Raw genomic sequence first — 57,671 nt, forward strand, 5'->3', positions numbered from 1 at the left:
CTCTGCTATCGCTCACTCAAAATACTGACAGGCCACTTCTTCTCAGAAGCGCCTATTTTCTTCTTTTGTGAACATTTAATGTTTTAAGTTATACGCTCCTGATTTACATCAGCAGCGCTGCACTTCCATCAAACGCCCACACTTATCGACTGTTAATTGTTAAAGAACCTTCTACTTCGCGCCACCAGAACCCTGGTTCGCGTCGCCGTCAAATCGTTTTGTTTGTCAGCAGCAGAGAGATGAGATTATGTGGCGTTTCCAGCTTTTCGTCAACTACTTTTTTACTACTCACCGAAAAACTTCTTAACACCTACAACACCCGCAAACCCCACTTTCCCCTCTCAAACTCCGCTCACAAAACAGCCCTAACTTCTCTTCGGCCATCTCGTTCATTTCGCGTCGTTCTCAACGGGAGGCGAACTATAGCAACCCTCCTTCTTCCCCGCAAGCCCTTTGTTAAATATATTTTCATTTACCTGTTTTTACCCAGGTTCCATTGCACGATCGACTCGCCGCCACTGGTGGTTTTGGGTACTGGCCGGAACGCATGGCCGTAGACGATTTCAAAAGTGAGCGGCAATTTGCCGTCCGGCCGGCGCCCTGCTTCCAGCGCGGCCTTGATACGGGCCCCGGCGGCGCGCCCCAACAAACCGCGGCCTCGCGTCGCCAGCGGATTGCCGCCCCAGGCGCGGACATCGGCCAGCAATTTCTCCACTGTGTCATAAGTAACCGTGATGCTTTCCATGTCCATGACCGGCGTCGAGAAACCGGCATTGACCAGCATGTCGCCAAAATCATGCATGTCGACGAAAGGCAGTACGTGCGCACCGTCATCGACGCCGGCAAAAGCATTACGCAATTCTTTGAATGTGTCGGGGCCGAAGCAGGAGAACATCAGCAAGCCATCCACCCGCAATACGCGGCGCCATTCGGCGAACACCCGGTCTGGCTGCGGATGCCAGTGCAGGGCCAGGTTGGACCAGACCAGGTCGACCGTGTTTGGCGCCAGCGGCAGCTGCGCAAAATCGCCGCACACAAGGTCGGACGCCAGTTCATCGCTGTTGCCGGTAAACGGCAGCCACTTCTTTAACAGGCGATTGACCGACAGCTGCGCCGTCTGGCGCTGCTCTTTTGCCATCGATAGCATGGCGGCAGACGCATCCAGTCCGATAATGGCGGCTTCGCTGAAGCGCTGCTGCAACGTATATATATCCGGGCCGGCGCCGCAACCGGCATCCAGCACGCGCTGCGGGGCAAGTTTCACCAGGGCAAGACGCTCATGCATGCGGCTTGAAATTTCACGGCGCATGAATTCGGATTCGCGCACCAGCGCAGGCTGGGCAAACAGCCGGCGTACCCGGCGCAGGTCGATCGGCGCACTTTGACTGGCTTCAAAAGGAGGGAGTGAGGTAGACATCGGAATCCGGCAGGTGAGATGAAATGCGATAATCGCCAGTAGTTTACACGCTTGATAGCCTGTAGGCTGAGCGTACCGACATCCATCCGACCAGAACGGGATCCGCCCAGTGTTATTTCCCCAATTACGCCATTGGCCGCGACAGCAACTAGCCCGCATCCTGGCGGCCATGCCGTCCTGCTGCGCGCTATGCGGGCGCAACGGCAAGCGCATCATTTGCGATGGCTGCAGCGGGCGCTATTTTTCCGGCGGCCAGCCGCGCTGTAACCAATGCGCAAATCCGCTGCCCCGGTACGATGGCCATGGCCCGGCGTTATGCGGCAATTGCCTGAAACAGCCGCGCGCCTTCGACGCCACCATCGCAGCCTGCGACTATAGCGCGCCGGCGGACCAACTGGTCCTGGCGCTGAAATTCGGCGGCCGACTGGCGCTGGCGCCCGTATTTGCACACATGTTGTGCGACGCCAGCCGCATCAGCGATCATCAGGGCCTGCCGGCGGATTTGCCGGATATCATGACGGCCGTGCCGCTCAGCGCCCAGCGCCTGCAGCAGCGCGGTTTCAACCAGGCGCTGGAAATAGCCAAACCCCTGGCGCGCCTGCTTGGGCTAGGCTTGCAGCACGGCTTGCTGTTGCGGCAACGCGATACCTTGCCGCAGTCGCTGGCGCCGGACCTGGAACAAAGGCGCCGCAACCTGCGCCAGGCGTTTATCGTGCCGCCGGCCGCCATCGCGCAGATACGCGGCCGCCACATAGGCGTAGTCGATGATGTCATGACTACCGGCGAAACACTGCATGCGCTGGCGCAAACGCTACGCCGGCATGGCGCCCGCCGCATTACCAATTTTGTTTTTGCAAGGACGCCATGACCATTCTTGCGATCCATTGATTACCATTGATTACATACGTTAGGAGAATCACGTTGTTCCACGTCGTACTGGTTGAACCGGAAATACCGCCGAATACCGGCAACATCATCCGCCTGTGCGCCAACACCGGTGCGCAATTGCATCTGATTGAACCACTTGGCTTTCCCCTGGATGACAGCAAGATGCGCAGGGCCGGCCTGGATTATCACGATTACGCCACCATGCAGGTGCATGCCGGCTGGGATGCCTTCGTAACCAGCATGCGCGCCGCCGGCGCCTACGATCCTAGCCGCATGTTCGCCATGACCACCCACGGCTCGACGCCGTTTGCCGATCTCAGCTTCCAGCCAGGCGATGTCTTTGTATTCGGCTCGGAAACGCGCGGGCTGGACCCGGCATTGCGCGAATCATTTGCCCCCTCGCAGCGCATCCGCCTGCCGATGCGGCCCGATAACCGCAGCCTGAACCTGTCCAATACCGTGGCGGTCGTGGTGTATGAGGCATGGCGCCAGAACGGCTATAGCGGCGGAGCCTGAATCGATTTCACTTGGTAAAGAGACAACCGCGCTGCGATTGTTATAATCCATCATCTTGCAAATAAGCATGATGTTTCCAGTCACTGCATTTTCTTCGATTTGCCGTTGGTATTTCCCAAATTAATCAGAGGTCCATCATGTCTTTACGTTCCGTTTCCCTGCTTTTCTGCGCCCTCGCCCTCGGCGTCTCCGCCCATGCGCATGAATACGAACTCGGCAGCCTGCACATCGGCCATCCCTATGCACGCGCCACGGTGCCAGGCCAGCCAAGCGGCGGCGCCTTCCTGAGTATCGAAAACAAGGGCAAGGAGGCGGACAAATTGATAGGCGTCAGCTCACCGGCCGCCAAAAGCGCCGAGATCCACACCATGGCGATGGATGGCAATGTCATGAAAATGCGTGAAGTCGGCGAGATTGCACTACCGCCGGCGAGCACCGTCGACATGACGCCGGGCCACGGCTATCACATCATGCTGATGGGCCTGGCGCAGCCGTTGAAGGCTGGCGACAAATTCCCGCTGACGCTGACCTTCCAAAAAGCCGGCAAAGTTGAAGTATCGGTATACGTCACCGACCTGAGCGGCAAGGCAGCCGACGCGCCGCACCAGCACTGAAGACAAACGATGTACGCATAAAAAAACCCCAAAAGTTGCTATCCAACTTTTGGGGTTCAGTTCAAATCCGCGCTTTTTTTCACTTTGCCGACACCGACCTGACGATTGACCGTCAGGAACCTTGCCGCACCTTGTCCAGCAGCTTGCTGGTCGAGCGGTCATGCGCAAATGGGATCGCCACCACCTGCCCGCCATATGCCAGCACCGCCTGTCCCTCTGGAATGGCGTCCATCTGGTAATCGCCGCCTTTGACATATACCCCGGGCCGCGCTTCCTGCACGACTTCCAAGGCAGTATCTTCATCAAATTCAACCACCAGGCTGACGGCTTCCAGCGCTGCCAATACGGCCATGCGGTCGGCACAGGCATTGATCGGCCGGTCGTCGCCCTTGCCCAGGCGCTTGACCGAGGCGTCGGTATTCACCGCCACCACCAGTGCAGCGCCCTGCTCGCGCGCCTGCGCCAGGTATGTGACATGGCCACGGTGCAGGATATCGAATACGCCGTTGGTCAGCACCACCGGCTGCGGCAAGGCGGCCACACGGGATGTCAATTCAGCGCGGGTGCAAAGCTTGGTTTCAAATTTAGGCATGGCGAATATGAAAAAGCCGCAACAGCTGCGGCTTGGAATCAAACAGGTTGTCTGCGGTCGCGGCGGCGCCAAAGCCTGCCGCCGTCACATCAGGCTGCCGGAGCAGGCGTCAAGGCAGCAAGGCGGGCCACGACTTCCTTGCGATAGCGGTTCAGTTCCTGCACCGTATCGAAAGTGCGTTCAAACAGCAAAGACATATTGTGCAGGATGCGGTCGACCACCTTCTTTTCCCACACGCCGTCGAACTTGATCTGATCGTCCAGCCAGCGCTCCAGCCACTCCGGGTCCGGCAGGCGGCTCTGCACCGTGTCGTTCGGGAACAGCGACTGGTTCACGTGCAGGTTGGTCGGGTGCAGCGGTTTTTCGGTACGGCGGGCCGACGCCATCAACACGCCGATCTTGGCGAAAGCGGCAGAAGCGCTGTCGCCCACTTCAGACAAAGCCTTCTTCATGTAACGCAGGTAAGCGCCGCCATGGCGCGCTTCGTCCTGGCTGATGATCTTGTAGATCTGCTTGATGACAGGCTCGGTGTGCCAGTCGGAGGCGCAACGGTACCAGTGGTTGAGGCGGATCTCGCCGCAGAAATGCATCATCAGGGTTTCCAGCGGCGGCGCCGGATCGAATTCGAAACGCACTTTGTCCAGCTCGGCTTCGGTAGGCACCAGTTCAGGGCGGAAACGGCGCAGGTATTCCATCAGCACAAGGGAATGCTTCTGCTCTTCAAAAAACCAGACCGACATGAAAGCGCAAAAATCGCTGTCGCCGTGGTTATCGCGCAAGAACATCTCGGTTGCAGGCAGCGCCGACCATTCCGTAATCGCATTCATACGAATAGTTTGAGCTTGTTCGTCGGACAGCTGGGTGGCGTCAAACTTGTCCCATGGAATATCGGTCTCCATGTTCCAACGGACTTGTTCCAGCGATTTAAACAGTTCTGGATACAGCATACATACCTTAAGCAAGTGAGTTAACTGCTCGATTTTACCAAGAATTTGTTACAAGACCGTTTATAAACCGGCTGACGGCCGAGTTTTTCCTGAAAATCCTGCTCAAATCACAACAAAGTCAAGGTATCACTTAGAGTTTTCCATCCAAGCACCGGTCTTTAATCATCGCACGTATCCGACGCGAGTCAAGCTATCCAAAAACCAGGCTTGTCATTACATTATCTCGAAACAACCTTGGCCTTGCCTGAGCGCGGGACTGCCTTGTCGCCGGCAGCCGTACCGTTTTTCTTGCCGGCTGGCTTGGATGCCGCATTGCTTGCTTTGCTGCGCGGCTTGGCTGCCGGCTTCGCCTCGGTTTTAGCCGGCATGGCCATTTTTTCCGCGGCGGCTACGCTATTGACGGCTTGCTTGAACTGGTTCTGCAGCAAATCCCACCAGGCGTTGGAATTGCCCAGCGCAGGTTCCGGCATGCCGCTTGCCGCCGGCGGGCTTTCGGCTTCAGCCGCCGGCGCAGCTTGCGCTGGCGGAGCAACTGGTTCCTGCACCGGGTTCATGAATGAAAACGGAAAACCTGCCGCAGCCGCCCATGCGCTTGGACCGGGTTCGGCATCGCCGCTGTCTTGCCGATCCGCGCTGGCCTGATTGACTGCCGCCATTGCCTGCAGCGCGGAAATGGTCCCGCTCTGCACTTCAAGCGCCTGTATCGTGGTGCGCAACATGTTCAGGTTGAGATTCAGCCACGACTCCACGGCTTTCAGGTCGCCGATCTTCTTGTTGATTTCTTCCACCGACAAGGTAGGAACAACCATGCCCGGCACGCCCATGCCGCCCCACATTTTCTTGATGAATTCGAGACTATCCTGCATTGCGTCGGCTCCTGGAATACTAGAACGGCTCATCACTTATCTCCTTCAGAGATCATTTATCTACAACAGCTATCGACTTGCACCCGGGGTCGAAGCCTCATCCTGCGGACGCCGCATCTGGCAAGTACTGGGCGTCGCCGTTGCCGCCGGCGCCAGGTAACGTTCGGTCTTGAAGCCGTAGCCGCTGCCTTCATTATCAAACCGGATACCGCCGTCGGCAAGCCTTTGCATCACGGCCACGTACAAGGGTTGTATCAGCTGATGATCGCTGGCGCGCATGCTGGCTTCATGGAATCGGCTCTTGTACTGCGCTCCTTCCAGGGCTCGCGCCACGGCGATCGCGTCAGTGGTCCGGGCTTTTTCGATGGCGGTTGCCAGCATGTCGATCATGACATCCATACGCAAAAACAGATAGTCATCTTTTGGCTGCGGATAACGCTGCCGGAAACTGCGGTAAAACGCATCGCTGGCGGCATTGCCATCGACCGCGTTGGGGTGCCATTCCGCCACAGCGCGCACCGTGCCCACGCCGGCATCGCCGATGGCTGCCGGCGCTCCCAGGCTATTGGCATAGAAAGTGTAGAACTTGAGATGCAGCCCCGCCTCTTTCGCAGCTTTCACCAGCAAGGTCAGGTCGTTGCCCCAGTTGCCGGTGATAACCGTATCGGCGCCGCTGGCGCGGATCTTGGCAATATAGGGCGCAAAATCCTTGACCTTGCCGATCGGGTGCAACTCATCGCCGACTATCCTGATATCCGGCCGCGCAGCCTGCAGCTGCCGGCGCGCAGCCTTGGCGACCTGCTGGCCGAAACTGTAGTCCTGGCCGATCAGGTAAACGCTTTTTGCCTTGCTGTCGGTTTTGATGACATCCACCAGCGCCTGCATGCGCATGTCGGCATTGGCGTCAAAACGAAAATGCCAGAAGCTGCATTTTTCGCCGGTCAAGACCGGATCGACCGCCGAGTAGTTCAGGAACAGCACCCGATTATCCGGGCTGCGGAGGTTATGCTTGTTGATCGCATCTACCAGCGCGCCGGCAACCGCGGAGCTGTTGCCCTCCAGCACGAACGGGATTTTCTGGTCGGTCAGTTGCTTCAGCTGCAATAACGCGTCCTCCACGCCTTGCTTGCTGTCAAACACGGTCAGGCTCAACAAATGTTTGCCATCTGGCAAGCGCACGCCGCCTCGCGCATTCACCTGCTCCACCGCAAACCGGATATTGCGCTCTACCGCTTCGCCCGCATTGGCGAAAGGCCCCGACATGCCTTCGATCATGCCAAGCCGGATCGGCGGCAAGCCGGCCGGCGCGGCGGATGCGGCCGGCGCCTGGGCGCCCGTGGCCAGCGCGAATGCCAGGGCGACGCTGGCAGCATGGGGGAAACGGTAAGGCATCGGCGATCATTCTTGTTTGATGTAAATACAATATTTTACGTGGTTTATCGCCCGCCTCACTGTTGCCAAGCTTAATCCCGGCGGATACGTTTACACTATGCGGATGTCGTCTTCTTCTGCACCATCCACAACGCCGAGTTATCCCTTTGCCAGCCGTAGCCGCTGGCTATGGGTGCTATTGCTCACCTTGTTGCTGCACATACTCCTGATCGCCTGGGGCAACCGCCAATTCGGCGTGCCGGTGCCGGTCACCCGCCCCGAACCCGTGGTCATGGCCAACCTGACGCCTTTGCCTGCAGTCGAAAAACCGGTGCTGTTGCCCCAGGAGCCGAAGCCGAAGCCCAGCACCAAGCCAGCCCCCAAGGCAGCGCCAAAACCGCGGCCGGCCCCCGAACCGGCAGTGGAAGTGCCGGACACGCCCATCAGGGAAACCGTGACGCCGATCGTCAGCGCCGAGCCGGCCGCTCCGGCATCAACCGATCCGGCGGTTGGCACGGCTGCGGCCAGCGCCACCACTCCGCCGGCAACCGAACCAGTGGCGCAAGCCGAGGCGGCGCCCGCGGCCGGCAAGCACTACCAGACCAGTCCACCGCCGTCGGCAGAGCTGAAATACAATGTAGAAGCCTTGCAGAAGGGCCAGAATTATCACGGCAGCGGCAAAATCACCTGGCAAACCGATGGCGGGGGCTACACCATCAACGGCGAGGCCGGCGCCCTGTTCATTACCGTCCTTGATTTCAAAAGCGAAGGCGAAATCAACGGTTTTGGCATAGCGCCGGTGACTTATACGCAAAAACGCTTCCGCAAACCTGCTACCCAGACCATTTTTCATCGTGAACTGAACAATATCATTTTTTCATCGTCGCAGAACAGCTATCCACGCAGCGGCGGCGAACAGGACCGCGCCAGCGTGGTCTGGCAACTGGCCAGCATCGGCCGCGGCGACAGCGCGCAATTCGCTGCAGGTGCGGTGATCGACATATTCGTTGCCGGTCCGGTGGATGCGGAAACCTGGCGCATGCAGATCATCGGCCAGGAAAAGATTACGGTCGGCGGCGACGATTTCGACGCCTGGCATGTAATTCGCATTCCACAGGCGGGCTCGCATGAGCAACGCCTGGATATCTGGCTGGCGCCGCAACAGGAATGGTATCCGGTCAAACTGCGCTTTACCGAAACCAACGGCGACTATCTGGACATGTCGCTGTCCAAGATGAAACGGCTGGATACGGCATCGGCAAATTGATCTGCCTGAGGCATCGGATCAAGTATTTTGAAAACGGCATCATTTTTTTGGAAAACCATGAAACCATCCTTACTCCGCCTATCCCTGGCCACCGCACTGTGCTGCAGCATGCTGACAGCTTCCGCAGCGGCCACCGATCACTCGGCGAGCAAGTACAAGATAGACCTGCCGCCGTCGGCTGACCTGACTTACGCGATCCAGGCCAAGCAGAGCGGCATTACGCTGGGCGGCGAAGGCAGCGTCAAATGGCAGGTGGACGACAAGCGTTTCAGCGTCAAGTCGGAAACCCGCGCCATGCTGTTTGGAAAAATCCTCGAAGCTTCCAGCGAAGGCGCCATCGACAGCTTTGGCCTGGCGCCGACCCAATTCGTCAACAAGCGTTTTCGCAAGGAAGCGACCACCACCACCTTCCATCGCGATAGCGGCACCATCGGCTTTTCCGAATCCAGCGAGAGTTATCCGATAAAAGGCGGCGAACAGGATCGCACCAGCATCATCTGGCAACTGATTTCGGTGGCGCGGGCAGCGCCGCAGCAGTTCAAGCCAGGTTCCGACTGGACCTTCTTTGTAGCCGGCATGCGCGATGCAGAGCCGTGGACGTTCAAGGTCATCAGCACTGAAAAAATCAAGACGCCGCTGGGTGACCTGGATACAGTCCACATTTTCAAGGCGCCGCCGCCGGACGCCAAGGACCAGCAGCTGGACATCTGGCTGGCGCCGTCCCTGGAATGGTATCCGGTGCGCTTGCGGTTTACCGATCCGAACAAGGACTTTGTCGAACAAACCCTGCAGCAGGTCAACAACAAGGCCGGCAAATAAGCCTGAAACCAAGGCATGCAATCCCTACTTGAATCTCTTTGAACAGTAAATCACATGACTACACCAAACGGCGCCATCGTCCTGTTTAGCGGCGGCCAGGACTCCACTACTTGCCTGGCTTGGGCTTTGTCGCGCTATGAGCGGGTCGAGACGATCGGCTTCGACTACGGCCAGCGGCATGCGGTCGAACTGACCGTGCGCCCGGTCCTGCTGCAGAAAATCCGCGCCCAGTTTCCGCAATGGGCCGGCAAGCTGGGTGAAGACCACTTGATCGACCTGTCGCTGATTTCGAAAATTTCATCGACCGCGATGACCGAAGACGTTGAAATCGTGATGCAGGAAAACGGCCTGCCGAATACCTTCGTGCCAGGCCGCAACCTGCTGTTCATGACGGTAGCGGCCACGGTTGCCTATCGGCGCGGCTTGAATGTGCTGGTGGGCGGCATGTGCGAAACCGATTTTTCCGGCTATCCCGATTGCCGCGACGACACCATGAAAGCCTTGCAGGTGGCGCTGAACCTTGGCATGGCGACCCAGCTCAAGCTGGAAACGCCGTTGATGTGGATCGACAAGTCGGAGACCTGGAAACTGGCGCAGGATCTCGGCGGCGACACCCTGGTCGACCTGATCCGGGCCGATACCCATACCTGCTACCTGGGCCAGCGCGGCGCGCTGCATGACTGGGGTTATGGCTGCGGCACCTGCCCGGCTTGCGCCTTGCGTGCGCGGGGATATCAGCAATTCAGGCAAGCCGCCGGCGCCTGATCCATCCGCGCACCGGCGCACAAATAAAAACGGCCGACAGATATTCATCTGCCGGCCGTTTTTTATCGTGTTCGATCAAGCTGCGATCGAGCGCGACAACTCCGCCTTATGTTCCGGCGTGGGATGACCGAACTGATTGAGCAGCTGCGTTTCCTTGATGCGTGCTGCGGCCAGGTGCCGTTCCTTGACGTGGCCGTAACCGCGGATTTCCTCCGGGACGCTGGCGATTGCCACGGCAGCAGCCAGGTTATCTGCAGTCAATTGCGGCAACAAGGAAGCAACGATTTCCTTGTAGTGCACGATCAGGCCGCGCTCCTCCTTGCGCTCAGCCGTATACCCGAAAATATCCAGGGCGCCGCCGCGCAGGAATTTCAATTTGGCCAGCAGGCCAAAAGCACGCATCATCCACGGACCGAATTCCTGCTTGATCAGATGGCCGTGCACATCGTGCTTGGCCAGCAGCGGCGGCGCCAGGTGGAACTTGAGCTTGTAATCGCCTTCAAACATGCCGGCGATCTTGGCCTTGAAAGCACCGTCGGTATATAAACGCGCTACCTCGTATTCATCTTTGTAGGCCATCAGCTTGAACAGGTAGGTAGCAACCGCCAGGCTCAAGCGCTGTGCGCCACGTCCGCTTTCGGCGTGAGGCAGCTGCGCTTCGGCTGCCTGCACCTGCTCGACGAAGACGCGATACTGCTCCGCATATGCCGCATCCTGGTAAGACGTCAGGATAGCGACGCGACGCTTGACCAGTTCATCCAGGTTCGGTGCGCGCTTGAATTCAATCACCTGCGCCGGCGTATCGCTGAGGCGGGTACGTTTTTCCAGCCCAGCCAGGTCGCAAGCCGCGGTACGGCCCCAGACGAAGGCTTGCTTGTTGAAGGCGACCTGCAAGGCGTTCAATTCAATCGCCCGCATCAGCGATGCCTCTAGCAACGGCACCCAGCCTTTTTGCCATGCATAACCGAGCATGAACATGTTGGTGGCGATGGCGTCGCCCATCAAGGCGGTGGCAATGCGGCCGGCGTCGATGAATTCCACGCGGTCGCTGCCGCACGCTGCGCGTATATCCTGCTCTGCGGCGGCATCGGGGAACTGCCAGTCCGGATTCTTGACGAAAGCGGCGGTAGGCGTGCGGGTTGCATTGATCGCAGCGAAGGTGCGTCCCTCGCCCATGCGCGACAAGGCATCGCGGCTGGCGCTGACAATCGAGTCGCAGCCGATCACCAGGTCGGCATCGCCGGTGCCGACACGGGTCGAGTAGATATCGTCGGGATGATCGGCCAGCCGCACATGCGACATCACCGGCCCGCCCTTTTGCGCCAGGCCGCTCATGTCCAGCACCGAACAGCCTTTGCCTTCGACGTGGGCAGCCATGGCCAGGATCTGGCCGATGGTCACCACGCCGGTGCCGCCGATGCCGGTCACCAGGATGCCGAAAGGTTTTACCGTATTCGGCAGGACCGGCGACGGCAGGCTGGCCAGAGGGGCCGCAGCTGTCGCCGGCGTCGCGGCAATTTTGGCCGGCTTCTTCAAGCTGCCGCCTTCGACCGTGACGAAACTCGGGCAAAAACCGGTGACGCAGGAAAAGTCCTTGTTGCATGAAGACTGGTTGATCTGCCGCTTGCGGCCGAATTCGGTCTCCAGCGGTTCCACCGACAGGCAATTCGATTGCACGCTGCAATCGCCGCAGCCTTCGCATACCGCTTCATTGATCACGGCGCGTTTGGCCGGGTCCGGATATTCATTGCGTTTCCGGCGGCGGCGTTTTTCCGAAGCGCAGGTCTGGTCGTAAATCATCGCCGACGTGCCGCTGATCTCGCGCAGTTCACGCTGCACGGCGTCGAGTTCGCTGCGATGGCGGATGGTGACGCCTGGCGCCCAGTCGGTGCCGGCGGCGTATTTGTCCGGCTCGTCGGTCACCACGATAATCGGCGTCACGCCTTCGGCGGCGATCTGGCGCGAAATCATGGCTGGGTCGAGCGGGCCGTCGAAAGCCTGGCCGCCGGTCATGGCGACCGCATCGTTGAACAGGATCTTGTAGGTGATGTTGACCTTGGCTGCGACCGAGGCGCGGATCGCCAGCAGGCCGGAGTGGAAATAGGTGCCGTCGCCCAGGTTGGCGAAGACGTGTTTTTCAGATGTAAATGGCGCCTGGCCGACCCAGGTCACGCCTTCGCCTCCCATATGGGTAAACGTCGACGATTCCCGGTCCATCCACAACACCATGTAGTGGCAGCCGATACCTGCCAGGCCACGGCTGCCGTCCGGCAGCTTGGTAGAGGTATTGTGCGGGCAGCCGGAACAGAAATGCGGGATGCGGTCCTTGTTCGGATCGGGCTTGCTGCTGATGTTGAGCAGCGCTTCCTTGGCTTCCAGGTATGCTACCCGCTGCTGCACCCGCTGCGCCACCGGATGGCCGGCGAAGTACTTCGAAATACGTGTCGCAATCGCCCTGGCGATCTGCGCCGGATTCAATTCGTAGGTCGCCGGCAGCAGCCAATCGCCATGGCCTTCGCCGCTGCGGTTGCTCCATTCGCCGGTATCGTCGAACTTGCCGACTACGCGTGGCCGGACATCGTCGCGCCAGTTGTACAGTTCTTCCTTGACCTGGTATTCCAGGATCTGGCGTTTTTCTTCCACCACCAGGATTTCTTCCAGTCCTTGCGCAAATTCGCGCACGCCTTCCGCTTCCAGCGGCCAGGTCATGCCGATCTTGTACAGGCGGATGCCGATGTCGCGCGCCACGCTTTCATCGATGCCGAGGTCGGCCAGCGCCTGGCGCGTATCCAGGTAGGATTTGCCGGCGGTGATGATGCCGATCTTGGCAACCGGGCTGTCCCAGATGATCTGGTTGAGCTTGTTGACGCGCGCATAGGTCAGCGCGGCATACCATTTGTAGTTGTTCATCCGCGCTTCCTGTCCCAGCACGGTGTCCGGCAGGCGGATGTTCAAGCCGTCCGGCGGCAGTTCAAGATCGGCAGCGGTCGGCAGGACGATCTTGACGCGGTCCGGATCGAGATCGACCGAAGCGCCGGACTCAACCAGGTCGGTCACGCATTTCATCGATACCCACAGGCCGGTATAACGGCTCATGGCCCAGCCATGCATGCCGTAATCGAGGTATTCCTGCACCGAGGACGGGTACAGCACCGGGATGCCGCATGCTTTCAGGATATGTTCGCTTTGATGGGCGGTGGTTGAGGATTTTGCAGCATGGTCATCGCCGGCCAGCACCAGCACGCCGCCATGCTGGGAAGTGCCGGCCATGTTTGCATGCTTGAAGACGTCGCCGCAGCGGTCAACGCCGGGCCCTTTGCCGTACCACATGCCGAATACGCCGTCGTATTGGGCGCCCGGAAACAGGTTCACCTGCTGCGTGCCCCAGACACTGGTTGCTGCCAGGTCTTCGTTCATGCCGGGATGGAACTTGACGTGGTGCGCGTCGAGGTATTTTTTTGCCTTGGCGGCGGTCATGTCGACGCTGCCCAGCGGCGAACCGCGATAGCCGGTAACAAAGCCGGCGGTGTTCAAGCCTGCCAGGACATCGCGTTGCCGTTGCAGCATCGGCAAGCGGATGATGGCCTGTGTGCCCGTCATGAAAGCACGGCCACGCTCCAGCGTAAATTTGTCATCCAGGGAAATGCCGTCAGCTTCAGACGCTTGCGCCGATTGTGTAGGCAGCAAGGCTTGCGCCGATTTGAGTGGTGCGTTCATTCAGTCTCCGTGCCAAAAATTATGTTTTTGATTGCACTGCGTGGAGGTTATCCTACGCGGTAAAACGTCTTCGCCTTGTGGGCAAACCGTCCTGTTTTTTTACTGCTCATTGCGCTCGCACATTATCACAAGCGGGTACTTCTCTCAATGCACGCCGCAGCAAATAGCCCCGGAAAAACGGGCGTAACAACTGTAACAACTGGTAAATCAAATAGGAATGGGAATCAACTGGGCGTGTAATGGCACCTTGTCTGATATGGCTGAATACCTCCCCCAGGGCCAGTCATGTCGGGCATTCCTCCCTCTAGTGTTCCCATTATCACTAGTTTGCGGATTCTGCCCTCCCCGGCAGAATCCGCTTTTTTATTTCAGCGCCAGGTTTGCTTCGCCAGGCAACAAAGTGTTCGCCGGCAACGGTTCCAGCGCCTTCAGCCGCTGGTACATCGGCGTGAAATCCGGCGCGGTATCGTTGAACAGCTGCTGGAAATCGTCAATCACGAAATACGTTTCCTGATAGGAATCGATCTTGTACAAGGTCCGCATCACGCGTTCGACATCGAACGGCAGGCGCAGCGACGCCGGGCTGGTCAGGCAATGCTCGATTTCGCCGCCCGAGGACAGGATCCCGGCGCCGTACACGCGCAAGCCCTCGGGGCTCTGGATCAAGCCGAATTCGACGGTGTACCAGTACAGGCGCGCCAGCATCGACAGACCGTCCAGCTTCATCGCCTTCAGGGCGCCCTTGCCGTATTCCTGCAGGTGATCGGCAAAAATCGGGTTGAACAGCAGCGGCACATGGCCGAAAAAGTCATGGAATACATCCGGTTCGACAATGTAGTCGAACTCTTCAGGATTGCGCAGCCAGACCGTAACCGGGAAACGACGGTTGGCCAGGTGCTCGAAGAAAGTATGGTCAGGCACCAGGCCCGGCACCGCCACCAGGGTCCAGCCGGTAGCCTTGAACAGCAGGGCCGAACTGTCTTCAAAGCGCGGAATGCCGTCGCCGATGTTCAGCCTTTCCAGGCTTTCGATGAATACATCGCAAGCCCGTCCCGGAATCAGCTTGGCTTGCCGCTGGTACAGGCGGCGCCACAGCGTGTGCTGCTCCGGCGTGTAAGCATCCCAGTCCTGCTTGACGACGTATTGCGCATCGATCTTGCTGTAATCGCCGCGCAACGCCGCGCCGTCCGATTTTTCAGCGACCGTGGCAAAAAAATCGTCGGTATTGACGCCCGCACTCTTTACCTTTGCATCCATTTTCGTTTTCCTGAGCTAAACGCGCCGAGCGCTTGAATACCTACAGTATAGAGCTGAGTTGATGGCAGTTAATTGCAAAATTCGCCCTGTATAAAAAAATTTGCGCAATAATCATATGAAAATCATTCTCTTTAGGGTCATTTATGCCAACGATTGCAATGGATGCAACAGACCGTAAAATCCTGGCGATCTTGCAGGAGGACGGCCGCCTGAGCAACCAGGAAGTGGCCGAAAGGGTCAACCTGTCGCCGTCGCCATGCCTGCGCCGCATCAAGCAGCTGGAGCAGGCCGGCGTGATACGGCAATACGTGGCGCTGCTGGAGCCGGACAAGATCGGCCTGGGCCTGCTGGCCTACATCAATGTGCGCCTGGAAAAACATAGCGACCCGCAGTACCTGAGCGGCACCAAGGCCGCGGCGCAGCACCAGGCCATGTCGCCGCGCGCCTCTTTTTCAGCCGCAGTGGAACAATGGCCGGAAGTCGTTGTGTGCTACGCGATGACCGGCGAAATGGATTTCCTGCTGCGGGTGCATGTGGAAGACATGACCCATTTTTCGCGCTTCATGATGGAGACCCTGCTACGCCATCCGGCGGTGCTGGATGTCAAATCGAGCTTTGCCCTGCAGCGTATCAAGGACACCACTGCACTGCCCTTGCTTTGAAAGGACCTATGCGGGGCTACGGAAAGTGGTTACCAAATAGCGGTACATGAAGATTTCCTGAATGCGGATAAACAAGCGGAAATCATAGCGCAGAAGCGGTCCCGCGGTTTCTGCGGCGAGGCTGTTTCAATCGCGTTTGATGCCGGGCAAGCTGCCCAGCCATTTCAGCGCGGCGCGCAAGTTCGCCTTGAGTGTGTAATCGAGCGTCGCCACCTGTTCCTGGACGGCTTCCTGCAATACGCTGGCCGGGTTGGCCGGCGGCAGCTTCAGGTAGGCGTCGGCCTCGCCGTAGTCGCGATGGATGGCCATGCCGGCTTTTTTTGCGATGTGCATCATCACTTTGTTTGACGACAGGCAGTGCATGTACAAGGTATCGATATCGACATTGCGGCAACGGATGGCGGCCCGTTCGAACAAACGGCTGCCGACTCCCATGCCGCGCGCAGAAGCGGCGACCGAAACACCGAACTCGGCCACCCGCTCCTTGGTGGTGGAAGCGCTCACCGAGGGCATCGCTTCGCGCGGCGCAAACGCCAGGTGGCCGACGCCGAGCAAGCGCAATTTGCGGTCGTAGACGCCAAACACCGTATCGCGTGAAAAATCGATATTTTCAACATAGCGGCTGACCAGTTCGTCCGACAATACCGAACCGAAGCGCAACAGGCGATCGCCGCTATTCAACGCCAGGAAATGGCGCAGCAAACGCCAGCGAGCGCGGCGCGACAGTTCCTTGACGAATATTGTGGAGCGCGATGCCCTGGTTTTGTCCGCGCCGGCGCCGCCGGTTTTTCCCGGTACCTCGCTGGCGGAACCTGCCCTGGCATCTGTAGTGGTCATCCTGGCTCTCCTGTTGGATAAGCTTACTCCGGATCAGGGCCGCCCGGGTCAGGGCCGCCCAGGTCAGGGCCGCCCGGACGGGGCCGTTGTGCTTGCACTACCTGCTCAACCATTTCGACACGCGCCGAATGGATGGCGTCGGGTATCCGTTGCGGCTGTTGCTGGAACATGCCGGCGATCACCCCGGCATTGACCGACTGCACCGCCTTCAGGACGGCCTGCAGATAAGCGAATTGCGGAAACGGCTTGCCGGCGTAACCGGTCCTGCCGCGGTAATCGCATTCAGTGGCGCGCAGCATATCGATGAAGCGCTGCGGCTTGCGAAAGGCGTCGCAGCGCCCCAAAAGATTGACGATGGTGTTCGCGCGCAGCTCGAACGCGCGGCCGACATTGCCGTGCTCACGCGTCGTCATCAGCGCCAGGTCGCGCACCTCGCCCGGCACCTTGAGGCGCTGGCATACCCGTTCCACCAGCTCCACGCCAAGCCCCTCGTGACCGTGGTGGCTAGGCCAGCCGGTAGCCGGCGTCGCGCCTTTGCCGAGATCATGCGCCAGCGCGGCAAAACGCACCGGCAGCGCATAGTTTTCGCGGGCGGCGGTGTCCACCACCATCATCACGTGTACGCCGGTATCGATTTCCGGATGATATTTTTCCGGCTGCGGTATGCCCCACAGGACATCCAGTTCCGGCAGGATGCGCGCCAAGGCGCCGCATGCGCGCAAGACCTCGAACATGCGCGACGGCTGCATTTCCATCAAGCCGCGCGCCAACTCCTGCCAAACCCGCTCCGGCACCAGCGCATCGACTTCGCCGGCGGCCACCATGCGCTGCATCAGCACATTGGTTTCCGGCGCCACGGTGAAATCGGTAAAGCGCGCGGCAAACCTGGCCACGCGCAGGATGCGCACCGGGTCCTCGGCGAAAGCATCGGATACATGGCGGAATATCTTGTCCTGCAAATCCTGGCGGCCGTTGAATGGATCGGCTACCGTGCCGTCTTCGGCCCGTGCAATGGCGTTGATGGTCAGGTCGCGGCGCACCAGGTCCTGCTCCAGCGTGACGTCGGGATCGGTATGGAACACAAACCCCTTGTAGCCAGGTGCAGTCTTGCGCTCAGTGCGCGCCAGCGCATATTCCTCTTGCGTACTGGGATGCAGGAACACCGGGAAATCCTTGCCGACCGGGCGGAACCCCTGCGCCAGCATGTCTTCCGGCGTGGCGCCGACCACCACGTAGTCGCGGTCTTTCACCGGGAGTCCGAGCAACTCGTCGCGTACCGCGCCGCCGACTGCAAAAACTTTCATGGCTGTTATTGAATCCCGTTAATCCGGCAGTACTTCGGTTTCCGCCAGCGCTTCCAGCATCCAGCGCGCCACGGCAGGATGCGCTTGCACCCGGTCGGCGTAAGCCTGCAAGGCCGGCGCCAGCGAAACGCCGTAGCTGCGGAAGCGCATCACCACCGGGGCGAAATAGGCGTCGGCAATCGAGAAAGCGCCAAACAAGAATTGATGGTGGCCGAATTCGGACAGGCAGGTTTCCCAGATTTCGACTACCCGCGCAATATCGGCCTGGGCGCCGGCGGTACGGCCGTATCCGGGCTTGTGCGTGCGGATATCCATCGGCATGTCCGAGCGCAACGCCGCGAAGCCGGAATGCATTTCCGCGCATATCGAACGAGCGGTAGCGCGCGCCAGCATGTCTTGCGGCCACATGCCGAGGTCGGGAAACTGCTCGGCCAGGTATTCGCAGATCGCCAGCGAATCCCAGATCGGCGTCTCGCCCACCATCAGGATCGGCACCCGGCCGCTGGCCGAATAGCGGCCGATCTGGTTCGCGGTATCGGCCTGGCGCAGCAGGATCTTGAGCTCTTTGAACGGGATCCCGAAGGCGGTCATCGCCACCCATGGCCGCATTGACCATGAAGAATAATTCTTGTTGGCGATGATCAGCAGCAAGCCGTCCGCGCCGGCTTTTTGCAAAGCGGCGGAAAGGCTGGGATCAAGCTCGGTGGTTTGCATAGGCGGCTCCAGTCTCAAGGCAAGGCCGATTCGACAAATCCCTTGGGCGCGACGGTGCCCAGGCGCGCTTTCAGGGATTGCGGCTTGCCGTCGAACAGGGCAGCATAATAAGTCGCGTTGGACAGCACATTCTTGACATAGCCGCGGGTTTCGCCGAACGGGATCGATTCCGCAAAAACCGCGCCTTCAACCGTGCCCGGCAAGGTCGAACGCCAGGCGCGCGGCCGGCCGGGACCGGCATTGTAGGCCGCCGACGCCAGCGCTTGCGAACCATCCAGGTCGGCCAGCACCATGCTCAGGTAATTGGTGCCCAGCAGGATGTTGGTGTTGACGTCGGAAATCTGGTCGTTGGTAAAACCGCTCAAGCCGATTTTTTTAGCAACCCAGCGCGCCGTCGCCGGCATCACCTGCATCAGGCCGCTGGCGCCGACATTCGAGCGCGCGCTCCTGATAAAACGCGATTCTTGCCGGATCACGCCATAGACCCAGGCCATGTCGAGCCCCAGGTTCTGGGTATTGGTAGTCATCACGTCCCGATGGGGCGACGGGAAACGCTGGCTGAAATCGATTTCAACCTTGGTGCGGTCGGAAGTATTCACCATGCGGTCCAGGACATTGTTCTGGCGGGCGAATTCGGCGGCGGTCAGCAACTGGCGATCCGTCATCTTGCGCAGCTCCCAGTTCCACTCGCGCACGCCTTCGAAACGCAGGTTCATGTCAAAAAAGCGCAGCGCACGGCGGAAACCTTGGTTATTTGTCATCGGCGCCATTTCGGCCGGACTGAAGGCCTGGGTGGAAGGCACCGCGATGATTTTCTGGCCCAGTTCTTCCAGCGCCAGCTGGCCGTAGAAATTGGTCTGGTCGGCGATCGACTCGAACTGCTGCTGCGCTTGCTCGGTTTTACCCAGGACCTGGTCGGCCCGGGCTTGCCAGTAGATCCAGGCCGGATCGCTGCGCAAAGCCTCCGGCATTGCCTCGATACCGCTACGCACCAGTTTCCAGTCGCTGGCGCGCAGGGCGGAGCGGACGCGCCATTGATAAGCGTCGCCCGACAATACCGCATTGCTCTTCACCTGGCGCCAGTAATCGATGGCTTGCGGTTCCAGCTTGAGCGCCGACTGCAGCGCTACCTGCGCCCATGCCAGCGAACGCTCGGCCGAAGTCAGCTGGTCGGACCCGGCGCTCAGCGCCGCGGCTGCGCGGCCGCTATCGCTCTTGGCCACCCGCCCTAAAGCCAGTATGAATAATTCGTGGCTGCTGCGGCCGGCGCCGGGACCGCGCGCAAGCACCAGTGCCGACTTGTCGATGGCTTGCGCCACCTGGGAGTCGTCGGCGTCGATATACGGCGTCATGCGGCGCGCAACAGCGGCAAAGCCGGCCTCTACCGCTTGCCGGATCTGGAACCACACGTCATCGGCGCTGAACTGGTCGTTCTGGGCCAATATGCCGATCAGGCCAGTGCAGCCCTGCCCGTAATCCTTAGGCGTGGTCAGCAAGGCGCGCGCTTCATTGGCGACGTTCACGCCTTTCAAGGCGGCCGACATCAGTGCATAGCATTTCAGCTGGGTGTCGTCGTCGAGTACGAATTTCGGATATTGCTCGTCGAAGGTGTTCCAGTCGCCGGCCTTGCCCAGCTCCAGCAGCCAGTCGTTGCGCAGACGGTCGGCGATCGCGCTGCCGTCGTAGCGCGCCAGGTAGTCGCGGATATCCGATTGCGGCGCGACCAGGTCCTTGATCAGCGGTTTCAGGCGGTAATAATCGACATAGGAAGGAATGTCATAATCACTTAAAGTAGAAGCCAGCAGCTCCGCTTTATCCGCATTGTTGGCGCGGGCGGCATCGCGCAGGGCCAGGAAACTATCGTCCTGGCCGGCGTAGCTGGCTGCGGTGGCGCCATTTGCGGAACGTTTCTGGGCATAAGCAGCGCTTGTCATCACAGCGGAGGAAGCCACGGCGACGGCGATAACAGCAAGCCATTTCTTTTTGAACATATAACTGCCAACCTTATTTTACGAGTGCGAACGATGACGCCTAGCATAGCATGTGATGCCAGTGATGCAACACCTGGACCGGACAAAGCGCAGCTGCGGCGTACCTTGCTGGCAACGCGCCAGGCTATCGACCCGGCGCACCGCCGCGATTGGGATGCTGAACTTGGAAAACGGGTAATCGCCTGGGCTACCGGCTGGAGCCAGGCGCATCCGGAGGGCACGCTAGGCGTCTATTGGCCGATCCGCGGCGAGCCGGATCTGCGCCCTGCCTACGACGAACTGGCGGCGCGCGGCATGCGCCTGGCGTTGCCGGTGGTGACAGGCGTCGACAGCCCGCTGCGCTTTGTCAGCTGGATCCCGGGAGAAGCCATGGTCAAGGATGGATTCGGCGTCGCCATACCGGCCAGCTATGTGACCGTCATGCCGCAGGCCCTGCTGATTCCCTGCGTAGGCTTTAACCGGAACAAGATACGGCTGGGTTACGGCGGCGGATTTTACGACCGGACGCTGGCGCCGCTTTCGCGGCCGCAGACAGTCGGCATCGCCTACTCCTGCGGGCTGGCGGAATTTGACGGCGCAGCGCACGATATCGCGCTGGACGCCGTCATCACTGAAGCGGCCGATTTATAGCTTGAGGCGCTGCCAGATGGCGATGGTCGCCGGCGACTGGTTCAGCGTATAGAAATGCAAGCCGGGCGCGCCGCCCGCCAGCAAGCGTTCGCACAGCTGGGTCACGACATCCAGGCCGAAGGCTCGGATCGAATCCGTATCGTCGCCGTAGCTGGCGAGCTTGAGACGGATCCAGCGCGGGATCTCGGTACCGCACATGTCGGAAAAACGCATCAGCTGCGAGTAGTTGGTGATCGGCATGATGCCGGCGACTACCGGTACTGCCGCACCCAGTTTCTGCGCTTCGTCGACAAAACGGAAATACGCATCGGCATTGTAGAAATATTGCGTGATGGCGCCGTTGGCTCCTGCCTTGACCTTACTGACAAAACGCTGCACGTCGTCTTGCGGCGACTTCGCTTGCGGATGCATTTCAGGATAGGCGGCGACTTCGATATGGAACCAGTCGCCGGTTTCCGCGCGGATGAATTCCACCAGCTCGTTGGCGTAGCGGAACTCGCCGGAAGAAATATCCATCGCACCGTAACCGCTGGGCAAATCGCCGCGCAACGCCACCAGGCGCTTGATGCCATGGTCCTTGTATTGTGCCAGGATCGCGCGCAGCGATTCGCGCGAGCTGCCCAGGCAGGACAGGTGCGGCGCAGCCTCATGGCCCTCGCTGCGGATGTCGAGCACCGTATCCAGCGTCCCCTTCTGGGTCGAGCCGCCGGCGCCGAAAGTGACCGAAAAATACCGTGGGTGCAGCTCGGCCAGCTTGGCGCGCGTCACCCGCAGTTTTTCGGCGCCTTCGGGTGTCTTGGGCGGGAAAAACTCAATGCTGAAATTCTTTTGAGCGTTTTTTTGTGACATCTAATTCTTCTTCAGTAGCAAGGTGGAAAGTGCCCACGAAACGATGCTGTACAAGATGGCGCCACCGACCGCCGACCAGAAACTCGCCACGTAAAACCCGCTCACCAGGTGCGACACCAGCCAGAACATCAGGCCGTTGATGATGAAGATGAACAAGCCCAGCGTCAGCAAAGTCGCCGGCAAGGTCAGCAGCAGCAGGATCGGACGGATCAGGGTGTTGACGAAGCCCAGCACCAGCGCCGCGATCAGCGCCGCGCCGAAGCTGGCGAACTGCACCGAATGCATCAGATACGGCACCGCCAGCAAGGCCAGGGTATTAATCAGCCAGGTAATCAGTAAGCGCATCGTGTGTTCCTCTTGGAGTTGCGGGACCTGCGCACCGGCGCTTGCCGGTGCGCAGCCGGCGGTTAGTAGCGGTAATGTTCCGGCTTGTAAGGACCGGTTTGCTTGACGCCGATATAAGCAGCCTGCTCTTCGGTCAAGACCGACAGCTGCGCATTCAGTTTTTTCAGCTGCAGGCGCGCGACTTTTTCATCCAGGTGTTTTGGCAAGGTGTATACGCCGACCGGATAGGCCTTGGTATTGACGAACAATTCAATCTGGGCGATGGTCTGGTTGGCGAACGACGAACTCATCACATACGACGGGTGGCCGGTACCGCAACCCAGGTTCACCAGACGGCCCTCGGCCAGCAAGATGATGCGCTTGCCGTCCGGGAAAATGACGTGGTCGACTTGCGGCTTGATGTTTTCCCAGGTGTATTGCTTCAGCGCGGCGACTTCGATTTCATTGTCGAAATGGCCGATGTTGCAGACAATCGCCTGGTCCTTCATCTTTTGCATGTGGTCATGGGTGATCACATGGTAGTTGCCGGTGCAGGTGACGAAGATGTCGCCGTGCTCGGCTGCGTATTCCATGGTCACGACGCGATAGCCTTCCATCGCTGCCTGCAGGGCGCAGATCGGATCGACTTCTGTCACCCAGACTTGCGCCGACAGGGCGCGCATGGCTTGCGCCGAACCCTTGCCGACGTCGCCGTAACCGGCGATGACGGCGACCTTGCCGGCGATCATGACGTCGGTGGCGCGCTTGATGCCGTCGACCAGCGATTCGCGGCAGCCGTACAGGTTGTCGAACTTGGACTTGGTGACCGAATCGTTGACGTTAATCGCCGGGAAAGCCAGCTTGCCTTCCTTGTGCATCTGGTACAGGCGGTGCACGCCGGTAGTGGTTTCTTCCGTCACGCCCTTGATCTGGGCCAGGCGCGTCGAATACCAGTTTGGCGCCGTCGCCAGCTTTTTCTTGATCGCGTTGAACAGGCAGATTTCCTCTTCAGAGCCTGGATTGTTCAAGACCGAAATGTCTTTTTCTGCACGGGTGCCAAAGTGCAGCAGCAGTGTTGCGTCACCGCCGTCATCCAGGATCATGTTGGCTTGCTGTTCGCCCGGCCATTCGAAAATGCGGTGCGTGAAATCCCAGTAGTCGTCCAGCGATTCGCCCTTGAAGGCGAACACAGGCGTGCCGGCTGCGGCAATCGCGGCGGCGGCGTGGTCCTGGGTCGAATAGATATTGCAGGATGCCCAGCGCACCTTGGCGCCCAATGCTTCCAGGGTCTGGATCAGCACCGCGGTCTGGATCGTCATGTGGATCGAACCGGTGATACGTGCGCCCTTGAGCGGTTGGGCAGCGGCGAATTCTTCGCGGATCGCCATCAGGCCCGGCATTTCGGTTTCGGCGATCTTGATTTCCTTGTCGCCCCAGGCGGACAAGCTGATATCGGCAACCACGTAATCGTTGGCGGTGGAAGTTGTCGAGGAATGTGTAGATGCGTTCATGACTGCGGCGTTCATCACGCCCTCCTTTCGTTAGAAAAAAAGTAACGTGAGCGCAGTTGCAAAATGACTGTACCAAGCCTGGCAGACCGTGTCTGTCGCAACGCTCCTTGGATACGAGCCGCCATTTTAAACCTAGATTCGGTAGTTGGACAGGTGCGAGTGTGCTTTTTTCCGGTTCTCTGGCTAGGCGCGACGACGACGCGGACTACATTCCGCTAGGAGGAGCAACGACGCCAGAGAGCCGGAAAAATGTGCAATCGCATCTGTAGCGCTCTCGGCAAAAAAATAAACCCAATTAAATGAGAGAAAATCAGATTTTATGTTGCCGTCCAAAGACAAGCGAGCGATCAACTGCCGAATCTAGGTTTAAGCAAACGGCAAGCTTTCGGCTAGATGAAGCGCTTATTCCGGCTATCCGGCTTGGCGAATAAGCCTCAGACCCAGCCCATTTCGTGCAACTCGCTCTTGATATAAGCATAGTAAATCGGCGCCGCCACCAGCCCCGGCAAGCCGAACGCGGCTTCGGTCAGAACCATCACCAGCAGCAATTCCCAGCTGCGCGCGTTGATCTGCGATCCTACAATGCGCGCGTTCAGGAAATATTCCAGCTTGTGGATCACGATCAGGAACACCAGCGCCGCCGCCGCCACATAGATAGACACCGACAACGCAACCAGCACGATCAGCGTATTTGAAATCAGGTTGCCAATCACCGGCAGCAAACCCGCCAGGAACGTGACGACGATCATGGTCTTGGTCAACGGCAGGTGGATGCCGCCGAGCCGCAACACCACCAGCAGGAAAATCGCCGTCAGCGCAGTGTTCAACAGGGAAATCTTGACCTGGGCGAACACCACGCGGTGAAACGCGTCTGCCAGCAGGTGCGCTCGTCCCAGCAGCTCGGCGGCCAGCGGCTGCAGCAGCGGCATCGGATGCGCAGCATTCAGGGCCACCATGGCGCCCAGCACCATGCCGACCAGCACGTGGACAAATACCTGCACCGCTTCCTTGCCGGCCAGCTGCACATCGCCGCGATGCGATTGCAGCCAGTCGCTGATGATCTCGCGGATGTCGTCGATATCGTCCGGCAGGTACTGCTGCAGCCAGGCCGGCAACTGGGTGCGGGCCTGGTCCACCACCACCATCAGCTTCCCTTGCAGCACCTGGATACGATCCGGGCCGCCATGGAAAAAGGCCACCAGGCCGACAATCGCCAGCGTCAGCGCGCCGATGATGATGGCCGACAGGAACACCACCGAAATCAGGTGTGCGCGCTGGCTGGTCAGGCGGCGCTGCACCAGGGGCGTCAGCGTGCGCACCAGCTCGTAGACCAGCAGGCCGGCCAGCAGCGCCGTCAGCATGTGCAAGGTCATCACCAGGAACAGCGCCGTGAGCGCGACCAGCCAGGCGGCCAGGCGGAAACGCGGCAAGGTGGTCACCACGGGACGCAGAAGCGGACCATCGGCGGATGAATCGGAAACGGATTGGGGGGCAGAGGCCATGGCGGACTTGTTTCTTTTATCGTAGTCACTGAGGTGGTCAGTGTAGCAAGTCGCTACCATCGTGCAAAGCACGATTCCGGCATCGCCGATGTTTGGTCCGGCATGGCGGGGAAATGGCACATCCATCCCCGCCATGCCGGCGGGCGGCAATTACAGGGCGGCGGCTTTCAAGGCAGCGGCCTTGTCGGTGCGTTCCCAGGTGAATTCCGGCTCTTCGCGGCCGAAATGGCCGTAGGCTGCGGTCTTCTGGTAGATAGGGCGCAGCAGGTCCAGCATCTGCACGATGCCTTTAGGACGCAGGTCGAAATGTTCCAGCACCAGCTGCGCCAGTTTCTCGTCGCTGATCTTGCCGGTGCCGAAGGTGGTCACCATCACCGAGGTCGGTTTGGCGATGCCGATGGCGTACGATACCTGGATCTGGCAGCGGGTCGCCAGCCCGGCGGCCACGATGTTCTTGGCTACATAACGGCCGGCGTAGGCTGCCGAGCGGTCGACCTTGGACGGGTCCTTGCCGGAGAATGCGCCACCGCCGTGAGGCGCGGCGCCGCCGTAGGTATCGACAATGATCTTGCGTCCGGTCAGGCCGCAATCGCCTTGCGGGCCGCCGATGACGAAACGGCCGGTCGGGTTGATCAGGTAGCGGGTGTTTTGCAGCCATTCCTTCGGCACCACCGGCTTGATGATTTCTTCGATCGCCGCTTCTTCGATCGCCTTGTGCTGCATCTCAGGCGCGTGCTGGGTCGACAGCACCACGGTGTCGATCGCCACCGGCACGCCATCCACGTATTTCAACGTGACTTGCGACTTGGCGTCCGGGCGCAGCCACGGCAGGCGGCCGTCCTTGCGCAGCTGCGACTGGCGTTCGACGATCCGGTGCGCGTAATAGATCGCGGCCGGCATCAGTTCCGGCGTTTCATCGCAGGCATAACCGAACATCAGGCCCTGGTCGCCGGCGCCCTGGTCGAGATCGATGCCCTTGCCTTCATCCACGCCCTGGGCGATATCTGGCGATTGCTTGTCGTAGCCGACCAGCACCGAGCAACTCTTGTAGTCGATGCCATAGTCGGCGTTGTCGTAGCCGATACGCTTGATGGTTTCGCGCGCGACGGCGATGTAATCGACGTTGGCGAAAGTGGTGACTTCACCCGCCAGCACGACCAGGCCGGTATTGCACAGGGTTTCGGCGGCGACCCGGGCTTGCGGGTCTTGGGTAAAGATGGCGTCGAGGATCGCGTCGGAAATCTGGTCCGCGACTTTGTCGGGATGACCCTCGGAAACGGATTCGGAAGTAAAGAGGTATTCATGTGCCATAACAGGCTCCTACAAAAAAAACAGTGGTGACCATGTCGCAGTCAAACCTGTTGAGCCTGCGACGCTTTAGCGAAATTTGTATGCCGCCTCGCAAGTTGTCTATTAACTCGGCGGATAATGCTAATTACTATATATTAAGATAATTCTGGCAAGCAATCTATCCGCTTTCCAAAATCACCTTGCAACGATATTCGGTTTTCAAACTATTGTGCTATTTTACGCCTCTTGAAAAAAATCGGCAAAATCCACCCTCTTTTAGCTCTTGATGAGCTCCGCCAATGCTTGTAACACTCTTCCGCCTGCTGTCGACGCTCCCTTTATTTTTCTTGCATGCAATAGGGACGCTGGGCGGCTGGCTAGTATACCTGGCCTCGGCTTCGTATCGCAGCAAATTGAAGGACAACCTGTTCCGGGCCGGTTATCAAGCGGCTTTGCCGCAGGCGATCAGCGAATCCGGCAAGAGCATGTTCGAGCTGCCGTTCATCTGGTGCGCCGAGCCGCAGCGGGTGCTGCGCACCGCCACCATCGAGAACTGGGAACTGGCGCAAGCAGCGCTGGACGCCAAGACCGGCGTGATCTTCCTGACCCCGCACCTGGGCTGCTTTGAAATCATCGCCCAAGCGATCGCCACCAAGACTCCGCTTACCGCGCTGTACCGGCCGCCGCGCAAAGCTGCGCTCAAACCCTTGATCGAAGGCGCGCGCGGGCGACACAACCTGTTGCTGGCGCCGGCCAACCTGGCCGGCGTGCGCACTTTGTTCAAGGCGCTCAAGAAGGGTCAGGCGATCGGCTTGCTGCCGGACCAAGTGCCGCAAAACGGCGAAGGCATATGGGCCGATTTTTTCGGTCGGCCAGCCTACACCATGACCTTGCCGGCCAAGCTGCAGCAGATGAGCGGCGCGCCGATCATCCTGTCTTATGCTGAGCGCCTACCGCACGGCCGCGGTTACGTGATCCGCTTCGTGCCTTTCGATGAAACCCCTGGCCACACCCCGGAGCAGCGCACGCTGGCCATCAACCTGGCCATGGAGAAACTGATCGCGCGCTGCCCGGCACAATACATCTGGAGCTACAACCGCTACAAGACGCCGCCTGGAGTCGAGGCGCCGCCGGCATCCGCCGCACAGGAGCCGCAGGCATGAGGGCCCTGCTCGGCATGCTGTGGCTGGCGCATTTCCTGCCGCTGTGGATCCTGGGCCCGGTCGGCGAAGCCCTTGGCTCGCTGCTGTTTATCATCATGAAACCGCGGCGGCATATCACGCTGACCAATCTCCGGCTGTGTTTTCCAGACATGACTGAAGCCGAGCGCGTGGTGCTGGCGCGCCGGCACTTCCAGGCTTACTCGCGCAGCGTGCTGGAGCGCAGCGTGCTGTGGTGGGCTTCGGAGAGCCGCTTGCGGCGGCTGATCAAGATCGAATCGGACCTGCCGCTCAGCACGCTGCAGGCCGGCCCGACCATCCTGCTGTGCCCGCATTTCGTTTGCCTGGAAATCCCCGGCATCGCCCTGGTGCTGAATTCCTCGCTGTCGATCTGCACCATCTATACGCGCCAGCAAGATGCAGTGACCGATGCCGCGCTGCTGAAGGGCCGCTCGCGTTTCCGCCCGGTCAAGCTGTTTACCCGCGAGCAAGGAGTCAAACCGATTATCCGCGCCATGCGCGAAGGTTTTCCTTTCATCATGCTGCCGGACATGGACTTCGGCTTGAAGGACGCCGAGTTCGTGCCGTTTTTCGGCATCCCGACGGCGACGCTGACCGCCACCGCCCGCATTGCCGCCGCCACCAAGGCCAGCGTGGTGCCGATGATCGCGACTTTCCTGCCCGGCTACAAAGGCTGGAAAGTGACCTTTTATCCGGCATGGGAAAACTATCCGGGCGACGACATGACAGAGGCTACCCGCCGCATGAACGCATTCATCGAAGCCCGCATCCTGGAAGCGCCGGCCGAGTATTTCTGGGCTCACAAGCGCTTCAAGACACGCCCGCCTGGCGATCCCGATGTTTATTCGCCGCCGGCTGGGCCGTAATTCAACAGTGCTGCGCGCCGGCGCCGTTTCCACCATAATGTACGCATGAAACTCAAATTCACGAAAATGCATGGTGCAGGCAATGATTTCGTTGTCATCGACGCCATTCACCAGCATGTCGATTTCACTCCGGCGCAATGGCAGCAACTGGGCGACCGCCGTTTTGGCGTGGGCGCCGACCAGATGCTGGTGGTGGAAAAATCGCAGGCGGACGGCGTCGATTTCCGCTATCGGATATACAACGTCGACGGCGGCGAAGTTGAGCAATGCGGCAACGGCGCTCGTGCATTCGTCAAGTTTGTCACCGACAAGGGTTTGACCGACAAGCGTGCGATACGGGTTGAAACCATGTCCGGCATCATTGAACCAAAGCTGGAAGACGACGGCCGCATCACGGTAGATATGGGCGCGCCTATCCTGGCGCCCGCTGCAGTGCCGTTTGACGCCAGCAACCTGGACAGCCGCGCGATGGGCGACGATACCCTGTGGCCGCTGGACATCCAGGGCAGGCAGGTCTGGATCTCGGTGGTTTCCATGGGCAATCCGCATGCGGTGCAAGTGGTCGACGACAGCGAAGCGGCGCCAGTCCTGACCGACGGCCCTCTGATCGAACACCACCCGCGTTTTCCAAATCGCGTCAATGCCGGTTTCCTGCAGGTTGTCGATCGCCACCATGCCAAGCTGCGCGTATTTGAACGCGGCGCCGGCGAAACGCTGGCTTGCGGCACCGGCGCTTGCGCCGCAGTGGTGGCAGGAATACGCCGCGGTTTGCTGGATTCGCCGGTCAAGGTGCAGACCCATGGCGGCGAATTGTCGATTGCCTGGGCCGGCGACCGGCAGCCGGTATTGATGACCGGTCCGGCTGTATCGGTATTCGAGGGCGAAATTGAAATCGGCGACGCCGGCTGAGCTTGTCAGTCGGCGTCGGCCTCTAACTCCACCGCCGGCAGCGCCGTCTTGAAACGGTAAAGGCGTTGCCGGTAATTTCCTTCAGGCCCGTTCGGGCCGCAGTCCACATCTTCAAACAAACGTGCAATCCGGCTCAGGGCCTGGCGCTCGTCGCCGGTCTGGATCTGGATCAAGCGCCGCTTGCTGCGCGCGTACAGGGTACGAATGTCGACCACCAGGCAGTGGCCGCAATCAGCCTGGTTCAGATCCAGCAACAGCGCTTCCGGCCGGCTCAGGCCGAACAGGGTGGCCAATTCGATGCGCGCCGCCAGGAACGGATGCGCCTTGACCTGCTCGCGTGTCAGCTGCTGCCTGGCGGCCTCGGCCCATGGCGCCGGCCGCGCGCCGTCGGCAATCTTGTCCAATAAGTCGGCTGCCTCGCGACTGCCCTGAGCAGCTGCCTTTTGCAGCCAATACACCGCGCGCACATCGTTGGCGAGTTGCTCGCGGCGATTGCGCCAGGCGCTCAGGCCGCACTCCAGCTGCGCCGCGCAATGGCCCATTTCAGCGGCGTGCTCCAGGTGACGCTGCATATCCACCAGATTGCGCTGGGAAAATTCGGACTTCAGATAAATCCGCGACAAGGCATACCAGGCATCCGCCAATCCGGCTTCGCCGGCCAGCGTCAGCCAGCGGATTGCTTTTTTGTAATTTGCGGAACCGCTCCCCACCAGCAACCTCTGGCCGTCGCTGTTCATGCGGGCATACCACAAGCCCAGCGCCAGTTGTGCAGCCTTGTCGTCGCCATACGCCGCCAGTTCAAGAAACTGCTGCACCTCGGCTGCATCGAAGGCATCGCTGGTCTGCAATATCTGGGCGCAACGCAGCAGCAGAGACAGGTTTTCCTCGCCAAGCTGGCGCGCCAGGGTTTCCGACGGCACATTCAATTGCGCCAGGATGTCGACATATTGCTCCGACAGCACTCTGGCCAGCGGCAATGCTCTTTCCAGGAAGACCGGCCAGTCGGCTTTTTCCCAGGCCAGTTGCGCCAGCGATTGCTGCGCCTGCATCACGCCGGCATCTGCGGCGCGCGCAGTCCACTTCAGCGTAGCGTCCTGCTCCGTCTTGTTTTCAGCCTTCGTATCGCTGACAGGCACCGCCGGCGACTGCCGGCCGACCGTGACCGCCGGTGCGCTGTCGGCATGCTGCGCCAACAGCCACTGGGCCTCGGCAACGCCTGCGTTGGCAGCGGTTTCCAATACCTTGATCACCTTGGCGCGCAGTCCCGGCAGTACCTGCTCACCGCCAAGCTGGCCGTTGCCGGTCAATACCAGTTGCGCCAGCACCAGGCCCGCCTGCATCACGCCGGCATCAAAAGCCCGTTCATACCAGACGCAGATGGCCAAAGGATCCGCAGCGGCACGCGCCACTTCCAATGGAATATGGCTGCCGATCAGCATCCAGGCTTCGGACTCCTGTTGTTGCGCGGCACGATCCAGCCAGTGCAGCGCAGTCGAGAAGCTTTGCGGCAAGCCATTGCCGCCAAACAGATAACGGGTACCTAAAGCCAGCTGTGCTGCGCCTTGCCCTGCGCGAGCGGCGCGGATAATCGCTAGGTCCTCACGTTTAGCCATAAAGTATTCATTATAAAAACCTAAATTATGCTCGATAAATCAATTAAGTTTTATTTTTGGCCGTTTTTTGCAATCTACGCGTCTTTTACGCTACATGGATTTACAAATCAACCATATCTGACTACACACGCTAATGGAAGCCCAGGTCCAGAAGTCTTTCGGGGAAGGAACATGAAAAACACACAACAGTTGCGAAAATACAACGAATTTCATTATTAACACTAATTTCCACAAAATAACAAATAACCAACTGACAAAACAGCATTCTTTTATGTCAACTCCGTTTAATGTTCGCGGCTCCGGCAAAAAGCTCAGTTGCCGATCATCAAATCAAGGACGTTAAATGAAAAAATCACTCATCGCATTGGCCGCACTCGGCACAATCGCCAGCGCCGCACAAGCGCAAAGCTCGGTCACCATCTACGGCACCGTCGATACCGGCATTACTTTCTCGAACCACAACGCCAGAACCGGCACTGCCAGCAACGGCAACAAGTTCGGCGTTGGCTCGGGCAACATCGACACTTCGCGCCTCGGCTTCAAGGGCACCGAAGACCTGGGTGGCGGCCTGAAAGCTTTGTTCCAACTGGAAACCGGCTTCAAAAACGATACCGGCGCGTTCGACGGCCAAGGTTTTGCGCGCAAATCGGTGGTTGGCCTGGCCGGCAACTTCGGTACAGTGACGCTGGGTCGCCAGTCCGACATCCTGGACGATGCTGGCCATGCATTCACGTCTGTCAAAGACTTCGGCAATTTCGTTGGCAGCCCGCACGCCCTGGATCGCCTTGAAGGCATCCGCACCCAAAATTCGATCCGCTACGACAGCATGAACCTGAGCGGCTTCACCGGCAGCCTGATTTACGGCTTCGGCGAACAAGCCGGCCATACGACAGCAGGCCAATCCTTCGGCGCCGGCGGCACTTACGCTAACGGCCCGCTGGGACTGTACGCTGGCTACTACCAATCGAAGTTTGGCGCCACTCCTAGCGACACGCTGATTTCCAGCGTCACGGCCCTGACTGGCCTGACGCCAGCCCAACTGTCCGCCGCCAACCTTGACGGCACTACAGTTAACAAGACATTCAGCCTGGGCGCCAGCTATCAAGCCGGTCCAGCACGCCTGTATGGCAACTGGTCGCGCGTCAACGTGCCTGACTTGCTCAAGCAAAATGTTTTCGAACTGGGCGCAGACTATGCCGTGACAGCACCGATGCACCTGCTGGCAGCGGTTCAGCACACAAAAACATCGATCGACGGCAGCCAAGGCTCCAAGCCATCGGTGACCCAGTTCAACCTGGGCCTGGACTATTACCTGTCCAAGCGTACCGACCTGTATACCCTGGCTTCCTACGCAAAGGGCCGCAATGGCGCGCTGGTTGGCGACCTTTCCGCTCCTGCAGTACAGGGCGACAATGGCAACAGCAGCCAGACCGCGATTGCTGTCGGCATCCGCCACAAGTTCTAATGCACTTGGACTTTATTGTCGCTTGACAATAAAGTCGGTTGCATCGAGGGGGCTTGCATGCCCCCTCTCCTCCTGGTTCGACGCATCAATCGCTACGGCCGGGAAGAAGAGTCGCCTGCACGTAGCCCGACATTATTTAAAAATAGAAGATTTTGACGTACATTGTCGCCAAAACCTGCCTTAAAAAAAATTGGAAATAGCAATTTTCAGATGCACTGGTGCCTCATGCATCTTTAGCATGCCAGATAGCAAATAATATCCCCTCCGTTTTTTTTGCCTCCCCAGCAAGCCGTTTGGAAAAGCACAACCAGCCCAGTGCGCGGGCTTGCGCTGCCTCGTGTCACAAAAATACAACAGAATTAACAATCTTCTCCAATTTCGACCAATTTATAGCATCACAGGAAACCAAACCGCCAGCATAGCCAGCGAGACACCTTAATGTTCATCCATCCGGCAAGATGTACGGATCCTTAAGACAGTTTTCTAAATAAAGGACGTCAAATGAAGAAATCACTAATCGCACTGGCCGTACTCGGCGCAATCGCAGGTGCAGCACAAGCTCAAAGCTCCGTCACTATCTACGGTATCGTCGACACTGGCATCGTTTACACAAGCAAAGCTGTAACCGCAACTGGCGGCACAGGCAGCAAATTCAGCGTTAACTCCGGCGTTATCCAAGGTTCGCGTCTGGGTTTCAAGGGCGTTGAAGATCTGGGCGGCGGTCTGAAGGCTCTGTTCCAATTGGAAGCTGGCTTCAACAACGACACTGGCGCATTGAACGGCCAAGACAAGGGCGCAACTAACCTGTTCCGTCGTAAATCGGTAGTCGGCCTGGGCGGCAACTTCGGTTCCGTTCTGCTGGGTCGTCAAACTGACATCCTGGACGACGTCAGCCAATGGACTTCGGTTCAAGATTTCGGTGGCGTAACTGGTTCCGTCGGTCACAACCTGAACCGTTTGGAAGGTACACGCACCAACAACTCGATCCGTTACAACACACCAGATCTGTCCGGCTTCACAGCTAGCGCAATCTACGGTTTCGGCGAAGCAGCTGGTCAAACTTCGAACGGTCAATCGTTCGGTCTGGGCGGTCAGTACGCTAACGGCCCACTGGGTCTGTTCGCTGCTTACTACCAATCGAAACTGGGCACTATTGGCGGTACTAACGCCAGCGACACTTCGATCCTCGGCAACACGTCATTCGCTGGTCACGGCGCTGCCGGCGACACAGCTCTGAAGACATTCAGCCTGGGCGCTAGCTACCAAGTCGGCCCTGCACGTCTGTATGGTAACTGGTCGCGTACCAAGCAACCTCTGGCATACGCGACAACTACAGGCGTCCTGACAAATGGCGGCTTCACAGTTGGCAGCTTCAACAACACCAAGGCTGACATCTTCGAACTGGGCGTGAACTACGCTGTTACAGCTCCTCTGCACCTGTTGGCTAGCGTTCAGTACAACAAGCTGACATTTGCTGATGCTGGTTCCGCCAAGGGTAAGCTGACCCAAATCAACCTGGGTACTGACTACTTCCTGTCGAAGCGTACTGACCTGTATGCATTCGTTTCGAACCTGCGCGCTAAGGATGCTGTCAATCCAGGCGTGTATGGCGACAGCCTCGGCAACACTGGCAACCAAACAGCAGTTGCTGTTGGTATCCGCCACAAGTTCTAATTTAAGCTGGCCGAACCCGCAGCAGCAAGCGGGCCAGGTTGCTTGACTAGAGATGTAAAAGGCCCACATGGCTTGCCATGTGGGCCTTTTTTATTGCCCGCCGGTCTGGGCGTCAGGTTGTCACGCACCGGTATAGCGGTGTACCCTTGATCATTCTCTTTTTTCATCACCGATACACACATGAGCTTCCAACCTGATCCCGATACTGTCGCCCAATATCTGATCGACTCTCCCCATTTTTTTGAAGAACATGCCGAACTGCTTGCCAAGATCCGCCTCAGCAGTCCGCTGCTGGGCCGGGCCGTATCGCTGCAAGAACGGCAAATGGAAGTGCTGCGCGAGAAAATCAAGGTACAGGATCTGCGCCTGGCCGACATGATGCGCAATGCCCAGGAAAACGATACAAGCTCGCACAAGCTGCATGCCTGGACCCGCAGCTTGCTGCTGGCCCGCAACGATGTTGATCTGCCGCACACGCTGGTCGACGGCCTGCGCACCGGTTTTGCGGTGCCACAAGCCACCCTGCGCCTGTGGGGCGTGGCGGAGGATTATTCTCATACATGGTTTGCGGCGGAAGCATCCGAAGACGCCAAGATTTTCGCGAATGGCCTGAACCTGCCGTTTTGCGGCAGCAACAACGATTTCGAAGCAGCCTCCTGGCTAGAACAGGATATCCAGTCCGTCGCCATGCTGCCGCTGCGCAGCAGCACCGCCACCCCGGCAACCTTCGGCCTGCTCGTGCTGGGCTCCCCCGATCCGCAACGCTTCAGCGCCGACATGGCGACCGATTTCCTGGTGCAGATTGGCGAGACTGCAAGCGCGGCGCTGGCCTGCCTGCTCGAATAACTTCGATCGTGAGCGCCGGCGCCAACCAGTCTTATCTCAGCGGCTACCTGGATAGCCTGGCCGGCCAGCGGCAGCTGTCAGCGCATACCATCAGCAACTATGGCCGCGACCTGAAAGAGCTGGCAAGCCTGACTCAAGCATTGGGAGATAACTGGGAGTTCGCCGCCGTCACCCATTTCCACATCCGTAAATTTGCCGCGCAACTGCATTCCCGCGGTTTGAATCCCAGTTCGATCGCACGTAAACTTTCGGCCTGGCGCGGATTTTTCGAATGGCTGGCGGAGCAGACCACGCTCGCCAGCAATCCTGTCGAAGGCGTCAAAGCGCCCAAACGCGCCAAACCGCTGCCGAAAGCGATGGCTGCGGATGACGCGATACACCTGGTCGCCAGCGGCAACCCGCTGGCCGATGCCGGCTCCAGCATGGCGTTATGCAACCAGGCGATGTTTGAATTGCTGTATTCCAGCGGCCTGCGAGTCTCGGAACTGGCGGGGCTGGACCTGCGCTACAGCCGCCAGGCAGACCATGAATCGGCCGGCTGGATCGACCTCGACGCCGCCGAAGTGACAGTCACTGGGAAAGGTGGCAAGATGCGCAGCGTACCGGTAGGAAAACCGGCAATACAAGCCATTGCTGCCTGGCTGCCGCAACGTGCGGCATTGCTCAAGAGCGGCCAAGGCAAACATGCAGCAGCCTTATTCCTGACCGAACGCGGCACGCGCGTCTCGCCGCGCGTGGTCCAGCTGCGCTTGAAGCACCATGCGCAGTCGCTTGGCATCGCCAGCAACGTCCATCCCCACGTACTGCGCCATTCGTTCGCCTCGCACATGCTGCAGGGTTCGGGCGACTTGCGCGCAGTGCAAGAACTGCTGGGCCATGCGTCGATTGCCGCCACCCAGGTTTACACCTCGCTGGATTTCCAGCGCCTGGCGCAGGTATATGACGCCGCCCATCCGCGGGCAAAAAAAATCACCGAGAAATAGACAGCAGGCACGCCGCGAACGACGGCCGTTTGGAACATAAACCACATCAAATATGCAACTGAATTGCATTTCAGGCATAATTGAAGCCTTAGCTACCGACATTGCCATATGAACCCAGGCCCAAAATCCAAATCTGCAGCGACCGCTGCCGCCGCCAGCTCTCGTCCGCATGCGGCAGCATTGGCCGAGGCGCAGCTGCGCGAGGCTGCGCTGCGCATCACCCCTGCCCGCATCAAGGTACTCGCTACCCTGCTGGAAGCGCGCTGCGCTTTTTCGCATCAGGACATGCAAGACCAGTTTGTCGAGATGGACCGGGTGACCTTGTATCGCGCCCTCGACTGCCTGACAGACGCCGGCCTGGCGCACAAGATTGCCGGCGACGACCGTGTATTCCGCTATAGCGCCGGCACCGAACACAGCGAGTCCAGCCACTCCGGCCACGCGGCACATCACGCCCAGCACCAGCACGGTCATTTCAAATGCACCCGCTGCGCCAAGGTATTCTGCCTGGACGGCAGCGGCGATGCCGGTTTCCTCGACAGCATACTGGCGCTCGGCGACAGCCATGCCGGCAACAGCACCACGCCGGCCAAGCTGCGCAAGCAGCTGCAGCAAGCTTTGCAGGACACGCTGGGCAAAGGTTTCCAGGGTCATGAGATAGAACTGACCATCAAGGGCTGGTGCGCCGACTGCGCGCATTAATCTGCCGTAGCGGCTTGCCCGTCCCATCCCTCCCGGCTTCATATCGTTTTTTACTTTTCCGGATCCCACCATGGCACTTATACCAACCACCATCCTGACCGGTTTTCTCGGCGCCGGGAAAACCACTTTGCTCAACCGCATCCTGCAGCAGCAGCACGGCCATAAAATCGCCGTGATTGAAAACGAGTTTGGCCAGGAAAATATCGACAATGAAATCCTGGTGCAAGACAGCACCGAACAAATCGTTGAAATGAACAACGGCTGCATCTGCTGCACGGTGCGCGGCGACCTGATCGTCGCCTTGACCACGCTGGCGCGCCGCCGCACCGCAGGCGAACTGAATTTCGACCGGGTGATCATCGAGACCACCGGCATGGCCAATCCAGGACCGGTGGCGCAAACCTTCTTTGTCGACGACGAAGTAGCGATGCACTTCATGCTCGACGCCATCGTCACCGTGGTGGACGCAAAACACGCGATGATGCAGCTCGACCAGCAGGAAGAAGCGCAACGCCAGGTCGGTTTCGCCGACAAGCTGCTGCTCTCCAAGACCGACCTGGTGACACCGGAAGAAGTGGCCGCCCTGACCAGCCGCCTGAAGCGCATCAATCCGCGTGCGCCTGTCATTACCCTTGATCCGCAACATACGCCGATAGAAGAAATCCTGGACATCCGCGGCTTCAACCTCAACGCCAAGCTGGAAATCGATCCTGACTTTTTGGCAACCGAGGAAGCGCACGCCCACGAGCATAGCGGCGACGACTGCGACCATCCGTCCCACCACCACCATGACCACCACCACGCGCATCACGACGATGAGATCGCCGCTTTTGTTTTCAAAAGTGAAAGGCCGTTCGATACCGCGCGCCTGGATGAATTCCTGGGCGGCCTGGTGCAGGTCTACGGACCGCGCATGTTGCGCTACAAAGGCGTATTGTTGATGGATGGGGCCGACCGCAAGGTGGTGTTTCAAGGCGTGCACCAGATCATGGGCAGCGATGTCGGCGGCAAATGGGACGCAAATGAGACACGCGGCAGCAAAATGGTCTTCATTGGCAAGAATCTGCCGAAAGACATCTTTATTCGCGGTTTGGAGCAATGTTTGGTATAAACTATGGCAGTTTTGCGCTGGGAAATCACTGGATAGCGGGCCAATCACACCATTGCTTGGCCGCTGATTTAAGGGAGAGGACCATGAACCTGACCGTTAAAAAGACCGTTGCCAAGAAGGCACCGGCCTCGCTAGGCAAATCGACGCCGAAAGCCCGGCAGGCTGCTGCTCCCACCAGCAGTAAGGTTAAGAGCGCAGTGAAGAGCACTGCAAAAAGCGCGGCCAGCCGCGTAAAAGTCGCTGAAAAACCGGCAAAACTTTCCGCCAAGGCGCCGCGGAAGACCGAGCCTCCCGTTGCCACCGCAAGCAAGGCGGTTCCCAAAGTTGCCAAACCCAGTCCCAAACCTGTTGTAAAATCCCTAGCCAAGAAAACGGCGATTGCCAAGTCATCCTCCGCTGCGGCGGCAGACAAGGCAGCGCGCAATACCCAGGCCAGTAGTTCTGTAACAAAGAAACTGAGTTCCCCAACGGCCAGATCCGTCGCTAGCAGCACCAGCAACAAGCCCGCAAGCGCCGGATTAACGGATAAAATTGAAAAAAACGTCGTATCGAAAGCAAGCGAAGTGGCTACTAAAACAACCAAACCAACATCTGATTCCATTCTGTTGACCGAAGAGCAAATCCTCAAGATGAGCGAAAAGGACTACATGAATGAAGCGCAACTGGCTTTCTTCAAGGCGCGTTTGCAGCAGCTAGAAATCGACCTGCTCAAGAACGCCGGAGAAACCACGGAACACTTGCGCGAAACCGTCCTGGTGCCGGATCCCGCGGACCGCGCCACCATCGAAGAAGAACATGCGCTGGAACTGCGTACCCGTGACCGCGAGCGCAAGCTGCTGAAGAAAGTGCAGCAATCGATCGCATCGATCGACGCCGGCGAATACGGCTGGTGCGAAGAAACCGGCGAACCGATCGGCATTCCACGTTTGCTGGCGCGCCCGACCGCCACCCTGTCGCTGGAAGCGCAACAACGCCGCGAACTGAAACAAAAGCTTTACGGCGATTGATTCCCGGAGCGGTCCGGCTGCGGGAAAACACTAGCCAGAGCAACGGCCTTGCTTCCCCTGCCTGACCGCTGTCGCTTTTCCTGCTGTCGTGTCCCGCTTATCCAGATTCCTTGATGCCAGCCCAAGCCCTCCGTTCGAGACGCTTCCAGCACGCTGCCCCGGCGCCAGTGCTGGCGCTTGTGCTGATATGCACGATCCTGTTCTCGCAATGGCTGGGACTGACGCATAGCATTGTCCATGCGGCCTGGGAAAACAAGCAGTCGACCAGCCTGACGCACATCACGTCGGTAATCGAACGCGTCATCGAAGGCGGCGGCAAAGCGCATCACTCTTGCGCAGCGTTCGACGACGCCACCCTGGCGGCGGCGATCTACTCGGTCCCCCTGAACCTGCCGCCCCTGCCTGGCAAACACCTGTTGGCCTTGTGGCAGGCGTTCGCTTCCTGGCACGCCCCGTTCACCTGCCACTTTTCACCGCGCGCACCACCTCGTTCCTGACAGGACGCAGCCAACCGCTTCGCTTATCCCGAAGCATCACACCATTTATCGCCGTCGCCCGGATGCCAGACCACGCGGGATCGATCGCGTTCTGACGCGCGTATTCCGCATCGATCCGGAAGCCGACGGCCATTACCTGTCTAGGAATCATCATGCTTGCCCAACGTACGCTGTTATCCAGCGCGGTCCTGTCCGCGCTGGCCGTTCTATCGTCTACCGCATCGGCCCAGGCCGACACTGCCGAGCAGGCCAAGGCCTTGCCGCCCATCGTGGTCAGCGCCAGCCCGCTCAATGCCAATGTCGACACCCAGATCCTGGCTCCGGCCAAGGTATTGTTCGGTGAAGAATTACGCAACAAGACCGGCGCTTCGCTGGGCGACACCTTGTCGCAGGAACTCGGCGTGTCGGCATCCGGCTTCGGCGCCGGCGCCTCCCGTCCGATCATCCGCGGCATGGAAGGTCCACGCGTCAAGATCCTGCAAAACGGCATGTCGGTGGCCGATGTCTCCAGCCTGTCCAACGACCACGCGGTAGCCACTGAAGCGGCGATTGCACGCCAGATTGAAATCCTGCGCGGCCCGGCCGCGTTGCTGTATGGTTCCGGCGCCATCGGCGGCCTGGTCAACGTCGTCAATGACCGCATCCCTACCGAACTGCAAAAAGGAATCAGCGGCGAGGCTGAGGCCCGCTATGGCAGCGGCGACAACGGCAGAAGCACGTCGCTGGTGCTGGACGGTTCTACCGGCCCGATAGGCATGCACCTGGACGGCAACTGGCGCGACACCGGCAACTACAAGATCCCGGAACACGCCAACCGCAACGACGCCGGTTCCGCGTCGGGCCGCCTGCCAAATTCCTTCACCCACGAAACCGGAGTCGGGGCCGGCGCGTCCTATATTGCGTCCTGGGGCTATATCGGCGCCTCCGTGGCAACCCTGGATGACCACTACGGCATCCCCACCGCGGAAAAATCCTTTATCGACCTGCATCAAACCCGCTACGACATTGCCGGCCAGATCGACAACCCGCTGGCCGGTTTCGAAAAGCTGACGTTCAAGCTCGGACACACCGACTACACCCACACCGAGAAACAGGAAAACGGCACGCCGAATACGATCTTCTCCAACAAGTCAACTGAGAGCCGCTGGGAACTCGCGCACAAGCCGTTAGCCGGCTGGCACGGCACCTTCGGCATGCAGACCGAAGACACGCGCTTCTCGGCCCTGGCGGCCGAGAGCGGCTTGCCGGATACCGTGCCGCGCACCAAATCGACTTCGATCGCGGCATTCCTGGTGGAAGAGCGCAACTTCGGCCCGGTGCTGGCCAGCGCCGGTTTGCGCCTTGAATCGGTGAAGCGCCGCCCCGAAGCGGAATCCGGCTTCGCCGACCGCAAGTTCAACCTGGCGTCCTATTCGGCCGGCGCCCTGTGGAGCTTCCTGCCAGGATATGGCTTCGGCCCTACGGTGTCGATCGCGCAGCGGGCGCCCGCGGCCGAAGAACTGTATTCAAACGGTCCGCACGAATCCACCGCCACGTTCGATATCGGCGATCCGGCTTTGAAAAAGGAGATTTCGCGCAATATCGAACTGACCTTGCAAAAAACCAGCGGACTGATCCGCTGGAAAGCCAACCTGTTCCAGAACCACGTCAGCAACTATGTGTTTGGCCGCAACGCCGGCACGGTTGACGACAGCGGCGCACCTGATCCGGCCGGAGAATTCACCGAGCGTTTCTGGTCGCAGGCAGACGCTACCATCCGCGGCGCCGAGGCTGAACTCAGCTACAACCTGCGCGGCGAGGGCTTGTCGATACGCGGCTTCGCCGATACCTCGCGCGGCCGGCTGGATAACATGGGCAACCTGCCCTTGCAGCCGGCTAGCCGCTATGGCGTTGATCTCGGTTATGCGCAGGGCGCGTGGCGCAGCGGCCTCACTATCCTGCGCGCGCAGCAGCAGGATCGGCTGGCGACCTTTGAGAACAGCGTGACGCCGGGCTACACCAAGATCGACGCCAACCTTTCTTACACCCAGCAAGTCGGTTCGCTGCAGCTCACCTGGTTTGCCTTGGCCAAAAACCTGTTGAACCAGGATATCCGCCTGGCGACCTCGGTATTGAAAGATGTCGCACCGCAGCCGGGACGCAGCTTCATCCTTGGCGTACGCACCAAGTTCTAAGCCGGAAAAACGGGATTGCGAGGCCAGCAAAACGCCAGGCAACAAGCTGCCGCGCGGTCCCGGTCGGCGCCGGAAGCCGTAGATAGAATGATCGTTCTCATCACTCGATAGTCAAAAAACATGACATATTTATGTCGCAACTTAGGGGGTCTGGACATACTTCCTGAGTTGCTTTGTGTTACCTTTAGAGGTGTCGATTGATCGTGCTTTTTTAGCGTAATAATGAGCAAAAGCGGGAGCAGTCTCAAAACAAAAATGTAGCCATGAACATAGCAGGCGCCATGGCAAATGCGATGATAAAAACGCAATGCGCGGAACCGGTGCCGGAACAGGCGCACCATTCCAGTACATATAAAATCGCAGCTTTGATAGCAACTTACTTTCGGGATTAACACGTGGGGATTTTCTCGCTCTTCGGCAAAAATAATCGTCCAAACGGCGCACCGCCGGCGGATGACAAAGTACCAGCCGCAGCAGACAATCAAGCGCCGGTTCTATTTGGTGAAAACCATGAGCGGCTGAACAACTCGATCACGCTGCGCGATGGTGCCGCACGCAGCACCACGACCATGAAGATCGATGCGATCGAATCGGAAATGTCGTCCGAGTTCGTGCATCTGCCGCCCTCTGCCAAGCCGGCCGGTCCGGACAGCGTGGCGCCGGTCACGCTTACCCAGGGCAACACCACCCAGTTGACGCTGCCCGTGATGAGCAGGACCACGGAATACCTGGATGACCAGTCGCGCAGCGGCAGCATCGAAGTGTCGGTATCCGATACCCCGGAAGTGATTGAAGAGGCCGCAGTGCTGTTCGCCAGCGACCAGAACGACATCGCCGAAGCGCTCCTGTTAAGCGCCATCGCCGAAAACAATCTCGGCTCGTCCACCCACATTGTCTGGTGGATGCTGCTGGACCTGTACCAGATCACCGGCAAGCAGCAGGAATTCGACAACCTGTCGGTCGACTTCGCCAACAAGTTTGAAACCTCGCCGCCGACCTGGATCGATATCATGACCCTCGATCCACAAGCAAAAACCCAGGAAAAGGCAGGTGCGCCGCCAGCCGTGGCCTTCTCCGGCAAGCTCGACGCCAACATCAGCAAGCAGCTGGAGCGCGCGCAAAAACTGAGCGTCACCCATCCTGCCGTGCGTCTCGAGTTTACCCGGGTCAGCTCAGTCGACCCGATCGGCTGCGGCCTGCTGCTGCGCATGCTGAAAAAACTGCAAAAATCCGGGCTGGACCTGATACTGGTCGGCGCCGACGAACTGGCCGACAAGATCCGCGAGATCCTGCTGGTCGGACGGCGCGACGAAACCGCCGCGCCCTGGCTGCTGCTGCTGGAAATCCTGCATCTGCTCAACCAGGAACAGGCCTACGAAGACGCCAGCATAGATTATTCGATCACGTTTGAAGTCTCGCCGCCGCCGTTTGTCGCCCCCCACTCCAAGATCATCACGGCGGCCGAAGACAACAATACCCAAGGCGTAAGCCTCAACGGCAACAACAGCCTGCTCTTGCCGGTGCTGATCGAAGGCCGGACCGAAGAGCTGCTGACCAAGATCCAGACCCACGCCAACGCCCACAGTCCTGCAATCATCGATTGCTCGCGCCTGGTCAGGGTCGACTTCAGCGCCGCCGGCGAACTGCTCAACGGACTGTCATTACTCGCCAGCAACGGCAATGCGATCGAGTTTCACAACGTCAACCACTTGGTGACTGCCCTGTTCAAGGTAGTCGGCATACAGGAAATTGTCCGCGTGGTACCGCGCAAAAATTAAGTTTTTAACAAAAACCACCCTCTGCAGTCAAAAAAACAACGCTAAATCCACGTAATTCAGCGCTTGTAATCAGACCGGCCGTCCCCATTTTTTTGGGACAGTATCGATTTGTCATTCGATAACGAAATACATGCGAGCAGGCGCCCCGCGCCCCGCATGCGCGGCCAGACTATCCCGGGCCGCACTTTCTGAGGCTAGCAAAAATGGAACAATTTCACGGCACCACCATCCTTTCGGTACGGCGCGGCAACAGCGTTGCATTGGGCGGGGATGGCCAGGTCACTCTCGGCAACGTGGTCATGAAGGGCACGGCCCGCAAAGTCCGCAAGTTATATCAAGGCAAGGTACTGGTCGGTTTCGCCGGCGGCACCGCGGATGCCTTCACCCTGCTCGACCTGTTCGAGGCAAAACTGGAAAAACACCAAGGCAACCTGATGCGGGCATCGGTCGACCTGGCCAAGGAATGGCGCACCGACCGCATGCTGCGCCGGCTGGAAGCGATGCTGCTGACCGCCGACCGCGAAACCACGCTGGTAATCACCGGCAACGGCGATGTGCTGGAGCCTACCGACGGCATTGGTGCGATCGGCTCGGGCGGCACTTTTGCCCAGTCGGCCGCCAAGGCGCTGCAGGAAAACACCGAATTGCCGCCGGCCGATATCGTCAAGAAATCGCTGGTGATTGCCGGCGAGCTCTGCATCTACACCAACCAGTCGCACATCATCGAAACTCTCGATTAAGACCCAACACCATGAACATGACTCCCCAAGAAATCGTTTCAGAACTGGACAAACACGTAGTCGGCCAGGATCGCGCCAAGCGCGCTGTGGCGATCGCATTGCGTAACCGCTGGCGCCGGCAGCAGATCGCGGAACCGCTGCGCCACGAAATCACGCCGAAGAATATCCTCATGATCGGGCCTACCGGCGTCGGCAAGACCGAGATCGCGCGGCGCCTGGCCAAGCTGGCCGATGCTCCCTTCATCAAGATCGAAGCCACCAAGTTTACCGAAGTGGGCTACGTCGGACGCGATGTCGATACCATCATCCGCGACTTGATCGACATCGGCATCAAGCAAACCCGCGAAGCTGAGATGCGCAAGGTCCGCACCCGTGCGGAAGACGCCGCCGAAGACCGGGTGATCGACATCCTGGTGCCGCCGGCGCGCGATTTCGGCTTTCATCCCGAACAGGATCCAGGCAACAACGAAGGCAATGGCGACAAAGGCGGCAAGGATGGGAATACCCGCCAGACTTTCCGCAAGCGGCTGCGCGAAGGCGCACTCGACGACAAGGAAATCGAGATAGAACTGTCGGAAGCTGCGTCGCAGATGGAAATCATGGCGCCGCCCGGCATGGAGGAAATGACCGAGCAGATCAAATCCATGTTTTCCGGCATCGGCAGCAACCGCAAGAAAAACCGCAAGATCAAGATCAAGGATGCGATGAAAGTCCTGATCGAGGAAGAAGCCGCCAAGCTGGTCAACGAAGACGAACTGAAGCAGAAAGCCATCAGCAACGTTGAGCAAAACGGCATCGTGTTCCTGGACGAGATCGACAAGATCGCTACCCGCTCGCAAAACAGCGGCGGCGCCGATGTCTCGCGCGCCGGCGTGCAGCGCGACTTGCTGCCGCTGGTGGAAGGCACTACCGTCAACACCAAGTACGGCATGATCAAGACCGACCATATCCTGTTCATTGCTTCCGGCGCTTTCCACCTGGCCAAGCCCTCGGACCTGATCCCGGAACTGCAAGGCCGTTTCCCGATCCGGGTCGAACTCGATTCCTTGTCGATCAGCGATTTCGAAAGAATCATGACCGGCACCGACGCTTGCCTGACCAAGCAGTACGAAGCTTTGCTGGCCACCGAAGGCGTCACGCTGGAGTTTGCCAAGGAAGGTGTGCAGCGGCTGGCGGAAATCGCTTTCTCGGTCAACGAGAAAACCGAGAATATCGGCGCGCGCCGGCTGTACACGGTGATGGAAAAACTGCTGGAAGAAATCTCGTTTTCGGCGACCAACGCCACCGAAAAAACCATGGTGATCGATGCGGCTTATGTCGATGAGCGCCTGGGCGCCCTGGTGGTGAACGAAGACTTGTCGCGTTATGTGCTGTAAGCGGTAGCATTGCCGCCGGGCTGGTCCCCGGCGGTAAGCCGCTAGCCGATGGAACAGGCCCGTTATTTATTGCTTGAGCAGTCTAAAACGGGAATGTTTTTGATGGTCTTCAGCTTTTATCAATTACGGCCCTATTTATCCTGCACCGGCACCGCCGGCTGTTCCGGCGGCAGATCCTGGTTAGGCGCCTGCTGCATCATCTGGGCCGGCGCCGGCACTGGCGAAGCGCCGCCCAGTCCCGACTTGGTGCGCGCATCTTCCGGCAGCATCACACGCTTCAGGACCCCGCCCTCGGATAACAAGACATAGCTTGCGTGCACTTCCTTGACGCTGGTTCCCGGCAGCAGCTCCTTGCCCTGCCGTACCGCCTGCGCCGGCTTGCCGTCGGCGCTCAGGATCGCCACGCTTTCGCCGTCTTGTTTCGCCGCGACCACGCCCAGCAGCTGGTAGTTGCTGGCAACCGTCACCGTGCCGCGGCCGCCGAACAGTCCCGCCGCGAGCGAAACATCGATCTGCGCCTGTTCCGCCTGCGGCGGCGCGGTCACCGCGCGCAGCTGCGGTTTGATCAGTTGCATCACCCAGTATGCCGTGCAGGCGCACAGCAGCATGAACAGCAGCAGGCTGAGGAATTCCGGCAGGCGCTTGCTTTGGCGGCCGAGTTTTTTTGTTATTTGCAGTTTCACGCTTTTCCTGACTTTGTCCTAACGCACCAACTGGTTGATTTCAATAATCGGCATCAGCACCGCCAGCACGATCAACAGCACCACTACCCCCATCGCCAGGATCAGGGCCGGCTCCAGCAAGCCGGCGATGGTCATGGCGCGCCGTTCCAAATCCTGTTCCTGGGCGCTGGCGGCGCGCTCCAGCATGGCGGGCAATTCACCGGTCACTTCGCCGGCCCGTATCATGTGGATCAGCATCGGCGGAAAATGTTTGTGTGCCGCCAGCGCACGCGCCAGGCCCACCCCTTCGCGCACGCTGGTGGCGGCAGTGTCGACCTGCTGCCGCATGGCGACGTTGGACAGCGTATCGCGGCTGGTTTGCAGCGCTTTCAGGATCGGCACGCCCGAGCCGGTGGTAATTGCCAGCGTACTGGCAAAACGGGCGGTATTCAAGCTGCGCTCGAATTTCCCGTACAGCGGCGCATTCAGCAGCCAGGTATGCCAGCGCATCTTGGTCGCCGGGTTTTTCAGCGCCATGCGCCAGCTGTAGAACAGCACAATCACCACGATCAGGACGATCCAGCCATAGTTGCGGACAAAGTCGGAAGTGGCCAGCATCATCACTGTCAGCATCGGCAATTTCTGCTTGGTATTGGCGAACACCGACACGATCTGCGGCACCACATAGGTCAACAGGAAAATCACGATCACGAAGGCCACCACGGTCACGATCGCCGGATAGGTAAACGCCAGCTTCACCTTTTGCACCAGCGAATTGCGGCGCTCGATGTAATCGGCCAGCCGCGACAGCACGCGCGACAGCTGGCCGATCTGTTCACCGGATGCAACCAGCGCCCGGTAGATTTCGGCGAAATCGCGCGGATGGCCGGCCAGCGCACTGGACAGGGAAGCGCCGCCCATGACGTCGGACCGGATCGATGCGATCAGGTCGCGCTGGTAATTGCGCTCCGACTGTTCCAGCAGCGCCGTCAAAGCCTGCTCCAGCGGCAGGCTGGCTTCCAGCAGGCTGGCCAGCTGGCGTGTAAACAAGGCGATTTCCACCGTCGACAGATGTTCGCCGAAACCACGCCGTTTCAGGTTGCCGGCAGCGTCCACCTGCTGCGCGATGGCTTCCACCGTCAGCGGCAGCAAACCCTGGGCGCGCAGGTCGGCACGCGCCATCTTGGCGCTGTCCGCATTCACCACGCCCTTGGCGGTGCTGCCGGCGGCGTCTACCGCTTCGTAACGAAATGCTGGCACTCTGGTCCTCTACTCTTCGCTGGTTTTTCAGTCATTCTTTTCGGTCATTCTTTGGTGACCCGCAGCAGTTCGGCCTGGGTCGTGATGCCTTCGCTCAGCCAGCGTTCGCCATCCTGGCGCATGGTGCGCATGCCGTTGCGCAGCGCTACCTGCTGGATCTCGGCTTCCGACGCCCGGTTATGGATCTGCGCCGTAATTTCATCGGTAGTCAGCAATAGTTCGTAGACGCCGACCCGGCCGTGGTAGCCGGTGTGGCCGCATTGTTCGCAACCGACCGTATGCCACAGTTCGCCGTCGTGACGGCGGCAATGGGTGCACAGTTTCCGCACCAGGCGCTGCGCCACCACTCCGAGCAGGGAAGACGACAGCAGGAAGGGTTCGATCCCCATGTCCAGCAAACGCGTCACCGCGGCGGCAGAATCGTTGGTGTGCAAGGTCGCCAGCACCAGATGGCCGGTCAGCGAAGCCTGTACTGCAATCTGCGCGGTTTCCAGGTCGCGGATTTCACCGATCATGATGACGTCGGGATCCTGCCGCAGGATAGCCCGCAGGGCCTTGGCGAAAGTCATGTCGATGCGCGCATTGACCTGGGTCTGGCCGACGCCGGCCAGTTCATACTCGATCGGGTCTTCCACCGTCAGGATATTGGTGCTGCTGGTGTTCAGGCGCGACAGCGCGGCGTACAGCGTGGTGGTCTTGCCCGAGCCGGTCGGCCCCGTGACCAGCACGATGCCGTGCGGCTGCGCGATCAGGCGGTCGAACTGGGGCAGGACTGCGGGGCTCATGCCGAGGTGCTGCAGGTCAAGCCGGCCCGCTTCCTTGTCCAGCAGACGCAACACAGCGCGTTCGCCGTGGCCGGTGGGCAAGGTCGACACCCGCACGTCGACCGGCTTGCCGCCGACACGCAAGGTAATCCGTCCATCCTGCGGCAGGCGTTTTTCGGCGATGTCGAGCTGCGCCATGATCTTGATACGGGAAATCAGCGAGGCATGGACTCCCTTCTTTGGCCGCACCACATCGCGCAGGCTGCCGTCGATGCGGAAACGCACTACCGAAATCTGCTCGAACGGTTCGATGTGGATATCGGAAGCGCCTTCCCGCAGTGCTTGTGTCAGCAACACATTGATCATGCGGATCACCGGCGCATCGTCGGACGATTCCAGCAAGTCCTCGATCGCCGGCATGTCTTGCATCAGCTTGGCGAGGTCCAGATCGGATTCGAATTCGTCCACCACCTGGGCGGCGTCGCCGCCGGCGCCGGCATAGGCCCTGGCGATCGCCTCGTCGAGTTCCTCGCGCGACAGCGTACGGAACTTGACGCGGCCGAAGCGGCGGCTGGCCTCAGCGATCGCGCTAGGCTTGGTTGCCTCGGAAATCCATAACTCGACCGCGTTGTCGGCGCCGTTGGCATCCTCGATACGCTGCGCCAGCAATGAAAAATCGCGGGCGAAAGCGTAGGGCAGCAGGCGCGTATCGGTCATCCTGGGATCGCTCATGGCGCTCTGTCATTCAAGAGGCCTGGCGCAGGAACGGTCGCCGGTTTTGGCATCTGCAGCTGCGGCTGCGGCTGCTCGAGAGCAGGCTGGTGCTGTCCGTCCGGCACAGCCTGCTTGCGCAGATCGATGAATGGGCCGCCGTCTTCCAGCTTGGAGGTCACCGACGAGCCGAAATCGGTCAGGATGCTCTTGTCCGGCTGTACCTTGATCTGCTGCTTGCGCATGTAATCGTAACGATCGACGGCCAGCAGGTTGCTGGTGTCTTTGTCGCGCACGATGATCGGACGCAGAAATATCATCAGGTTGGTTTTTTCGCGGGAACCGGACTGGTATTTGAAAAGATTCCCGATAAACGGCAAATCGCCCAGCAGCGGGACTTTTTGCACGCCGTTCTGGTTGTTGTCGCCGATCAAGCCGCCCAAGGCGATGATCTCGCCATCGTCGATCACGACATTCGTATCCAGCGAACGCTTGGTCGTCGTCGGGCCATTGGTAGCGCCCGCAGTGCCGGCAACGACTGCCGATACTTCTTGCGAAATTTCCAGGCGAACCGTTCCGCCTTCCGAAATATGCGGCTTGATCTTCAATGCCGTGCCGACGTCCTTGCGCTCGATAGTGGTGAACGGGCTGCTGGTGCCGGCTCCCGTGGTCAAGGTGGAACCAGTGACAAATGGCACGTTCTGGCCGACGATGATCTTGGCTTCCTCGTTATCCAGCGTCAGCAGGTTCGGCATCGACAGCACATTGCTGCCGGTGGTCGAGTTCAAGGCGCTGGCCAAGGCGCCCAAACCGATCTTGCCGGCGATCTGGCGGAATATGCCGAGCTGCAAGCCGCTGCCGACAGTCGGTACCGACGTGGTGGTGCCGGTATTGATCGCCTGGCCGATAGCTGTGTTGAACAGGTTGCCGCTGGTGATGCCGGTGTTGGTGCCGGTAAAGCCGGTGCCGCCGCCGACCCGGTAATTACTGTTCGAATCTCCGCTCAAGGCCAGCCATTGCACGCCGATTTCGCTCGCCGCGCTATCCGTGACCTCGACGATCAAGGCTTCCACATATACCTGGGCACGCCGCTGGTCGAGCTGGTCGATCACGCCGCGGATATTGCGGTAGACCGGTTCGCTGGCGGTGATGATCAGGGTATTGGTAGAGTCGTCGGCCTGGATAAAACCGGCGGCGCCGCTGCCGCTGCCGGAAGACTGGGACGCGCTGTCGGAAGACGGCGACGACGGCGTCGATGGTGCAGTCGAATTGTTATTGGAACCCAGCGCGCTGCTGCCGCTCGACCCCTGCAGCATGCCGCCGGAACTGCTGCTGGAACTCTTCGCCTGGCTGATGTTCGACATCGACGTATCCTGCGACACAATCGCGCGCAAGGTCTTGGCCAGTTTCACGGCGTCGGCGTTTTTCAGGTAAACCACATGCACGTTGCCGGCGTTGGCGGTCGGCTGGTCGAGCTTGGCGATCAGCGACTTGGCCAGGTTGGCGCGGCCTGCCGACGGCGCCCGCACCACCACCGAATTGGTCCGCGAGTCAGCCATGATCATGGTGCGCGCGCTATCGCTGGCGCCCGGCGCGGCAGAGCCCGAATCGAGCAGCTTGCTCGCCATCACGGCGATATCGCTGGCCACCGCGTAGCGCACCGGAATCACATCAAGGTCATTGACCGCCGGCACATCGAGCGCCGCGATCATTTTTCCCAGCCGCTGCAGGTTTTCCGCGTAATCGGTCACCACCAGCGTGTTGTTGCCCGGATTGGCGTTGATGGTGTTGTTGGGTGAAATCAGCGGCCGCAGCACCGGCAGGATATTGGTTGCCGATTCATAGTTCAGCGAAAAAATCTGGGTGGCGATCTGGTCGCCGCGGACGCTGGCCGGGCGGGTTGGCGCCACTTGCAGCTTGGCGTCGGCTTCCGGCACCACTTTCACAAAACCGTCGCCGCGCACCACGGCATAGCCTTGCAGGCGCAGGGTCGAGGCCAGCAGGTCGAAAGCCTGGGTTTTGCTCAGCGGCTTTTCCGACACCAGGTTGATGCTGCCCTTGACGCGCGGATCGACAATGAAAGTCGTGTTGGTGTACTGGCCGACCGCCTTGATTACCGACTCGATGTCGGCGCCGACGAAATTCATCACAGCCTGGCCGCTCGCGCCCTCGGTGGCAGTTCCGGAGGTGCCCAGCACCGGCTGCGCTGCGACGGCAGTGGCGCAGGTCAGCAAGGCGATGGCGGCGGCGCTGCGCCAGTTGCATGTACTTGAAAGTAGTGCGGAATACATTTTATCTTTCATGATTTGAACTCTAGTCCGATAACATTTCTGCCATTCACCTGGCGACGCTGACCGAGCAAACTGAGCAAGGTCGCCAACTTTTCCTCTTGTCCTGCCGCCGCTTCCGCAGTGCCCGAAAACTGAAAACGGCCGTCTTGCAGTTTTCCGCTGCCGTTCAACAGCATGGCTCCGCCCAGGGTCGCCAGCGTCAATCTTGCCTGCCTGCCCTGCCAGTCAAAGCGCAGCCGATAGCTACCGAGCGGCTTGACCGGCGACAAGCGCGACGCCATCGCCAGCAGGTCCAGCGTCATCACGCCGTTGATATCCACTCCGCCGGCGCTGTTGCGCGCCAGCGTCAGCGGTTGCCAGCCCAGCTGCATCTTGCCCGACGGCTGCAAAGTGTTCAAGGGCGCGCCCAGCGCCGCCAGGCGCTCGGCCGGCAAAACCATGCTGGCCGGGCTGATGCTCCACGCACTCCAGCTGCCGCGGATGCTGACCGCGGCCGACAACACTTGCGCATTCTCCAGCGTCGCGTCGACCCGTCCCAGCAAAACCAGCGGCGACAGGCGCCACGCGAACCGCCCCGGCAATAACGCCGTCACGGCATCCTTGCCGCTGGGCGCGGCGCCGATGAAGGCCGAACCGCGCCACAAGGAACCTTGGGCGTCGCCTAGCGTCAGCCTGCCTCCGGTGCGGCTTTCCAGCAGCGGCGCCAGCCAGGCAGCCGGTAAAAAGACCGACACCGTGACCAGCGTACTCAGCAACGCCACCGCCGCCCACACCAATACTCTACTCAAGCCACGCATCAAATTTCCTGGAAGCCGGATAACAACGCCAGCCACATGCGGCCATTACTCATGCTTTTGCTGCCACAACGTGACCGTGGCATTGACGATGCCCGGCTGCGCATTCGCACCGCCGGCCGCACTGACATTGGCGTCTACCACTTGCCAATGAGCATTCTTCTGCGCATCGTCGAGCCAGTCTAGCAGCCCGGCAAATGCTACTGCCGACAACTGCACCTTGGCCATGTCGCCGCTGAGCGTCACGCTTTGCGGAGTCAAACCTTTGGTTTTCAATGCTGTTTCGACCGCCTCCTTGCTGAGCGGCGCAGCCGGCCGTTCAGCCAGCTGGCCGGACAGGGACGCCGCCTTGGCTGTCAACGACTGCAATTCAGCGGCTTGCTGGCGCAACGCAGGCAAGTCTTTCTGCAAGCGGGCGCGGCCGCTCAGCGCAGGGTCCAGCAAAAGCAGGTAAATCACGGCGACCAGGATCAGCGCGCCGGCCGCGCCTAGCAGGCGGCGTTCGCGCTGGTTTCTTTGCGCCCAATACTGGCTTGCAGGGGTGCTGATTTTTTCCCAGGATTGCTGTAGCTGGTTACGTGTCGACATTACTTGCGGCTCCCGATCTGCCATGCGCCGCTAGCCGGCTTGCTCAGTGTTAATTGGCTGCTCTCCAGCACGCTCTTGACCTGCGCTTCCGCCGCATCGGCGTCGGCCGGGTTTTTCAAGCGCACCAGCAAATGATGGTCGCGATATTCGACGCTGCTGATGGCCGCGATGTCCGCGCTTTGCGGCGATCCGGCCCAGGCCGCGCCGAATATGGACGCCAGCGCCAGGAAATCGTCAGGCGCCAGCTGGCCGCCGTCGCGCTGCGCGGCGGCGATCTTTTGCCTGGTCTGGGCAATCGGATCAACGATCACGGTTTCTTTTGGAAAGGCCGCGCGATAACTCTGCATCATGTCGGCGCGCAGGCTGGCGGCTTCGCGCCGCATGCGCAGCCAGTCGTAATTGAGGCTGACGACATTCACCAGCAGCACGGCTGCCGCCAATCCCAGCGGCCAGCGCCAGCGGCGCCAGCTGAACTCGGTGCCGGCTGCGCTCGCGGTCAGGCCGCTCATCAGGTCAACGCCGGTGCGCGCCAGGTCCTGGGCGCCCGGTATCCAGTGCGACCAGTCGTCGGCCAGCACCGTCACTTGCGGCTGCGCCAGTTCCTGGTACTGCGCCAGGCTGGACTGCGGCACATACAAGGTGACCGGCAGCTGCGGCACAATTGCCGCCATGCTGTCCAGGACGCCTTGCGCCACGGACTGTCCGGAAGCGGGCGACAAGGACCAGCCCAACCCCTGTTCGGCCGAGGTGCGCAAGGCGACGTCGATGTCGCCGCCATGATCGGTAATGGCTGCAGCGGCCGTGTCCGGTTCGCGCAGGGGCAGGCAGAGCTGGGCCGGCCAGGCTTGCAGATTGTGCGCGCCCAGCGCCAGCAGGGTCTTGACCAGCAGCTCCAGCCAGTCTCGCTGGACCACGGCGATCAGGCGCTGCTTGTCCTCAACCTGCGCAGCGGCCCGGCCGCTGCGCTTGCGCCCGGCTACGATCACGCAGTCAAAGGGATCGACCAGCAGTTGTTCTTCCACCAGGTTCGGCAACGCCAGCTTCAGTTTGGCGTCGGATAGCGGCGGCACCTGCAATTGCAGCAGGTTAACGTCGGCCGCGGCCAGCAGCACCACCACACGCGTTGCGCCGGCAATAACCTCGGCCAGGCCCGACAGCTGCTCGGCGCCCTGGCGTTCGATGCGGCCGCTGTCGGCCACCAGCGCGAAGCGGCAATCGGGCATGGCCACTGCCGCCGCGCTATCGAGCGTGGCCCTGGCGGGTAAGCGGATATATAAGGTACTCAAAACGCATCTTCCATTTATTGTTCTCTAATCCACACTATAGTGCTGCCGGCCCGGTTATTGGTAGGACGCTGTATCAAGGATACGGTATTGAGACCCGCGCGCCCCATTCGAATCTTGCCGTACACCAAAAAAAAGTTGCTGGCGACCGCCACATTGGCGTTCGCCGAAAAAGTTTTCCCGAACAGGTTTGACATTTGCGTCGATAAATTCGCCGTATCGAGAAACGGCGCCGTACGCCGTGCGGCGATCAGCGTATTCGCCTCCGCCAGTGACAAATCGGCAAAACGGGCCGCCAGCACCTCCGCCGGCGCGGTATTCGCATTGATCGGCATGGCGGCGCCGGCCAAAGGCAGCACCACGACAAAGTCTTGCAATTGCTTCACCATGGCCGGGGTATAGCCGGGCACCGACAACAGGTCGTCCACCTGCAGCAAGGGCAAAGCGCTGCTGTCCGACTTGGCTGCGGTCTGCTGCCCGGCGGGATTGACGATCGGCTGGCTTTTGGCGATGGCTTGCGCAGTGGCGGTCGCCAGGCCGGTCGGCAGGTGCAGGTAGCCCAGCAGGCGCTTGAACACCGCCACCTCGTCGGGAATCGGCACGCCGTTCTGACTCAGGTTGTTCAGGTTGTAGCGCGACTGGGCGTCGACAATGCTGCCGGACAGGATGGCGTCACCGGCATCGCCGGCCGGCTGGCCGTCTTCCACGTACTGGTCAAGGCGGGTATCGGCCAGCGGCGCGGCCCACGGCTGTCCCAGGTGGTCGTAGTTGAATTGGCGGCCGCTGGCGCGCAAGATCATGCTGGCCCAATCCAGGGCGCCGCGCATGATCCAGTCTTTCTGCAGCTGCAAGCGCTGGTTCTCGATCGAGCGCACCTGCACCTGCTGCTGCCAGAACAGGCTGGCGACGATGGTCACCGCCAGCGTCGTCAGCAGCAAGGCGGTCACCACCGCGACGCCGCGTTGTGCGTAATGCATCGGCGGCCGCCGCGTCCGGCTCATGACGCCCCCAGCAGGAAGGTCTTGGCCATGGTGCTGTTGTCATGGCCGCGCAGCTGCAGGGCGACTTGCAGGCCGGTCCAGCGGTTGGCGTTGACGTTGGTGCTGTCCTGGCTGCCAGTGCCGGCGGCCGCGGCGGATGGCCGCCAGCCCTGGCCGTCGCTGCCCCACAATTGCATCTGCATGCTGGCGATATCCGACTGCAGCAGCACTGCCTGGCTGCTGTCGCCGGCATCGTTGAGGGAGCTCTGCCACATGCTGTCGAGCTGGTTCAGGTCGCGCGTGGGCGCCGACTCCTGGCGCGTCAGGCGGCCGTCGCGCAGACGGTAGTCGATGACCTGGACACGGGTCGGCTGCTGGTCGGCAAACACCAGCCGCACCATCAGCAGGCGCCCCGGCTGCGCCAGCAAGGTGGGACGCGCCGACATCAGGCTGAGCGGAGCGATCTGGGCGCAATCGCTTTGCAGCTGCGCAAACGTCAGCTGCATGCCGCGCGTCTGCTCCATTTCGGTGGTCAGCGCAACCCGCGACCGCACGATCCCGTCCAGCCCGCGCCAGCCGAGTATCGCCACCATCGCCAGGATGGTGATCGCAATGATCATCTCAACCAGCGTAAAGCCGGACGAGCCGTTTTTGCTGCTAACGCGCATTCGGCACCACCTGCGACAAGTTGATGATGCGCCGGTCCGAGCTGGCGTCGGCGAACACCGCTACTTCGACCCGCCGGAAATACGGATTCGGCGTGCCGGACACCTTTTCTTCGCAACGCAGCGGCAAGTCGCCTTGCGGGCAATCGAAGCTGCGATTGCCGATCGAGGGCCATTCATGGCCGAGACGGATCTGGGTCAGCCGGTTTTCCGCCGACCAGTTCGCCATCATGGCGGCGCGCAATCCGCTGCTGTTCTGCGTCAGGCTGCCGACCGCACGCAGGCTGGCGCCCAGCGCCGTGCCGACAATGACCAGCGCCACCAGCACTTCCAGCAAGGTAAAACCGGCTTGATGACGATGGGGAGGCGGTTTCGGCGTAAACATTTATTCGACCGCAAAATGACCGATGCCATCGGCGCGGATGACGACGCTGCTGTCGCCGCTGGCCATGGTCAGCGCAAACGGCTTGTCGACCGGTTCGCGGCCGAAGGTGATGCGCAGCGTATCCGGCGCCGACGCTTCGGTCGGCGCCGGATTCATCGATAGCTGCATGGGCGTGCGTTTGAATTCGCGCTGGCGCAGCATGTCGTCCTGGGTCAGCGCCTGCCAGCCGCTTTCTTCGCGCACCAGGAAACGGTAGCCGTTGGCGTCGGCTTCGAAAGCGGTGGGACGGTTGCGCAAGATGGCTTCTTCGCGCGTCAATTGCAGCAGCAAGGCGATGCGCTGCGCATCGTTCTGCATGACCTGCCGATCGCTGCGAAAGGCGTTAAGCGAGACCACGCCCAGCGTGATGCCGGCAATCACCACCACCACCAGCAGTTCCAGCAGGGTAAAACCCTGGCGCAGATTGCGATGCGCCAGAGGGGCGTGTTGACCTATGATTTGGGAGTGCGAACGCGCGGCAGGCGTTGCGTGCCTAGGCGCAGCGACGCGACGTAGCGGCTCATTTGTCAACTGCGCGGCAAGGATGCGGATGGCCGCCCCCTGCAACAACGGCATGCGACGCCTGCAGCCGTTCCCGAAGGGTTCAAAGCAAAACGTGCGCTGGCCGCGTTGCATGGCTTGCAGGGGCGACCTGCCCCTGCTACGCCACGCGCCTTGCCACCACACGTTTTGCTTTGAACGCATCTCCCAAATCATAGGTCAACACGCCCCGGAGACATTACAAGTCCCACGAACCGATGTCGGCATCATTACCTTCGCCGCCCGGCTGGCCATCCGCACCGTAAGAGAATATGTCGACTTCGCCCTTGATGCCGGGCGACAGGTATTGATAAGGAGTGCCCCACGGATCCTTCGGCAGCTTGTCGATATAACCGCCGCTCTTCCAGCCGTTGGCGGCCGGTCCGTTGGTGGGCTTGGCGACCAGCGCCTGCAAGCCTTGTTCGGTGGTCGGGTAGCGCTGGTTGTCCAGCTTGTACAGCTTGAGCGCCTGCATCAAGGTGCCGATATCCTGGCGCGCGGCCTGGATCCGCGCATCGTCGGTGCGTCCCATCAGCTTGGGCACCACCAATGCCGCCAGGATCCCCATGATCACCACCACCACCATGATTTCAATCAGCGTGAAGCCGCGTTGCATGGCAAGCGTGGAACGGCGCCGAAGGGCAGGAAACATTGTGCTATGCATTTCTTTCCTTATCAAAAAAACCATGAACATGTTTGGAAAGGGCGATTATATGCCGCAATCGTTGCAAATAAGCACGAGAGAGGCACTTAATTCTGACCAGTGTATCTATCCAGGTTTTGTCATTGATTCGACACAAAGAAATGATACTACTTCAAACGCGCACTGCGACATTGCATCGCCGTGCCCGATCCGCAAAAAAACCGGCGGCCGCGAGTTACGCCGCCTCTTCGCGCGGATTGCGCGACAACAGCAGTTCCATCACGGACTGCAGCGAATCGCCGTCGAATAAAACGCCGGCCACCGCATTGGTGATCGGCATGTCGACCCCGCATTCCCGGGCCAGGGCGCGCACTGCCGCGGCGCATCGCACACCCTCGGCGACATGGCCGAGTTCGGTGACGATGGTAGCCAGCGGCTTGCCTTGCGCCAAGCCCAGCCCGACCCGGCGGTTGCGCGACAGGTCGCCGGTGCAG

The 57,671-nt window shown here is 60.0% G+C and carries 53 protein-coding genes and 1 riboswitch (1 of these 54 running past the window's edge); of the genes, 23 read left to right on the top strand and 30 right to left on the bottom strand.

Annotated features, from left to right (window positions below; all coding sequences use genetic code 11):
• Window positions 1–472: 472 nt before the first annotated feature.
• The gene (locus BM062_RS06920; RefSeq protein WP_092395125.1) at window positions 473–1,417 is read right to left on the bottom strand and encodes a methyltransferase domain-containing protein; all 945 of its coding nucleotides are present in this window, start codon (window positions 1,415–1,417) and stop codon (window positions 473–475) included.
• Between the two features lie 169 nt (window positions 1,418–1,586).
• Between BM062_RS06920 and BM062_RS06925 the strand changes: the two genes are divergently transcribed.
• The 3 genes from BM062_RS06925 to BM062_RS06935 all read left to right on the top strand — a co-directional run bounded on the left by BM062_RS06925 (window position 1,587) and on the right by BM062_RS06935 (window position 3,435).
• On the top strand, window positions 1,587–2,285 hold the full coding sequence (locus BM062_RS06925; protein ID WP_254784973.1) for a ComF family protein: 699 nt from the start codon (window positions 1,587–1,589) through the stop codon (window positions 2,283–2,285).
• A 53-nt stretch (window positions 2,286–2,338) separates the two neighbouring features.
• On the top strand, window positions 2,339–2,821 hold the full coding sequence (gene trmL, locus BM062_RS06930; protein ID WP_092395128.1) for a tRNA (uridine(34)/cytosine(34)/5-carboxymethylaminomethyluridine(34)-2'-O)-methyltransferase TrmL: 483 nt from the start codon (window positions 2,339–2,341) through the stop codon (window positions 2,819–2,821).
• A 137-nt stretch (window positions 2,822–2,958) separates the two neighbouring features.
• Window positions 2,959–3,435, top strand: a complete 477-nt coding sequence (locus tag BM062_RS06935; protein ID WP_092395131.1) for a copper chaperone PCu(A)C — start codon at window positions 2,959–2,961, stop codon at window positions 3,433–3,435.
• Between the two features lie 112 nt (window positions 3,436–3,547).
• Here BM062_RS06935 and rfaE2 read toward each other — a convergent pair whose 3' ends face one another.
• The 4 genes from rfaE2 to BM062_RS06955 form a co-directional block, all read right to left on the bottom strand.
• On the bottom strand, window positions 3,548–4,027 hold the full coding sequence (rfaE2, locus tag BM062_RS06940; RefSeq protein ID WP_092395134.1) for a D-glycero-beta-D-manno-heptose 1-phosphate adenylyltransferase: 480 nt from the start codon (window positions 4,025–4,027) through the stop codon (window positions 3,548–3,550).
• Between the two features lie 89 nt (window positions 4,028–4,116).
• Window positions 4,117–4,974 carry a ferritin family protein gene (locus BM062_RS06945; protein ID WP_092395137.1) on the bottom strand — a complete coding sequence of 286 codons (858 nt, stop codon included), beginning with the start codon at window positions 4,972–4,974 and terminating at the stop codon, window positions 4,117–4,119.
• 218 nt (window positions 4,975–5,192) lie between these two features.
• Entirely contained in the window at window positions 5,193–5,873 is a 681-nt protein-coding gene (locus BM062_RS06950) for a PhaM family polyhydroxyalkanoate granule multifunctional regulatory protein (RefSeq protein ID WP_371326556.1), read from the bottom strand.
• Window positions 5,874–5,909: 36 nt separating this feature from the next.
• Window positions 5,910–7,232 (bottom strand): branched-chain amino acid ABC transporter substrate-binding protein, encoded by a 1,323-nt coding sequence (locus BM062_RS06955; protein WP_092395143.1) that lies wholly within the window; start codon window positions 7,230–7,232, stop codon window positions 5,910–5,912.
• 172 nt (window positions 7,233–7,404) lie between these two features.
• Between BM062_RS06955 and BM062_RS25885 the strand changes: the two genes are divergently transcribed.
• The 3 genes from BM062_RS25885 to queC are packed head-to-tail and all read left to right on the top strand — an operon-like array spanning window position 7,405 to window position 10,062.
• The gene (locus BM062_RS25885) at window positions 7,405–8,478 is read left to right on the top strand and encodes a DUF3108 domain-containing protein (RefSeq protein ID WP_305763965.1); all 1,074 of its coding nucleotides are present in this window, start codon (window positions 7,405–7,407) and stop codon (window positions 8,476–8,478) included.
• A 57-nt stretch (window positions 8,479–8,535) separates the two neighbouring features.
• Window positions 8,536–9,297 carry a DUF3108 domain-containing protein gene (locus tag BM062_RS06965; protein ID WP_092395149.1) on the top strand — a complete coding sequence of 254 codons (762 nt, stop codon included), beginning with the start codon at window positions 8,536–8,538 and terminating at the stop codon, window positions 9,295–9,297.
• A 54-nt stretch (window positions 9,298–9,351) separates the two neighbouring features.
• Window positions 9,352–10,062 carry a 7-cyano-7-deazaguanine synthase QueC gene (gene queC, locus BM062_RS06970; RefSeq protein ID WP_092395152.1) on the top strand — a complete coding sequence of 237 codons (711 nt, stop codon included), beginning with the start codon at window positions 9,352–9,354 and terminating at the stop codon, window positions 10,060–10,062.
• A gap of 75 nt (window positions 10,063–10,137) precedes the next feature.
• Here queC and BM062_RS06975 read toward each other — a convergent pair whose 3' ends face one another.
• Both BM062_RS06975 and phhA read right to left on the bottom strand, forming a co-directional pair.
• Window positions 10,138–13,779, bottom strand: a complete 3,642-nt coding sequence (locus tag BM062_RS06975; protein ID WP_092395155.1) for an indolepyruvate ferredoxin oxidoreductase family protein — start codon at window positions 13,777–13,779, stop codon at window positions 10,138–10,140.
• Between the two features lie 363 nt (window positions 13,780–14,142).
• On the bottom strand, window positions 14,143–15,036 hold the full coding sequence (gene phhA, locus BM062_RS06980) for a phenylalanine 4-monooxygenase (RefSeq protein WP_092395158.1): 894 nt from the start codon (window positions 15,034–15,036) through the stop codon (window positions 14,143–14,145).
• A gap of 143 nt (window positions 15,037–15,179) precedes the next feature.
• Here phhA and BM062_RS06985 point away from each other — a divergent pair, with 143 nt between their 5' ends.
• Window positions 15,180–15,698 carry an Lrp/AsnC family transcriptional regulator gene (locus tag BM062_RS06985; RefSeq protein ID WP_092395160.1) on the top strand — a complete coding sequence of 173 codons (519 nt, stop codon included), beginning with the start codon at window positions 15,180–15,182 and terminating at the stop codon, window positions 15,696–15,698.
• A 126-nt stretch (window positions 15,699–15,824) separates the two neighbouring features.
• Here the strand turns inward: BM062_RS06985 and BM062_RS06990 are convergent, their stop codons facing one another.
• From BM062_RS06990 to BM062_RS07005, 4 genes are read right to left on the bottom strand one after another with little or no spacing between them, the layout of a single operon-like run.
• Window positions 15,825–16,535 (bottom strand): GNAT family N-acetyltransferase, encoded by a 711-nt coding sequence (locus tag BM062_RS06990; RefSeq protein WP_092395163.1) that lies wholly within the window; start codon window positions 16,533–16,535, stop codon window positions 15,825–15,827.
• A gap of 23 nt (window positions 16,536–16,558) precedes the next feature.
• Window positions 16,559–17,839, bottom strand: coding sequence for a multifunctional CCA addition/repair protein (locus BM062_RS06995; RefSeq protein ID WP_092395166.1), 1,281 nt, complete (start codon window positions 17,837–17,839; stop codon window positions 16,559–16,561).
• Window positions 17,840–17,857: 18 nt separating this feature from the next.
• Complete coding sequence (locus tag BM062_RS07000; RefSeq protein ID WP_092395168.1) at window positions 17,858–18,553, bottom strand: glutathione S-transferase family protein; 696 nt, start codon at window positions 18,551–18,553, stop codon at window positions 17,858–17,860.
• Between the two features lie 14 nt (window positions 18,554–18,567).
• On the bottom strand, window positions 18,568–20,544 hold the full coding sequence (locus tag BM062_RS07005; protein WP_092395171.1) for a lytic transglycosylase domain-containing protein: 1,977 nt from the start codon (window positions 20,542–20,544) through the stop codon (window positions 18,568–18,570).
• 33 nt (window positions 20,545–20,577) lie between these two features.
• On the opposite strand from BM062_RS07005, the gene BM062_RS07010 reads away from it, so the two are divergent.
• Entirely contained in the window at window positions 20,578–21,174 is a 597-nt protein-coding gene (locus BM062_RS07010; protein WP_254784974.1) for a 5-formyltetrahydrofolate cyclo-ligase, read from the top strand.
• Here BM062_RS07010 and metF read toward each other — a convergent pair.
• The 5 genes from metF to metK all read right to left on the bottom strand — a co-directional run bounded on the left by metF (window position 21,169) and on the right by metK (window position 26,671).
• Complete coding sequence (gene metF / locus BM062_RS07015; RefSeq protein WP_092395177.1) at window positions 21,169–22,023, bottom strand: methylenetetrahydrofolate reductase [NAD(P)H]; 855 nt, start codon at window positions 22,021–22,023, stop codon at window positions 21,169–21,171. The two genes, BM062_RS07010 and metF, sit on opposite strands and share 6 nt — an antisense overlap.
• A complete protein-coding gene (locus tag BM062_RS07020; protein WP_041742591.1) occupies window positions 22,024–22,368 on the bottom strand; it encodes a phage holin family protein in 345 nt (114 codons plus the stop codon).
• Window positions 22,369–22,430: 62 nt separating this feature from the next.
• On the bottom strand, window positions 22,431–23,873 hold the full coding sequence (gene ahcY, locus BM062_RS07025; protein ID WP_092395180.1) for an adenosylhomocysteinase: 1,443 nt from the start codon (window positions 23,871–23,873) through the stop codon (window positions 22,431–22,433).
• Window positions 23,874–23,899: 26 nt separating this feature from the next.
• Window positions 23,900–23,974, bottom strand: a riboswitch (S-adenosyl-L-homocysteine riboswitch).
• A gap of 318 nt (window positions 23,975–24,292) precedes the next feature.
• Window positions 24,293–25,360, bottom strand: coding sequence for an AI-2E family transporter (locus BM062_RS07030; protein ID WP_254784976.1), 1,068 nt, complete (start codon window positions 25,358–25,360; stop codon window positions 24,293–24,295).
• A 150-nt stretch (window positions 25,361–25,510) separates the two neighbouring features.
• Window positions 25,511–26,671, bottom strand: a complete 1,161-nt coding sequence (metK, locus tag BM062_RS07035; RefSeq protein WP_014008004.1) for a methionine adenosyltransferase — start codon at window positions 26,669–26,671, stop codon at window positions 25,511–25,513.
• Window positions 26,672–26,949: 278 nt separating this feature from the next.
• Here metK and BM062_RS07040 point away from each other — a divergent pair, with 278 nt between their 5' ends.
• Genes BM062_RS07040 through dapF form a run of 3 tightly spaced genes read left to right on the top strand, consistent with a single transcriptional unit; the run spans window position 26,950 to window position 29,606 of the window.
• Entirely contained in the window at window positions 26,950–27,813 is an 864-nt protein-coding gene (locus BM062_RS07040; RefSeq protein WP_092395183.1) for a lysophospholipid acyltransferase family protein, read from the top strand.
• Window positions 27,810–28,697 carry an LpxL/LpxP family acyltransferase gene (locus BM062_RS07045; RefSeq protein WP_092395186.1) on the top strand — a complete coding sequence of 296 codons (888 nt, stop codon included), beginning with the start codon at window positions 27,810–27,812 and terminating at the stop codon, window positions 28,695–28,697. Before BM062_RS07040 ends, BM062_RS07045 begins: the two co-directional genes overlap by 4 nt.
• A 45-nt stretch (window positions 28,698–28,742) precedes the next feature.
• A complete protein-coding gene (gene dapF / locus BM062_RS07050) occupies window positions 28,743–29,606 on the top strand; it encodes a diaminopimelate epimerase (protein ID WP_092395189.1) in 864 nt (287 codons plus the stop codon).
• A 5-nt stretch (window positions 29,607–29,611) separates the two neighbouring features.
• Here the strand turns inward: dapF and BM062_RS07055 are convergent, their stop codons facing one another.
• Window positions 29,612–31,219, bottom strand: coding sequence for a tetratricopeptide repeat protein (locus tag BM062_RS07055; protein WP_092395191.1), 1,608 nt, complete (start codon window positions 31,217–31,219; stop codon window positions 29,612–29,614).
• 343 nt (window positions 31,220–31,562) lie between these two features.
• On the opposite strand from BM062_RS07055, the gene BM062_RS07060 reads away from it, so the two are divergent.
• The 12 genes from BM062_RS07060 (at window position 31,563) to hslU (ending at window position 45,572) form a co-directional block, all read left to right on the top strand.
• A complete protein-coding gene (locus BM062_RS07060) occupies window positions 31,563–32,684 on the top strand; it encodes a porin (RefSeq protein ID WP_092395193.1) in 1,122 nt (373 codons plus the stop codon).
• 501 nt (window positions 32,685–33,185) lie between these two features.
• The gene (locus tag BM062_RS07065) at window positions 33,186–34,358 is read left to right on the top strand and encodes a porin (RefSeq protein ID WP_092395197.1); all 1,173 of its coding nucleotides are present in this window, start codon (window positions 33,186–33,188) and stop codon (window positions 34,356–34,358) included.
• Window positions 34,359–34,538: 180 nt separating this feature from the next.
• The gene (locus tag BM062_RS07070; protein WP_092395200.1) at window positions 34,539–35,204 is read left to right on the top strand and encodes a DUF484 family protein; all 666 of its coding nucleotides are present in this window, start codon (window positions 34,539–34,541) and stop codon (window positions 35,202–35,204) included.
• Between the two features lie 8 nt (window positions 35,205–35,212).
• Window positions 35,213–36,187 carry a tyrosine recombinase XerC gene (gene xerC, locus BM062_RS07075; protein ID WP_092395203.1) on the top strand — a complete coding sequence of 325 codons (975 nt, stop codon included), beginning with the start codon at window positions 35,213–35,215 and terminating at the stop codon, window positions 36,185–36,187.
• A gap of 108 nt (window positions 36,188–36,295) precedes the next feature.
• Window positions 36,296–36,889, top strand: a complete 594-nt coding sequence (locus BM062_RS07080; protein ID WP_092395205.1) for a Fur family transcriptional regulator — start codon at window positions 36,296–36,298, stop codon at window positions 36,887–36,889.
• Between the two features lie 70 nt (window positions 36,890–36,959).
• Complete coding sequence (locus BM062_RS07085) at window positions 36,960–38,000, top strand: CobW family GTP-binding protein (protein ID WP_092395207.1); 1,041 nt, start codon at window positions 36,960–36,962, stop codon at window positions 37,998–38,000.
• 197 nt (window positions 38,001–38,197) lie between these two features.
• On the top strand, window positions 38,198–39,007 hold the full coding sequence (dksA, locus tag BM062_RS25890; RefSeq protein WP_371326564.1) for an RNA polymerase-binding protein DksA: 810 nt from the start codon (window positions 38,198–38,200) through the stop codon (window positions 39,005–39,007).
• Between the two features lie 113 nt (window positions 39,008–39,120).
• A complete protein-coding gene (locus BM062_RS07100) occupies window positions 39,121–39,504 on the top strand; it encodes a hypothetical protein (RefSeq protein WP_139220009.1) in 384 nt (127 codons plus the stop codon).
• A gap of 152 nt (window positions 39,505–39,656) precedes the next feature.
• The gene (locus BM062_RS07105; RefSeq protein ID WP_092395215.1) at window positions 39,657–41,678 is read left to right on the top strand and encodes a TonB-dependent receptor; all 2,022 of its coding nucleotides are present in this window, start codon (window positions 39,657–39,659) and stop codon (window positions 41,676–41,678) included.
• Window positions 41,679–42,073: 395 nt separating this feature from the next.
• On the top strand, window positions 42,074–43,456 hold the full coding sequence (locus BM062_RS07110; protein WP_092395217.1) for an STAS domain-containing protein: 1,383 nt from the start codon (window positions 42,074–42,076) through the stop codon (window positions 43,454–43,456).
• 203 nt (window positions 43,457–43,659) lie between these two features.
• Window positions 43,660–44,196, top strand: a complete 537-nt coding sequence (hslV, locus tag BM062_RS07115) for an ATP-dependent protease subunit HslV (RefSeq protein WP_092395220.1) — start codon at window positions 43,660–43,662, stop codon at window positions 44,194–44,196.
• An 11-nt stretch (window positions 44,197–44,207) separates the two neighbouring features.
• On the top strand, window positions 44,208–45,572 hold the full coding sequence (gene hslU / locus BM062_RS07120; protein ID WP_092395223.1) for an ATP-dependent protease ATPase subunit HslU: 1,365 nt from the start codon (window positions 44,208–44,210) through the stop codon (window positions 45,570–45,572).
• Window positions 45,573–45,703: 131 nt separating this feature from the next.
• Here hslU and BM062_RS07125 read toward each other — a convergent pair whose 3' ends face one another.
• The 13 genes from BM062_RS07125 to BM062_RS07185 all read right to left on the bottom strand — a co-directional run.
• The gene (locus BM062_RS07125) at window positions 45,704–46,255 is read right to left on the bottom strand and encodes a type II secretion system protein N (RefSeq protein WP_092395226.1); all 552 of its coding nucleotides are present in this window, start codon (window positions 46,253–46,255) and stop codon (window positions 45,704–45,706) included.
• An 18-nt stretch (window positions 46,256–46,273) separates the two neighbouring features.
• Window positions 46,274–47,494, bottom strand: coding sequence for a type II secretion system inner membrane protein GspF (gene gspF / locus BM062_RS07130; protein ID WP_092395229.1), 1,221 nt, complete (start codon window positions 47,492–47,494; stop codon window positions 46,274–46,276).
• Between the two features lie 44 nt (window positions 47,495–47,538).
• On the bottom strand, window positions 47,539–48,990 hold the full coding sequence (gene gspE / locus BM062_RS07135; protein WP_175500917.1) for a type II secretion system ATPase GspE: 1,452 nt from the start codon (window positions 48,988–48,990) through the stop codon (window positions 47,539–47,541).
• The gene (gene gspD / locus BM062_RS07140; protein WP_092395232.1) at window positions 48,987–51,272 is read right to left on the bottom strand and encodes a type II secretion system secretin GspD; all 2,286 of its coding nucleotides are present in this window, start codon (window positions 51,270–51,272) and stop codon (window positions 48,987–48,989) included. Before gspD ends, gspE begins: the two co-directional genes overlap by 4 nt.
• Window positions 51,269–52,048, bottom strand: coding sequence for a type II secretion system protein N (locus BM062_RS07145; protein WP_371326565.1), 780 nt, complete (start codon window positions 52,046–52,048; stop codon window positions 51,269–51,271). The genes gspD and BM062_RS07145 overlap by 4 nt, the downstream gene beginning before the upstream one ends.
• Window positions 52,049–52,102: 54 nt before the next feature.
• The gene (gspM, locus tag BM062_RS07150) at window positions 52,103–52,642 is read right to left on the bottom strand and encodes a type II secretion system protein GspM (protein WP_092395239.1); all 540 of its coding nucleotides are present in this window, start codon (window positions 52,640–52,642) and stop codon (window positions 52,103–52,105) included.
• Window positions 52,642–53,928 (bottom strand): type II secretion system protein GspL, encoded by a 1,287-nt coding sequence (gene gspL, locus BM062_RS07155; RefSeq protein ID WP_254784978.1) that lies wholly within the window; start codon window positions 53,926–53,928, stop codon window positions 52,642–52,644. Before gspL ends, gspM begins: the two co-directional genes overlap by 1 nt.
• A gap of 14 nt (window positions 53,929–53,942) precedes the next feature.
• A complete protein-coding gene (gspK, locus tag BM062_RS07160; protein WP_092395245.1) occupies window positions 53,943–54,902 on the bottom strand; it encodes a type II secretion system minor pseudopilin GspK in 960 nt (319 codons plus the stop codon).
• Between the two features lie 20 nt (window positions 54,903–54,922).
• On the bottom strand, window positions 54,923–55,573 hold the full coding sequence (locus BM062_RS07165) for a PulJ/GspJ family protein (RefSeq protein WP_092395248.1): 651 nt from the start codon (window positions 55,571–55,573) through the stop codon (window positions 54,923–54,925).
• Window positions 55,563–55,955 (bottom strand): type II secretion system minor pseudopilin GspI, encoded by a 393-nt coding sequence (gspI, locus tag BM062_RS07170; RefSeq protein ID WP_092395251.1) that lies wholly within the window; start codon window positions 55,953–55,955, stop codon window positions 55,563–55,565. The genes BM062_RS07165 and gspI overlap by 11 nt, the downstream gene beginning before the upstream one ends.
• The gene (locus BM062_RS07175) at window positions 55,956–56,570 is read right to left on the bottom strand and encodes a GspH/FimT family protein (protein ID WP_371326557.1); all 615 of its coding nucleotides are present in this window, start codon (window positions 56,568–56,570) and stop codon (window positions 55,956–55,958) included. It abuts the gene before it with no gap.
• Between the two features lie 163 nt (window positions 56,571–56,733).
• The gene (gene gspG / locus BM062_RS07180; protein WP_092395254.1) at window positions 56,734–57,186 is read right to left on the bottom strand and encodes a type II secretion system major pseudopilin GspG; all 453 of its coding nucleotides are present in this window, start codon (window positions 57,184–57,186) and stop codon (window positions 56,734–56,736) included.
• 226 nt (window positions 57,187–57,412) lie between these two features.
• Window positions 57,413–57,671 carry the end of an NAD(P)H-dependent glycerol-3-phosphate dehydrogenase gene (locus tag BM062_RS07185; RefSeq protein WP_092395257.1) on the bottom strand. The gene runs 758 nt beyond the window's last position, so 259 of the gene's 1,017 nt are visible here — the last part of the coding sequence; its start codon lies off the right edge, out of view; the stop codon is at window positions 57,413–57,415.

Source organism: Collimonas sp. OK412, assembly GCF_900112135.1.
Classification (GTDB): Bacteria; Pseudomonadota; Gammaproteobacteria; order Burkholderiales; family Burkholderiaceae_D; genus Collimonas; species Collimonas rhizosphaerae.

Excerpts from the sequence above, each read along its gene's own strand:
- BM062_RS06920 (WP_092395125.1), bottom strand. The coding sequence starts at position 1,417 with ATGTCTACCTCACTCCCTCCTTTTGAAGCCAGTCAAAGTGCGCCGATC.
- BM062_RS06925 (WP_254784973.1), top strand. The coding sequence starts at position 1,587 with ATGCCGTCCTGCTGCGCGCTATGCGGGCGCAACGGCAAGCGCATCATT.
- BM062_RS06935 (WP_092395131.1), top strand. The coding sequence starts at position 2,959 with ATGTCTTTACGTTCCGTTTCCCTGCTTTTCTGCGCCCTCGCCCTCGGC.
- rfaE2 (WP_092395134.1), bottom strand. The coding sequence starts at position 4,027 with ATGCCTAAATTTGAAACCAAGCTTTGCACCCGCGCTGAATTGACATCC.
- BM062_RS06945 (WP_092395137.1), bottom strand. The coding sequence starts at position 4,974 with ATGCTGTATCCAGAACTGTTTAAATCGCTGGAACAAGTCCGTTGGAAC.
- BM062_RS06950 (WP_371326556.1), bottom strand. The coding sequence starts at position 5,873 with ATGAGCCGTTCTAGTATTCCAGGAGCCGACGCAATGCAGGATAGTCTC.
- BM062_RS06955 (WP_092395143.1), bottom strand. The coding sequence starts at position 7,232 with ATGCCTTACCGTTTCCCCCATGCTGCCAGCGTCGCCCTGGCATTCGCG.
- BM062_RS06965 (WP_092395149.1), top strand. The coding sequence starts at position 8,536 with ATGAAACCATCCTTACTCCGCCTATCCCTGGCCACCGCACTGTGCTGC.
- queC (WP_092395152.1), top strand. The coding sequence starts at position 9,352 with ATGACTACACCAAACGGCGCCATCGTCCTGTTTAGCGGCGGCCAGGAC.
- BM062_RS06975 (WP_092395155.1), bottom strand. The coding sequence starts at position 13,779 with ATGAACGCACCACTCAAATCGGCGCAAGCCTTGCTGCCTACACAATCG.
- phhA (WP_092395158.1), bottom strand. The coding sequence starts at position 15,036 with ATGGATGCAAAGGTAAAGAGTGCGGGCGTCAATACCGACGATTTTTTT.
- BM062_RS06985 (WP_092395160.1), top strand. The coding sequence starts at position 15,180 with ATGCCAACGATTGCAATGGATGCAACAGACCGTAAAATCCTGGCGATC.
- BM062_RS06990 (WP_092395163.1), bottom strand. The coding sequence starts at position 16,535 with ATGACCACTACAGATGCCAGGGCAGGTTCCGCCAGCGAGGTACCGGGA.
- BM062_RS06995 (WP_092395166.1), bottom strand. The coding sequence starts at position 17,839 with ATGAAAGTTTTTGCAGTCGGCGGCGCGGTACGCGACGAGTTGCTCGGA.
- BM062_RS07000 (WP_092395168.1), bottom strand. The coding sequence starts at position 18,553 with ATGCAAACCACCGAGCTTGATCCCAGCCTTTCCGCCGCTTTGCAAAAA.
- BM062_RS07005 (WP_092395171.1), bottom strand. The coding sequence starts at position 20,544 with ATGTTCAAAAAGAAATGGCTTGCTGTTATCGCCGTCGCCGTGGCTTCC.
- BM062_RS07010 (WP_254784974.1), top strand. The coding sequence starts at position 20,578 with ATGACGCCTAGCATAGCATGTGATGCCAGTGATGCAACACCTGGACCG.
- metF (WP_092395177.1), bottom strand. The coding sequence starts at position 22,023 with ATGTCACAAAAAAACGCTCAAAAGAATTTCAGCATTGAGTTTTTCCCG.
- BM062_RS07020 (WP_041742591.1), bottom strand. The coding sequence starts at position 22,368 with ATGCGCTTACTGATTACCTGGCTGATTAATACCCTGGCCTTGCTGGCG.
- ahcY (WP_092395180.1), bottom strand. The coding sequence starts at position 23,873 with ATGAACGCCGCAGTCATGAACGCATCTACACATTCCTCGACAACTTCC.
- BM062_RS07030 (WP_254784976.1), bottom strand. The coding sequence starts at position 25,360 with ATGGCCTCTGCCCCCCAATCCGTTTCCGATTCATCCGCCGATGGTCCG.
- metK (WP_014008004.1), bottom strand. The coding sequence starts at position 26,671 with ATGGCACATGAATACCTCTTTACTTCCGAATCCGTTTCCGAGGGTCAT.
- BM062_RS07040 (WP_092395183.1), top strand. The coding sequence starts at position 26,950 with ATGCTTGTAACACTCTTCCGCCTGCTGTCGACGCTCCCTTTATTTTTC.
- BM062_RS07045 (WP_092395186.1), top strand. The coding sequence starts at position 27,810 with ATGAGGGCCCTGCTCGGCATGCTGTGGCTGGCGCATTTCCTGCCGCTG.
- dapF (WP_092395189.1), top strand. The coding sequence starts at position 28,743 with ATGAAACTCAAATTCACGAAAATGCATGGTGCAGGCAATGATTTCGTT.
- BM062_RS07055 (WP_092395191.1), bottom strand. The coding sequence starts at position 31,219 with ATGGCTAAACGTGAGGACCTAGCGATTATCCGCGCCGCTCGCGCAGGG.
- BM062_RS07060 (WP_092395193.1), top strand. The coding sequence starts at position 31,563 with ATGAAAAAATCACTCATCGCATTGGCCGCACTCGGCACAATCGCCAGC.
- BM062_RS07065 (WP_092395197.1), top strand. The coding sequence starts at position 33,186 with ATGAAGAAATCACTAATCGCACTGGCCGTACTCGGCGCAATCGCAGGT.
- BM062_RS07070 (WP_092395200.1), top strand. The coding sequence starts at position 34,539 with ATGAGCTTCCAACCTGATCCCGATACTGTCGCCCAATATCTGATCGAC.
- BM062_RS07080 (WP_092395205.1), top strand. The coding sequence starts at position 36,296 with ATGAACCCAGGCCCAAAATCCAAATCTGCAGCGACCGCTGCCGCCGCC.
- BM062_RS07085 (WP_092395207.1), top strand. The coding sequence starts at position 36,960 with ATGGCACTTATACCAACCACCATCCTGACCGGTTTTCTCGGCGCCGGG.
- BM062_RS07100 (WP_139220009.1), top strand. The coding sequence starts at position 39,121 with ATGCCAGCCCAAGCCCTCCGTTCGAGACGCTTCCAGCACGCTGCCCCG.
- BM062_RS07105 (WP_092395215.1), top strand. The coding sequence starts at position 39,657 with ATGCTTGCCCAACGTACGCTGTTATCCAGCGCGGTCCTGTCCGCGCTG.
- hslV (WP_092395220.1), top strand. The coding sequence starts at position 43,660 with ATGGAACAATTTCACGGCACCACCATCCTTTCGGTACGGCGCGGCAAC.
- hslU (WP_092395223.1), top strand. The coding sequence starts at position 44,208 with ATGAACATGACTCCCCAAGAAATCGTTTCAGAACTGGACAAACACGTA.
- gspE (WP_175500917.1), bottom strand. The coding sequence starts at position 48,990 with ATGAGCGATCCCAGGATGACCGATACGCGCCTGCTGCCCTACGCTTTC.
- gspD (WP_092395232.1), bottom strand. The coding sequence starts at position 51,272 with ATGAAAGATAAAATGTATTCCGCACTACTTTCAAGTACATGCAACTGG.
- gspM (WP_092395239.1), bottom strand. The coding sequence starts at position 52,642 with ATGTCGACACGTAACCAGCTACAGCAATCCTGGGAAAAAATCAGCACC.
- gspK (WP_092395245.1), bottom strand. The coding sequence starts at position 54,902 with ATGCATTACGCACAACGCGGCGTCGCGGTGGTGACCGCCTTGCTGCTG.
- BM062_RS07165 (WP_092395248.1), bottom strand. The coding sequence starts at position 55,573 with ATGCGCGTTAGCAGCAAAAACGGCTCGTCCGGCTTTACGCTGGTTGAG.
- gspI (WP_092395251.1), bottom strand. The coding sequence starts at position 55,955 with ATGTTTACGCCGAAACCGCCTCCCCATCGTCATCAAGCCGGTTTTACC.
- BM062_RS07175 (WP_371326557.1), bottom strand. The coding sequence starts at position 56,570 with ATGCCGTTGTTGCAGGGGGCGGCCATCCGCATCCTTGCCGCGCAGTTG.
- gspG (WP_092395254.1), bottom strand. The coding sequence starts at position 57,186 with ATGTTTCCTGCCCTTCGGCGCCGTTCCACGCTTGCCATGCAACGCGGC.